This window comes from Streptosporangium sp. NPDC000396 (assembly GCF_042898655.1).
Lineage (GTDB): Bacteria > Actinomycetota > Actinomycetes > Streptosporangiales > Streptosporangiaceae > Streptosporangium.
Genome location: NZ_JBIAZA010000001.1, coordinates 1 through 56,650 on the forward strand (window position 1 = coordinate 1; position 56,650 = coordinate 56,650).

Here is a 56,650-nt window from a genome sequence, read left to right on the forward strand (position 1 = left end):
CGGCGGCCGCCGGCAGACCCAGGCGCCTGGCCACCCCGGGCGCCCACGCCCGCGGGCCGTCCACCGACCCGGCGGCGGCCTCGGCCAGGGACTCCGTCAACCGGTCACCGGGACGTCCACACCGATCGGCGAGCGCAGAGAAAGCCTCGAAACGCCTGAATGTGCTCATAGCCTCAGGATGGATCCGCTTCACGCCTTCGCTCAGGGACCATCGACCTGGCACAGAGGGCCTTTGGGCCTTCGCCGCCCAGGTGCGACGCGGCGCCGGATCAGCCGCCGACGGTCGCCGGGCGCGTCCCGCGGCCTCGTGCGCCGCGGGGTCCCCCGTGCCCGTGTCAGTCGGCGGCCTTCAGGTCGTAGGCGATGTCACGGGCCCAGGCCTCTATCCGCTCGGGGTCGCGGAAGTCGCCGGCGGCCGTCCTGGCCATGATCGCGGCGGGGAAACCCCGGGCGTCGTCGCGCAGGCACCCGCCGAAGACCACGCTCTCCCGGGCGCCGATCCTGCGCCTGGCCCGCTCCGCGCCGGCGGGCGGCGTCGCCTCCCGGTCGCCGATCGCCTGCAGCGGTCCGCTGCTGAACAGCCACACGGGCCGCTCCGCCAGCCGCCGGGCACATCGCCGGACCAGCGCGCGTGCGTGGCGGTGCCAGCGGCCGAAGTAAACCGCACCGCCCAGGACCACCGCGTCGTAGGCGTCGACGTCCCTGACCTCGGCGGCGGACCTGACCTCGGCCTCCAGTCCCTGCTCGATGAGGGTCCGGCCGATCCACCCGGCGATCTCTCTGGTGGAGCCGCGCGCGGAACCGTAGGCCACCAGCACCTTCGTCATCGTGAGGTCTCCTTCCCGCTGTCAGCTCACCAGCGGCGGCCCCGTCACCGCAGGTGCCCTTGGACCCGGATACCACCGACCTTGGTCCCCGACGCGGGTCACGGTGACCCCTCGCGTTCCCCGGCGTGACCAGCACGACCGGCGCGCCCCGGCCCGGAATCACACAGCCGGCTCGCCCCGCCCCGACCGGCACGGGCCTTACTTGATGGATCCGGCCGTGAGACCGCCGACGACCTTCCGCTCGATCAGCCCGAACAGGATGATGACCGGGATCGTGGCGATCACCGAACCGGCGAACAGGTTCTGCCAGTCGACCTCGTACTGGCCGATGAAGGAGTTGAGAGCCACGGTCAGCGGCTGCTTGTCCGGCGTGGTGGTCAGCGTCAGGGCGACCACGAACTCGTTCCAGGCGGCGATGAACGTGAAGATCAGCGCGGTGACCACGCCGGGCGCCGCCAGCGGCAGCGTGATCCGGAACAACGCGCCGAAGCGGCCGTTGCCGTCGATGAACGCCGCCTCCTCCAGCTCGCGCGGGATCGAGGAGAAGTAGGCGTTGAGGATCCAGACCGCGAAGGCCAGGTTGAAGCCTCCGTTGACCAGGATCAGCGACCAGACCGAGTCGACCATGCCGAACTGGAAGAACTCGCGGTAGATGCCGACCAGCATCGCGGTCGGCTGGAACATCTGGGTGATCAGCACCAGCACCAGGAACGCCGTACGGCCCCGGAACCGGTGCCGGGCGGTGTAGTAGGCCGCCGGCAGTGCCACCAGCAGGACCAGGATCGTCGACCCGGCGGCCACCTCCAGAGTGACCAGCAGGTTCCCCGCCAATCCCCCGGACCAGAAGCCGGTGAAGTTCTCCCAGGCGAAGGACTTGGGCAGGTAGGCCGCCGTGCGCAGGTCCTCCTGCGGTCGCAGCGCGGTGAGGACCATCACCAGGTACGGGAAGAGGAAGACGAACGCGATCAGGTAGGCGCTCGCCGCGACGATCACCGTCTTGATCGACGGCAGCCTCCGCGCCGGGGCCGGAGACGTGGTGCGGCCGGTGGTCCGGGCCGCGGGCGCGGTCTGGGTGACGGTCATCAGGACACCTCGGTCTTCCACTTGCTCACCTTGAGGAAGATCGCCACCAGGACGATCACCATGCCGAAGTTCACGACGGACATGGCGGCCGACTCTCCGATGTCGGAGCCCTTGAGGATGTACATGAAGATCGTGGAGGTGGCCGTCGAGTAGCCCGGCTGGCCGTGCGTCATCGCCCAGATGATCGGGAAGCTGTTGAAGACGTTCATCACGTTGATGAGCGTCGCCACGGTCAGCGCCGGGCGCAGCATCGGCAGCGTGATCGACCAGTAGGTCCGCAGCCTGCCCGCGCCGTCCATCCTGGCCGCCTCGTAGACATCCGCCGGGATCGTGGCCAGGCCGGCCAGCAAGGCGTAGGTCGTGAACGGCAGCGAGACGAACACCGCCACGGCGATCAGCCACGGCATCGCGGTCGAGGCGTTGCCGAGCGGGTCGGCGTCCGTGCCGCCCAGCGCGTCGAGCAGCCCCAGGTCGCGCAGGATCATGTTGATCAGGCCGACCTCGGGGTCGAGCATCCACTTGAAGATGATCGCGGTCATCAGCACCGAGGCCGCCCACGGGGCGATCATCGCCCAGCGCGCGATCCGGCGGCCGGGGAACTTCTGGTTGAACAGCTGGGCGAGGCCGAGGGACAGCAGGACCGTGAGGGCGACCACGGCCACCACCCAGATCAGGCTGCGGAACATCACGCCGCCGAAGTCGGGCTCGTCGAACAGCTTGCCGTAGTTGTCCAGCCCGTTCGTCCCCTGGACCACACCGAACCTGCTGATCTTCAGGAACGACGACTGGATCATCGTGACGACCGGCCACACGACCACCACGCCGATCAGCACCACCGCCGGGCCGATCCAGGCGAGAGGTCCCAGCGCTCGGACCACCCTCTTCAGGGTGAAGCCCCGGACCACCCTCTTCAGGATGAAGCCTCGGACCACCCTCTTCAGGGTGGAGATCTGCTGCATAACTCCTGCTTCCTGCAAGGGGGTACGGCTTGCGCCACGGGATGCGGGCGCAAGCCGTACCGCTGGATCAGCCGGCCTCGGCGACCTTCTGGATCGAGCCGAGCACCGCCGCGGGGTCGGAGGTGACGGCGTTGCCGATGGTCTGCTTGATCTGGGTGTTCACCTCGGACCACTTGGGGTCGGTGAACGGGTAGAAGGTGGCGTTGGGCAGCGCGTCCAGGAACGGCTTGAGCTTCTCGTCCGAGGAGAGCTTCTGGACGCCCGAGGTGGTCACCGGCAGCAGCTTGTAGGTGTCGCTGATCTTCTGCGCGGCGGAGGAGGAGTAGAAGAAGTCGAAGAACTTCTTGACCTCCTCCTTGTGACCGTTCTTGTTGAAGGCCATGATCCAGTCCATGACACCGAGAGTGGTGTCGAGCGGGCCGGTCTTGCCGGGGATCGGGGCGACGCCGAAGTTGGTCAGGCCGCCCTTCTCGAAGATCGGGATGGACATGGGGCCGCCGTTGACCATGCCGACCTTGCCGGCCGCGAAGTCCTCCCACACCTTCTTGCGGTCCTTGGTGCCCGGGTTCGGGGTGGTCAGACCGGCGTCGACCATGCCCTTGAGGAACGTGAACGCCTCGACGTTCTTCGGCGAGTTGATCGTCCACTTGCCCCCGGCGTCCTTGTAGCCGCCGCCGTTGCCCATGAACCACAGGAACGACTCGGCCTGCGCCTCCTCCTGGCCGAGCGGCAGGCCGAACGGCTGGGAGACCCCGGCCTTCTTCAGCTTCTCCGCCGCGGCCTTGACCTCGTCCCAGGTCTTGGGCGCCTCGGTGATCCCGGCCTTGCCGAACAGGTCCTTGTTGTAGAACAGGGCGCGAGCGGAGGAGACGAACGGGATGCCGTACGACGTGCCCTCCACCTTGCCGAACTCCGCGAACTTCGCCAGCAGGTCCGACTGGGTGGCGGAGGAGAGCACCTCGTCGGTCTTGTAGAGCAGGCCGTCCTTGACGAAGCCCGAGTAGTCGCCGGTCTGCAGGATGTCGGGCATCTGCCCGTTCTGCACCATGGTGGCGACCTGCTTGTCGATGTCGTTCCAGTTGATGACCTGGACCTCGACGTTGATCTTCGGGTTGACTTCCTTGAACTCGTCGACGACGCCCTTCCAGAACTTCTCGCCGCTGTCCGGCGCGGTGGGGCCGGCGCCGTAGTCGGCCGCGACCAGCTTCAGCGTCACCGAGCCGTCGGCGGCCTTCTCGCCGCCACCGCCGACACCGGCGCTGTCACCGCCTGAGCCGCAGGCGGACAGGGCCAGCAAGGCGGCCACGCCGAGGGTGGTCGCGCCGGCGATCTTCTTGTTCATCGTGATTACCACCTTGCTCCGGGGAGTGCTGGTCCGTACCGGTGCCGGGGATGGGAGTGGGGAATCCCCGCGTACGGTTCCGTCAGCGTAAGGAGACAATGAATGGTCGGTCTATACCAGTAGATATCGGATTCACAACGACCCGATGGCGAATGGAAGTACTGGTCTATACCGGGAGAGCGATGCCGTGCGGTCCGGGCGGCGCGCCCGCCCGGACCGCACGGGGTCACGGAGCGCAGGCGAACTTCGCGTCGGCCCAGTCGGCGTGGTCGCCGCCGTTACCGTCGCCGGAGTCGTTGACCTCCAGGTCCACGACCCGGGCCCCGGTCACGTCCACGTCCAGCGTCTCCGGCGGGGTGGTGCCGGTGAGCCGCCCGGAGGTGTGAACGACCTTGCCGTCGGCGATGACCTTGAACGTCACCGAGCCGTAGTCCGCGATCTCGTCGTCCACCCCGACCCTGGCGGTGAACCGGGTGCAGCCGCCACCGAGGTGATAGGTGACCTTGGAGTAGGCGTGGGCGCCCAGTCCCTTGGCGTACGTCGTCCCGGCCAGGCTGAGGGTCGTGCCGTCGTTCGCGTCGTCCTCGCCGTTGCTGCGGTCCTTCTCCACCGGACCCCAGCCGTTGGCGCTCTCCAGCGGGGTCAGGTCCGAGGCGTACACCGTGCCCTTGGGAGCCGGCGGCAGCGGCTTGTCGCCCAGCGCCATGGCGAAGACGTGGATCGCCGCGGCGTCCGGCAGCCTGACCGCGACCACCTGCTTGCCGGGGTTGACGCGCACCGAGTTGAAGAAGATCCGGTAGTCCGTGGTCGGATACTGGTTCGGGCCTGCCGCGGTGTTCTTGCCCTTCACCCCGAAGGCCACCTTCGCCCCGAACCTGTCGGTCGCCGCGCAGCACCAGTTCGGGAATCCGAGCGTGGCCGTGTCCGTGCTGCCGTCGGCGTAGATCACGGTCACCGGCCCCGAGGACGACCCGGTCTCGGTGCCCAGGAAGGCCAGGCCGCTCGCCTTGCCGGTCAGCGCGACGGTCTGGCCCGAGGCGGCCACGTTGTCCGGCGTGCCGGGCGCCGAGGCCGGCCAGGTGAACTCCACGCCCTCGACGGTCCGCCTGGCCCCCGGGGTGACCCCGATCGCGGCCAGCTTCTGCGCCGAGAAGCTGGAGCCGGCGCCGTCCAGGTTCCCGGCCGTGGTCTTCGCGTCGTCGGAGATCCCGACGTTGTCGAACGCGGCCGCGAGCGAGCCGTACGGCACCTCGGTGGCGAAGGCCGCGGGGCTGGTGCGCCGGTCTCCGTGCGCCCTGTAGGCGGCGGTCGCGGTCAGCGTGGCCTTCCCCGGCGCCGCCTGCTCCGGTACGGCGAGCCGCACCTTCGCGGTCGCGCTCTCGCCCTGTTCAAGCCGCCTGGCCCTCCAGGGGGACACCGGGGCCCAGCCCTCGGGCACCGCGACGGTGAGCTCGACGTCCTTCACCGGCGCTCCGGTGGCGTTGGCGACGGTGAACGACACCTCGGCCTCCTGGCCGGGCAGGAGCATCCGCGGCGCCGTGGCGGTGACGAGGACACCGGTGTCGGACGGGTGCCGGCCGCCCACCGCCGACGCCCCGGCGAGCTTGACGGCGATCTCCTCGCCGGTCGGCACGGTGGCGGTGCGGATCCGGGTCACGCCGTCCTCGTGGTACCAGCCGATCGCGCCGCCCGCGTAGGCGTCCTTGCCGACCTCCGCGGCCTTCCGGCCGCCCGCGAACACCCCGCCGGGCTTCTTGTCACCGTGCACGACCAGCTCGTACGGCCGGGCCGTGGCCTTGCCCTCGTACTGCCCGGTGAGCGTCCCGATCGTCACGACGACGTCGCCGCGGCCCTGCTCGGGAGCGGTCACGGTGAACTTCTGCGTGGCCGACCTCCCCTGGGCGTACTGCCGGGTGGTGCCGTCGTCCTCGTACAGCTCGAACGTGGAGTTCCCCTTGGGGTAGACGTCGAGCGTGATCGGGTCGCCCGACTTGACGTCGGCGTGGTTGTTGATCCCGTCCTTCCACATCGGGACGATCGCGCCGCCGCGGACGAACAGCGGAAGCCGGTCCAGCGGCGCGTGGTAGCCGTTGACCGTGACCGGTCCCTCGTAGGTCCGGCCGGTCCAGTAGTCGACCCAGGTGCCCTTCGGCAGGTAGATCCCGTCGCGCACCTCGCCCGTGGTATAGACCGGGGCGACCAGGAAGTCCTTGCCGGCCAGGAACTGGTATCGGGCGGCGTCTCCCCAGGTCGTGGCGTCGCCGGGATACTCCAGCACCAGCGGCCGGGCGATCGGCGCGCCGGTCCGGTGCGCCTGCGCGGCGTAGGTGTAGAAGTACGGCAGCAGCCGCTCGCGCAGCCGCAGGTAGGCGCGGTTGATCGAGGTGTACGGCTCGCCGCGCACCCAGGGCTGCTTGTCCTTGCCCGCCCAGCCCGACATCGTCATGAGCGCCGGGGTGAAGACCTTCCACTGCAGGTCGCGCACGTAGGACTCGTCCGAGCCGCCGAAGATGCCGTCGATGTCGCCGGCGGTGTAGGTGATGCCCGACATGCCGGACCCGGCGATCGCCGGGATCTGCCAGCGGATGGCGTCCAGCGACCCGGCGTGGTCGCCGGTCCACTGCACCGCGCAGCGCTGCGCCCCGGCCCAGCCCTCGACCATCCAGACGAAACCGCGCGCGTCGGAATGCTTCTCGATGCCCTGGTGGGCGTCCTCGCAGCCGGTCAGCGCGTGCCGGTATCCCGGCCCGACCCAGGCCACGTCCAGCTTGCGCACCCGCACGCCGGCCTGCTTGACCTCGTACTCCTGGTCGGTCAGCGCCGCCTGGGTCCACAGGCCGAGCTGGATGCCGCGCTTGCGCAGCTCGTCGCCGACCCACGGCAGCCTGTCGTAACCGCAGCCGTAGCCGTCGTTGACCAGCATCCAGCCGCGCGGCATGTCGTGGTCCGCGTAGCCCTGCGCCACCTTCACCGCGTCCTCGGGCGTGCGCTCGCCCCGGTTGGCGTTGTGCAGGTAGCAGTCGGCGTCGCCGACCTCCAGGCCGTAGATCGGCGGCATGAACGGCCGGCCGGTCAGCTCGGTGTAGCGGTCGATCGGCGTGTAGAGGTCGGAGGGTTTCGGCGAGACGAAGTAGTAGGCGTCGAAGCGCCGCTCCTTCTGGGTGGCGGTGACCTGCGGGCCGAAGGAGTAGCTGCCGGCCGTGAAGGTGTTGCGCAGCACGCCGTACCCGGCCGTGGTCAGGTAGAACGGCGAGGAGTTGGGGTATCCGCCGTCCTCCCAGTTGTAGTTCGCTCCCACGTTGATCGTCTGGTCGCGGTGCGAGAAGCGGCCGTTCTGCATGCCGCCGCCGAAGAACTGCTCGGCCGTGCCCCGGGCGAGGGTCTGCGTGGTTTCGGCCGCGTTCCAGGTCAGCGGCTTGCTCTCGCGCCAGACGAGGCTGCCGTCGGCTCGCCGTACCTCGAACAGCGCCGGGTCCTTGCCCACCCGCACGGTGACGCCGGCGGTGGCGACCTCGTAGGCGTCGCCGGTCTCCCTGCTCGTGGTCGCGGGCGGCGGGAAGTCGGACTTGGTCACGATCTTGGCGCTCGGCTCGTTCGGGTTGGACGGAGGAGTGCCGGCCGGGTCGGCGAAGTTCCCGTCGGGGGCCATCCAGATCCGGAACTCGTCGTCCTTCAGGAAGGAGAGCCGGATCTTCGCCCCGCCTTCCGTGCCGATCGTGTAGGTCGCGCCGTCGGTCTTCTCGAAGGAGGTGACCTTGCTGAGGGTGGTGTCGGCTGTGGTGTCGGTTATGGCCTCGGCGCCCTGCGGCAGCCCGGTCAGAAGGGTCGCGGCCAGCACGGTGGCCACCGCTCCGATCCTGACGGGGGATTCGAGCTGCGCGATTCTGCGCATAAGGTCTCCATTTCGCTCTAATTTGAGCTGTTATGGAGGGTATAGCGCACCAAAGGTCACATGTCACTACTTGAAAATCACGCCAAAACGCGGGCGGCGGAGGCTCACGCGCCCGTGATCCAGCGGCTCCCGGACACCGCCAGGAGGACGTGGCCGACGGGCGGCGGCTGCGGCACCCCGATCAGGGATGATCTCCCTCTGCCCGGTGACTTCCCGGTCTTCGCATGCCGCGAATCTCGCGGCTCAGATGCATGCGGATCGTGAGGACGGCCGTGATTCCGGCGAAGACCAGAAAGGCCGGGATGCTCCCGGCCCGATCGAGCAGCAGTCCCGCCAGCGGGGGGCCGAGGGGCGCGGCGCAACTTGCCAGGAGCATGACGGCGCTGAGCACTCGCCCCTGGAGCTCTGGCGGAGTGATGTTGATCTGCACGGCCATGAGCATGGCGTTGGCCGGGGTCGCGATGAGGTAGACGAGGGCCAGGAGCGCGCCCACGGCATAGGTGTTCCCGATCCACCCCATCGCGGCCAGCGCGACGGTGGCCGTCCAGCCGAAACCGAACACCAGCGTCGACGGCTTGAGCATGGACTGTATCCGACCGGCGGCCCAGGCCCCGGCGATCCCGCCGATGCCGCCGAGTGTGAAAGCCATTCCGACGTGCACGGCGGCGTTCCCCTGAGCCTTGGCCGAGGCGATGATGGCCAGCGTCAGCCCGGTGAAGACGAGCTGGAATCCCGCGGCGCAGAGCATGGTGATCCGCAGATACGGCTGGTTCCAGACGTACCGCAGGCCGGTGCCCAGGTCATGCCGCAGGGCTGTACGGGGAAGGGAGGACGGCGCGTCGCGCAGCGGATTCCTGATCAGAGCGGTCATGGCGCCGCTGACCAGGTAGGAGACCGCGTCCGCGAGCACGGGGACAACCGCGCCGATCCCGAACAGGTAGCCGCCCAGCGGCTGGCTCACGAGGCCGGCGATGTGGCCTCGCGCCTCGTTCTGCGCCACGGCCTGCGGTAGCTGATCGCTGGTCACCACGTGGCGGACCACCACCGTCTGGGCGGAGTCGAACATCACGTCGCAGATTCCGGTGACGATCGCCGCGATGACGAGATGAAGCAGCGTCAACTCGTCAGCGACGATGCCTGCCACGATCGAGGCCGCCGTCAGTGCCCTGGCCACATCGCTGCAGATCATGATCCTCTTACGTGGCCAGCGGTCGGCGAGCACGCCGGACGGCAGGCGCACGACCGCTCCCGCCCCCACGCCCGCGAACCTAGCTTGATGTGACTCGAAAATAGGACCTCAGCTGGGCAGGCGGCAGCGAACCTCAGCCGGTGATCGTCGGATGAGGCCGTGCGCGCGAGGTGGTCAGGCGGCAGGCTGCTGGTCGAGTTACCGGCGGAGTTCTTGTCGATGGGGGCGAACGTGGCCCAGGACACCAGATGACCGGCCGTGGGGAAGCCGGCCATGTTCACGCCGATCTCGGCGATCAACTCTTGGACGGAGGTCACTCCGACTCTCGTCCAGGCGTTCGGCCGCCGCGGCGAACGGGGCGATCAGCTCTTCGACGCTAGCGGTGACCTCGGCGATGTCGCCGCTCAGCGCGTCGATGCGGCCGAGCATCTTGGCGCACAGGAAGGCATGGTGGTCATCGAAGTGACCGCGCAGTGCCTCTTTCAGCAGGGGAATCTTGTTGCGCATCGAACCCAGGGCCGGTTCGGCCAGGGCGTTCGGACTGCGTTCTCCCTCGATCATCGCCTGGAGCATCGTGCGCCCGGAGACACCGAAGATGTCATTGATCACCATGGCGGCTCTGTCGGCTCTTCGGTGAGCTCATTCATGGGGGCGGTCCCTGTTCGGCTCGGGGGTGGGAGGCCGCCCGCGGGAGCTGCGGGGCAAGAGAGAATCGGACTCTCGCGCTCGAAGCGACAATGCGGGGCCCCTGATCCAGCTCCCGGCGTCAGACTTTAACGCGGCCCCAGCCAGGCACCAAGATCAAACCGATGGCGGCGGGCGACCGTCCCCTGTTTTCACGCCCAGCCGGGCGTCACAGCAGAGACACAGGGGACTTTAACCTGCGCCCTCGCCCTGGGGCTCCCGCCGACCGCCGGCGGCCACGATCGTCAGCGGGCGGACGTCATGGCACGGGCACCGGCGCCGGCGCGGATGAGCAGGCCCAGGGAGATCGCCCCGGAGGCGGCCGCCGCGTGGGCTCCGCCGCCCCGCCGATCGGCCACCGTTACCCGCACATGGGTTGACATCCCACAGACCGGCTGGCAGCAGCCTGGTTTGAGGGGGCCCGGCTTCTCCGAGTAGTCACTAAGCCCAGGTGACGCGACCAGGGTTCATCCGGTACGGCGGGCAGGTGAAACCCCGGCACCGGCCGTCGATTTCATGAAATCTAAAAAAGACGGTTGTTTTTCGATAACTAAATGAAAGCTTATAAAAACATTGCCGCCATAGCTTTTGGATTGTCGCCGCGAAGGCGCGGCGACGGAGGAGATTAATAACCTCTCCTATTAAGGGGCCTGACGATCGGGTCCGCAAAAGAAAGGAAGAAAAAATGCGGAAGAACGACGCGATCATGGAACTGGTGGCGGGCTACGACGCTTACGCCGGTGCCGAAGACCTGAGCGTCTCCGCGGCCGGCGACGCCCCCGCCAGCTCCCCGCTGTGCGTCAGCGCCATCATCAGCTTCATCACCGGCGTCACCGTCACCCGCTAGTAATTCGGGTAGCGGATTCCCGGGAAGCGGAGATGCGAATCCCCCGCTTCCCGGAAACGTCGCACATCCCGTGGTGTCACCGTCACCGCTCGGTGAAGCGAGTGGCGTGGCCTCCGGGAAGCGGGGCGGGAGACCCTCGCTTCCCGGGGAGTGCCGGAACCTCACGGTCCCCAGCGATTCCACGGACGGGTGGAGCCCCCACACGCACAAGTCTGTCACGACCATGCGCCTGCGGGGGCTTTGATGTTTCCCGCCGTCCCGCTGTCACCTCTAGCCGATTTCTCCGGCGGGCCACATAAAAGGCACAAGCGCCTGATATACAAGCCCACATAACCAGATGAAATCCCAGGAAAACACGGCACTCCTAAATTTCCACCGCTACCGCCACCGCAAGGCGCGGAGAGCGGGAGCGAAAACACCGCCCCCTCATAAAAAAGCAGGTCAGGAAAGGAAGAAAATGCGGAAGAACGACGCGATCATGGAACTGGTGGCGGGCTACGACGCCTATGTCGGCGCGGAAGACCTGAGCGTCTCCGCGGCCGGCGACGCCCCCGCCAGCACCCCGTATTGCGTCATTAGCGTCAGCGTCAGCTTCGTCACCGCCATTACCCTCTCCATCGTAACGAAGTAGAGCGGTTCTGTCGCCCGGGGGTGCAGCGATCCCGACAGCGGACATGAAAGGAACAAAGATGCGGAAGAACGACGCGATCACAGAGCTGGTGGCGGGCTACAACACTTATGTCGGCGCGGAAGACCTGAACGTCTCCGCGGCCGGCGACGCCCCCGCCAGCGGCCGGGCGTGTATCACGTTCCCCACCACCATGACCACGACCATCAGCACCGTCACCGCGCAGTAGAGCGGGCAGTGACTCCCTCGGGGGCGGAAATACGGATTCCCCGTCTCCCGGAGACATCATCCGCTCCCCAGTGTCACGGTCACCGCGCCTCCTCCGGCCGGACCGTGTCGAACGTTCACGGGTGAAGCCCTCGCACGCGTGGGTCTGTCACGACCATGCGTCCGCGGGGGCTTTGATGTTTCCCACCGGTCCGCGGCCGCTCCGGGCTGGTTTCTCCCGGTGGGCCCCATAAAAGGCACAAGCGCCCGATATACGGACCCGGATAACCGGATGAAAACCCAGGGAAACATGACGCCCTTAGATTTCTCACCGTCACCGCAAGATGCGGAGGGCGGGAGCGGAAACACCGCTCCACTGCAGCGGTCCCGACAGCGAATGCAAAAGGAACAAAGATGCGGAAGAACGACGCGATCACAGAGCTGGTGGCGGGCTACAACACTTATGTCGGTGCGGAAGACCTGAGCGTCTCCGCGGCCACCGCCGCCCCCGCCACCACCCCGATATGCGTCAAAACCACCTTCAGCGTAGTCAGCGACATCAACACCATCGTCACGAGATAGAACGGCGGGTTCCTCAGGGGCGGGGTAACACTTCCCCGCCCCCGGGGCACAGGGTCGCGGACCATGAGAGGTTCCCTGTCCGGAGGAGCTCTCGATGCCGCGCAACGGGCGTTTGGGCGGCCGGCGACGCCGATCTCCGCTCACAGCTTCCGAACGAAGTCGCGCCTTCTTCGGGAAACCGATAATCAAAGGAACCGAACATGCAGGAATCGATTGCCCATCCCCTGAGGATTTCCCGTGAATTGGTGCGGGGACACAGCCTTCACTTCGTCGCGATCGCACTGCTGGCCCTCGTGTCGACAGCGGGGACGCTGGTCCTGCCCATGGCCGTCGCGGCTCTGGTCGAAGCCCTCCAGAAAGGCGGCGGACTACTGTCGTCCGCGGTGACGCTGGTGGCCGTGGGAGCGGGTTCCGCCATTTCCGCGGCCCTTTCCTCCTATCTGCTCGCAAAACGGGGGCAGCACCTGCTCCACCGCCTGCGAATCCAGACCATGACCCACACGCTGGAGCTCCCCTTGCGTGACGTCCGCCGCCAGGGGGCCGGCGACCTCTCCGCGCGGCTGACGGCGGACGCCATGCAGGTCAAGTCGGCGATCGACATCGGGCCCGTCCAGCTCCCCATGGCCGCCGCCACCGTCGCCGGGACACTCGTGATCATGGGGATCCTGGACTGGGTCCTGCTGCTGGTGACCCTTGCCGCCTTCCTCGTCGCCGGTGGGATCATCGTCGGCGTGACGATCGCGCTACGGCGCACGTACTTCGCGACGCAGACCGAGCTCGGGGACATGACCCAGCGGTTCGTCGCGGTGCTCGAAGCGCTGCCGACCGTCAAGGCATGCCGCGCGCAGCGGCAGGTCACCGGCGGTCTCGCCGAGTCCGCTCGCCGGGTCGCCGTGCTCGGAACCTCGACCGCCCGGATGGAATCCCTGGTGGTACCGGCGATCAATCTGAGCCAGCAGATAGCCCTGGTCAGCGTGCTCCTCGGTGGAGGCGCCCGGCTCGCCACCGGGAGCCTGACGATCGCCGAGTTCGCCGCGTTCCTGCTGTACCTGCTGCAGCTCACCGCCCCGCTGGTGATGGCCGCGTCCGGGCTGAGCACGCTGCAGGCCGGACTGGCCGCGCGGGAGCGCTTCAACGAGCTCTTCGCCATGCCCACGGAGACCGCCGGGGAGCCGGCGGAAGGCGCCGTCGACGTCGAGGACCTCGCCCCCGCCATTCGCTTCGAGCAGGTGACGTTCTCCTACGACGAGCAGCCCGTGCTGCGTGAGGTCGGCTTCACCGTGCCCAGGCGCGGTATGACCGCGATGGTGGGGCTTTCCGGCTCGGGCAAGAGCACGGTGCTGGCACTCACCGAGCGGTTCGTCCTCCCCGACGAGGGCCGGGTGGAGGTCCTCGGGCGGGACGCGTCCACGTGGCCGCTGCACGAGCTGCGTGGCCGGCTCGCCTATGTGGATCAGGGATGCACCCTGCTGCGCGACACGGTGCGCGGCAACCTCACCCTGGGATGCGCGGAACCGGTCTCCGACGAGCGGTTGATGGAGGCGCTCGCGGAGGTCGGCCTCGCCGAGGTCGTCATGGCGCTGCCCCAGGGGCTGGAAACCGTCATCGGGGACGACACCGACATGTCGGGTGGGCAGCGGCAGCGGCTCGCGCTCGCCAGGGCGGTCGTCTCCGACGCCTCGGTCGTTCTTCTCGACGAACCGTCCTCTCACCTGGACAGCGTGAACGAGGAACGTCTGAGGGAGGTGGTGGACCGCCTCGCCCGAGATCGGGCGGTCCTGGTGGTCGCCCACCGCATCTCGACGGTGCAGCACGCCGATCATGTGATCGTCATGGATGACGGCCGCGTGGTCGCGGAAGGCGTCCATGACGTGCTGGTCGACGACTGTCCCGAGTACGCGCGGCTGGTGCGCGGCCAGGTGTTGAAGGCCGTTCTTCCCGCGGCCGTCTGAGCTCACGCAGGAGAGATCATGTCCAAGTTCTCAGTGCTGACCCCTTTCATGCCAATGAGAAGCGAGCAGGTGGTGTCATACGCCGCCCTCGTGCAGGCGAGCACCGCCCACCGGCTCTGGCAGGGCCAGTCCATGCTGGCCGAGCCGCACCAGTCGTTCGCCTACGCCGCGGCGATGGGGCTTCGGATCCCGGTGGGGACCGGCGTCACCCTGATGCCGTTCCGTCACCCGCTGGAGGCCGTCCTGCAGGCCAGATCGCTCGCCGCGGTGACGAGCAATCCCGTGGTGGCCGGGTTCGGACCCGGGGGAACGTCGGCACAGATGATGATGTACGGCAAGCCGTACAAAAGCCCGCTCACCGCCTGCCGGGAGTACCTCACAATCGTGCGCGGCCTGCTGGACGGGGACGACGTGGTCTTCTCCGGTGACTACTTCTCCTTCCACGGCAGCCTCCCCGTACTGCCCGGACCGCCGGTGGAGATCGGGCTCGGCGTGCTGCGCCCGGGGATGGCCCGCCTCGCCGGTGAGCTCGCCGACGTCGCGATCACCTGGCTCACTCCTCCGGGCTATCTGCGTGACTGCCTGCTGCCGGCGCTGCGGGAAGGCGCGGCCGCGGCGGGGCGCACGGCGCCCCGCGTGGCGGCGATCGTGCCGGTGGCTCTGGGCAAGCCCGGCCGGGATCCGGTCAAGACGGTGCTGGCGAGCAATCAGGGACATCTGCAGGGGCCGCACTACCAGGACATGCTGCGGCGGGCCGGGGTCGCGATCGATACCGGCGATCTCGCAACCGGGGCGCAGGCGCTGCTGGACGAGAACGTGTTCGTCAGCGGCGAGATGGAGGATCTCGCCAAGGGGCTTGACGCCTACCGCCAGGCGGGCGTGGACGAGATCGTGCTCAACGTGACCGGAGTGTTCAACACGGAGGGTGGCCCGGCGGCGCTGTCCGAACTGGCGACCATCCTCACCCAGGTCTCGTGACGATCCACCGGGTTCACGAGGCGGGCGAGGGCCCCTGGGTGAGCCATCCGGTGAGTTCGACGACCTCGACCTGGTTGTCGATCACCTCGTAGACGGCTCGCGCGGAACGCCACGCGTCATGGGCGGCGGCGGTGTCGCCGGCCGCCCACTGTGCCGAGCCGAGCCTCTTGAGGGTGAGCGCCATGGCGAGCGTCGCGCGTTGGGCCTGCAGCGACTCGAGCGCCTCGGTGATACGCGTGACCGCCCGGTCGAACCTCCCCTTGGCCAGGTCGAGTTCGCCGAACGCGCGGATGGCCACCGCGCGGGCGAATTCGGATCCGCTCTCCTCGCTGAGGGCGAGGGAACGCCGCAGGAGCTCTTCACCCTCGGGGCGTCCGCGGGCGATGTAATGCTCGCCCAGGACCACCAGTTCCAGAGCCTCCCTGCCACGTGCGCCCGAGGCGCGGGCCAGTGTCAGTGCTCGGCGCAGGCACCTCTCGCTCTCCTCGAGCCGCCCCTGGTAGTGATAGATCATGCCGAGCGAACGCCAGGCGGTGGACTGCGGCCAGCCGTTGGTGTCCTCTCCGGCCAGTTCCAGGCATCGCCGTAAGAGTTCGGCGGATTCGGAATACCGGCTCTGTTCCCGGTAGAGCCAGCCGAGACTGGCCGTGGCCACGATCTCCCCGGAGAGGTGACGGCATTCACGGGCGAGTTCCAAGGCGGCGTTCATGTATCTCACCGCGTCACCGGGACGGCCCATCGCGATCATGGCGACCCCCAGGAGGAGCAACGCCTCCGCCTCACCGGCCCGGTCGGAGACGACACGGAACCGGCTGAGCGCATGTCCGGAGTGGCGTCCCAGCGGTTCGGCGTTCACGCCGTACCGGGCCTCCAGATAGGCCAGGTTGCGAGACAGTACGGCTTCGCCGCGCTGGTCCTTCGTGGACCGGCAGGCGGAAAGGGCATGCTCGTGGGTGCTGCGCCAGTCGTCGCGGATGTCCCGCATCTCGTAGAAGCCGATGCTCGCGTCCGCGAGGTTCCAGGCCACGGCGGCGTCGTCCTCACGCGCCTGGCGGACCGCGTGGACGATGCCGGCCCGCTCGGATTCGAACCAGGCTGACGGGTCGGCGAGCAGGTCGTCCATGAACTCCGGCGGCTCCGGTGGGCGGAGAGTGTCGTCGGCGGAGTGGAGCAGGCAGCGATACGTCAGCCGCCGGTCGGCCTCCTCCGCGAGAACAAGCCACGTGCGAAAGGCCCGGGATAAGGCGGCATGCCGGCTTTCGGCGTTCTCCTCGCGGTCAGCCAACTCGCGGGCGTACACCCGTACGAGGTCATGGAAGCGGAACCGGATCTGACCGGTGGCGTCGGTTCCCATGATGTTCAGCAGGTGGGCGTCGACCAGGGCGTCGACGACCGCCTCGGCCTCGGGCAGTGACTGGCCGATCAGCGCGGCGACGGTCCAGCAGGCGAAGTCGGGCGCGGTGAGCAGCCCGAGGGCGCGGAACGCGCGCCGCGCCGGTTCCGGGAGATGCGAGTAGCTCAGCGCGAGGCTGGCCCGCACCGCGAGGTCGCCCACCACAAGCTGGTCCAGCCGACGGTGCTCGTCCCGCAGACGCTCGGCGAACCTCGCCAGCTTGAGATGCGGCCGCGTCGCCAGGCGCACGCCCGCGATGCGGATCGCGAGCGGCACGTGGCCGCACAGCCGGGCGATCTCGTCGGCCGCAGCCGGCTCGGCGGCGATCCGTTCGGAGCCCGCGATCCGGCCGAGCAGTTCGGCGGAGTGGCGCGGGGCGAGCGCTCCCAGCTCGACGGAGACCGAGCTCTCCAGCCCAGCGAGACGGGAACGGCTGGTGACCAGCACAGTACAGGCGTGCGTGCCGGGGAGGAGCGGGCGGACCTGCGCCTCGTCGGCGGCGTTGTCGAGGACGACGAGCAGCCTGCGGCCGGCCAGGCGGGACCGGTACAGGGCTGCCCGGTCGTCCAGGTTCTCGGGTATCGCGGAACCGTCCACACCGAGCGCGAACAGGAACATCCCGAGCACCTCGTCGGCTCTGGCCGTCTCGGAACTCTGGGATCCCAGATTCGCGTACAGCTGCCCATCAGGAAACCTCTCGGTGAGACGGTGGCCGACGTGGACGGCCAAGGTGGTCTTGCCGATGCCGCCCATCCCGGTGACCACCACGACTCTGGGTGCCCTGGGCCGTTCCTCGTTCTTCGAGGAGTCGAGCGCCGCCAGCACCTCTTCGACCTGCTCGGCGCGGCCGGCGAAGTCCCGGATACCGGCGGGCAACTGAGCCGGGACGGACACGGGCGCCGGCACGGACGCAGCGGCCCGCGGCCGCTCGTCGCGCAGGAGGGCGCTGTAGGCCGCCATAAGCTCCGGGCCGGGGTCCAGGCCAAGCTCTTCGCTGAGCCGCCGCCGGATCTCGTGGTAGATGCGGATGCCGTCGGAACGCCGTCCGACGGTGTGGTAGATGCGGATCAGGTGCGCGTGGACCCGCTCGTCCAGAGGCCTGGCCACAGCCGCGTCCTCGACCACGCTGAGCGCCTCCGTGGCGGAACCGCTCAGCAGGGCAGCTTCAGCGAACCAGTTGACGGCGGTCCATCGTTCGCTCTCGAGCGTGACCAGTCGCAGATGGTCGGCGACCACAGGCACGTCGCTCAACGGCCTGCCCGTCCACAGGCCGAGCGCCTCGGTGAGCACCGCCACGACACGGTCGTGGTCGGCGGCACGGCGGGCCTCGCGGGCCTCGCTCGTCAGCGCGCGGAACCGCCACAGGTCGACGGCGTCCTGATCGGCTTGGAGTGCGTACCCATCGCCCACCCTCGGCAGCAGGCCCGGGCTTCGAGCCGGACGATCCGGATCGAGGAGCCGCCGGAGCCGCTTGAGATAGGTCTGTACGATGTTCGCGGCGCTGGACGGCGAATTCGTCCTCCACAACGCCTCGATGATGTCCGGCACCGGCACTGGGCGGCCGCCCGCAACGGCGAGCAGGGCAAGGACGGCGCGTTGCTGAGGTGCGCCGAGAGGGATCTCCGTGTTGTCTCGCCAGGCGCGCACCGGTCCCAGAACCTCGATCCGGACCGGCATCACAAGCCTCCTGGCACCGATTTACGGCACTAATTCATGATCTTAAGTAACTTGGCAGACACAAAGCGATATGTCCAGTGATCGTCCAGTCGATGTCCACAGTCCAGCGGAAAGCTCGTCGCGTGCGGTCAGTAGCCGTCCTGATTCAATCCGGCGGCTTGGCTGAGACGGTGACGCCACCTTGCGGGTGCACCGTCGGCGAGGGGAGGAACGCGTGGGTCGACGAGTACGGATCAACGTTCTCGGTCAGGTGGAATCCTTCATCGACGTTGAAAGGGCGCCGCTAAGGAAAGGTCGCGAACAGATCGTAGTAGCGCTTCTGGGGCTGAACCTGGACATCGTTGTGACATCGGACCTTATGATCGATGCCATTTGGGGGGAGGATCCCCCCAGAACCGCCCAGAACCAGGTCGCGATCTGCGTCTCCAGCCTGCGTAAGCGTCTGGCGGGACCGGGAGACAGCCTGATCGCCACGGTTCGGTCCGGCTACATACTTCGCGCCGAGAACTGCGAGGTGGACTACGTCATCGCGCAGGAGCGCATCCGGCTGGCTCACACCGCCCGCGCGGACGGACGCGCCGAGGACGCCAGGCGGCTGCTGCGGGAGGCGATGGGACTGTGGCGTGGGGAGACGCTGGCGGGGATCGGCAGTGACCTGCTGCGTGCCCGGGCCGCCGGGGTCGAGCGCCAGAGAAGGTCGATCATCGAGGAGTGCCTGGAGCTCGAGATCGAGCTGGGCTACTACCGGGACGCCATCAACCAGCTGACGGCCCTGCTCGCCGTCTCCCCCCATGACGAGCGCTCCTGCGTGCTTCTGATGAAGGCGCTCTACGGTGCGGGCCACCAGGCCGAGGCAATGGACGTCTACCAGCGGATCCGGGTGCGGTTGCAGGACGATTTGGGAGTGGATCCGGGGGCCGACCTGCGCGCAGCCTACGCGGCGATCCTCAGCGGAGAACGGATGGCCGCGCCGCGCACCCCCCTTCCGCCGAGGCCGGCGTCCGATCCGGTTTCCGGACCGCTGGAGAGCGCCCTGGCCTCCGCCGAGGAGGGGCATGACGCCGGTCGCGAGCCGACCGCCGAGCCTTCCCGCCCCTCGGTGCCACGGCAACTCCCCGCCCGCCCGGTTTTCTTCTCCGGGCGAGACGCGGAGCTGGGCCACCTGGACAAGGAACTGGCTATCCGCCAGGCGAGTGGAGCCACGCCCTGCCTGGTGATCGTCGGCATGGGAGGTGTCGGCAAGACCACTCTGGCCGTGCACTGGGCGTATCAGGTGACCGATCGATTCCCCGATGGCCAGCTCTACTGCGACCTGCGGAGCAACGCGGGTGATCCGATGGCTCCCAGTAAGGTGCTGGACGACCTCCTGCGCGGGCTGGGCGTTCCCGGAAACGACATGCCAGACAGTCTCGATGGCCGGGCGGCGTTGTTCCGCACACTGCTCGCGGACAAGCGGATGCTGATCATCCTGGACAACGCCTGCGACTCGGAGCAGGTGCGCCCGCTGCTCCCAGGGGCGGCAGGCTGTGTGGTCGTGGTGACCAGCAGGGCCGCGATGAGCGGGCTGACCGTGGTCGAGGGAGCCGCCCTTCTCCGGCTGCGGGCCCTGAAGGAGGAGCAGGCCGAGCGGGTACTCGGCCTGGCGCTGGGAGGAGACTCCCGCGGCGGCGACGCGCGCGGGATCAGAGATCTGGCGAAACTCTGTGACGGGCTGCCGCTCGCCCTGCGGATTGTGGCGGCGAAGCTGACCGCGCGCCCGCACTGGACCGTCGCGGAGCTGGTGGAAAGACTGCGTGACGAGCGCCGCCGCCTGCGGGAGCTGAGCCACGACGAGACGGGGCTGCTTTCCGGGTTCGTCCTCAGCTACCAGGGGCTGGGCACCGGTGTGGCCCGTCTCTTCCGCCAGCTGGGACTGATCGACGCGCCCGACCTTCCGGGGTGGGTAGCCAGCCCGCTGACGGAGCTCGACATGGACAAGGCACAGGACATGCTGGAGGAGCTCGTCGCCGCCCACCTGCTCGACGTGACGGGCCGGGACGGCATCGGGCAGAACCGGTACCGCATGCATGACCTGGTGCGCCTGTTCGCGCGCCAGCGCGCGATGGAGGAGGATACGGAGGACGAGCGCAAGGCCGCGCTGGGCCGGGTGATGGGCGCCTGGATGGGACTCGTCGAGGAGGCGCACCGCCGGGTGCGAGGAGGAGACTACCTCGTCATGCACGGCATGGCGCCGCGCTGGCGGATCGAGCCGGCTCAGACGAACACGCTGCTCCGCCGGCCGCTGGAATGGCTGGAGGCCGAACGGCGCGGCATAGTGTCCGCGATCTTCCAGGCCGCCGACGCCGGGCTGGACGAGCTGTGCTGGGACCTGACGGCCACCGTGGCCACTCTTTTCGAGACACGAGGTTACGTCGACGACTGGCGCGCCACGCACGAGCGAGCCCTGGAGGCGGTCCGCCGCACGGGAAACCGTCATGGCGAGGCCGCCATGCTGTACGGACAGGCGGGGATAGAGATCACTCGTGACGGGAAGCACGCGGAGGACCTGCTCGAGCGGGCGCGGAGCCTCTTCGAGGAGATAGGCGACGAGCGTGGCATCGCGCACGTACTGCGGAGCCTCGCCGTGCTGGACCGCCTCGGCGGCCGGTTCGACGTCGCCATGGAGCGATACCGGCAGACGCTGAGCACGCTGCGGCGGGTCGGCGACCATGTGGCGCAGACGCACACGCTGATCGGGCTCGCGCTGATCTACCTGGAACGGCGGGATGCACACGCGGCGAGAGAGACGCTGACCGAGGCCCTCACTTTGGCGGAGAAGACCGGCGATTCGCGCAGCCGGGCCCAGGTGCTGTACCGGATCGGTGAACTCCGGCTCGCGGAGCAGGACTTCGAGGGGGCAGTGGGGGCGTTCGCCGTCGCGATTGACCTGGCACGCGCCCTCGACGACACCACGGGAGAGGCGTTCCTGCTGCGCGCGCTCGGCGAGGCCGCCCTGCTCCAGGGCGATCTCTCCACGGCGCGGCGATCGCTGGACCGGGCGGTGGAGCTCGCGAGCGGGCTCACCGACGCCTTCCTGAACGGCAGGGTCTGCCTCACCCTGGCCGAACTGCGCGTGGCGGACGGCGAGCCCTCAGAGGCCGAGGATCTGTTGCGTCGGGCAGCCACGGCTTTCGCCGAGGTACCCGCCGCTCATTGGGAACTACGCGCGAGAGAGCGACTGGGCGCCCTCAGAGGCCGAGGCTGAACTCGGCGCCGCCCAAGTGGTCTGCTGAACCGTCATCAGCGGCTCCGTTTCCACGATGCCGTCGTCCCATCCGGCGAGGTGATCGCCGAACCCGATTCCGAGGCCCGCTTCGGAAAGCGTCACGACGGTAACGAGGAAGAGAAAAGCCTTACGCATGAGATTTCCTGCCTTCTACACATCAGTGAATCAGTTACCGTTTATTCCACTTTGGGAAGGTCATCCGGGTTTATCGGGACGCGGCCAGCTCCTCAACCCCGCCGAGAAGCACGGTGGTGAAGGGTCCGCCGAACAGCTCCCGCGCGGCCTCGGTCACCCGTGAGGCGTCCACGTCTCGCAGGAGCCGCGGCAGCCGTACCAACCAGGTAGGATCCCTGCCGACGGCGACGCCGGAGAGGAGCTGGTCGGCCAGCGCGGCTGGGGAGTCGAAGACCATCAGGACCTGGCCCGCCCGGAACTCCCGCACGGGGCCCAGCTCGTCTTCGGCGAACTTCTCTCTCCGGAGCCGGCCGAACTCCTCGTGCACGGTGTCGAGAAGGGCGTCCACCAGTTCCGGCGGTGCGCCGCCGACGAGGCAGACCTGCGGGTGACCGAAGAACGTGTCGCGCACGGCCACCAGTTCGCATTCCGGCCCGCCGTACCCGGCGAAGCGGTGGGCCACCCGCTTGTTCAGGGACAGCCCGACGGCCGCGGAGGCCAGGTAGCGCGCCGGATCACCGGGATCGCCTGGGGGCTCCGGCGCGCACAACTTGATCTGAGTCGCCGGGATCCCGGGGGCGGGCAGCGAGAACCTCTCTTCGCCGATGGGTGGCGCGGGCCGGGACCGGCTGCTTCGGACAGGGCCCGGCCATTCCACGTGCGCCCGTACCTGGGCGATGAGATCCTCCGGGTCGAGCGCCCCCACGGCGATCAGAACAGCGCCGTCGGGTGCCAGGCGGGCGGTTGCCAACGCCTCGGAGGAGTCCGCGTGCCACGCCCCCCGGTAACGTGCCCGCAGCGCCTCGGTGAACAAACGGTCGGGAGAGCCCGCCATGACGCGTCGCGCCCTCAGCAGGGCGGCCTCGCCGGCCTCGCCGTCCAGGCCCGTCGTGGCGCCCGTCACGGTGAACAGGTCGGTCAGGATCGCGAGCCACCCCGCCACACCGTCCGGCGGGACATGGCCGCGCACGGTGAGGTTCTGTCCGTCGCTGCCCAGCCCGCAGTCTCCGCCGAGATCTCGCATTCGCCGTACGGCACCGGTGTGGGCCGCGGCCAGCGTCGCGAAGGCGTCGAGATGGGTGATGTGGGGTGGCAGGCTCGCGACGCGCGGAGCGTGGAGGCGGAACTCGACGGCCGGCGTCCGGGCGTCGGCCACCGCGATCACCCGTAGCCCATCGCCGACCACCTGGTCGCGGATCCCCGCGTAGCGTGGCGCGGCATCGCAGCGGATGCCCGGCACTGCCCTCGGGCCGCGGGAAGTACGGGCGAGCACGGTGGCGTCGCGGTACGGCTGGCCCGCGGCACCGGATCGGTCGTCCTGCGCGGGAGGTACGGTACGCGGCCGGGTGCGCTGCGGGCCCGGAACCATGACGAGCACCGCCCGGTGGCCGCCACGCAGCGTGCGGGCGGCGTGCGCGACCGCGTCGGTGGTCACGGCCGCCAGGTGGTCGGGAACCTCGTCGAGCAGTTCGGCTCGGCCGAACAGCAGTTCCATGCGACCCAGTCCTCGGCAGCGGCTCTGCAGATCACTGTGCGCCCGCCCGTGATCGATCGTCAGGCGCCGCCGGGCCCAGGAGGCCTGGCGAGCGGTGTCGTCAGGAGAGGCGAGCCTATCCAGAGCGTCGTCCAGCGCCCGCAGGGCGTCGGAGGGCGAGACCTCGTGCGGCAGCATGGAAGTCAGCACCAGAGTGTCGGGATCGCGTGCGTCCAGCATGCCGAAGAACCCGCAGCTCGTTGTCATCGGCAGCGCCGGGATGCCTCCGGCCGGGCGCAGTCCGGATTCGGTCAGCGCCATGGCCAGCACGGCATGTGCCAGGTAGGCGCCGAGATCGTGGCCGGGGTCGGGAAGCCGGTAGCCCACGGCCAGCGCGGTCCTGTTCACCCCCGGTTCGGCACAGTTCAGCAGGCTGTCCGCCGTCGGTGGCGATTCTTCGAGTTCCACCGCGGGCCCGGCGGGCCGGGCGGGGATGTCGCCGAAGTGGCGCTCGATCAGCTCGGACGCGTGCTCGGGTGAGAAGTCTCCGGCCACCGTCAGTACGGCGTTGCCCGGTGTGTAGTAGGTGTCGAAGAACCACGCGCAGTCGTCCAGAGTGATCTCTTTCAGCGCGTCCACATCGCCGTAACCGTCATGAGCGTTGGCGAAGTTCCGGTAGAGCAGGCCGGGCAGCAACGGCCAGGGGAGACCGCCGTAAGGCCGTTCCCGCGTGGCCTCCCTGACCTCCTTCTCGACCCCCTCCAACTGCTGGGCCAGGTTCTCGGCGGTGAACCGGGGGGCGCGCATGCGGTCCGCCTCGCTGAACAGCGCCTGTTCCAGGTAGCCGGAGGGAACCGCCTGATAGTAGTCGGTGTAGTCCTGATGGGTGGTGCCGTTCGCCTCTCCCCCGCAGCGAAGGATGTGGTCGTAGAAACGGCCGTCGGGCAGGCTCTCGCTGCCGCGGAACATCAAATGCTCAAAAAGGTGGGCGAAGCCAGCCTTGCCGGGAGGCTCCGATCGGTACCCCACCCCGTAGTGCACGCTGGCCGCGATCCGCGGTCCGCAGTCGTCGGGGGCCAGCACGACGCGAAGCCCGTTCTCCAGGGTCGTGCGCAGGATCCTCCCCGGTCGCGCCGCGCTCACGGCAGATCGGGGGAGCCGATGTTCCGGGCGGGGTTGACCGGGTCGACACCCGCCTCCCGCAGCCGTTCGCCGAGCGCCTCCTCCAGGGCCACCCCCGTCTGGGCACTGTCCAGCAGGGCTTGGGCGGTCACGGCGGCCCGGTGCTGGCCGAAGCTCATGCCTTGCCTGCTGCGGCGCGGGTCGGCGGGCTCCCAGGCGACGCCGACTCCCGGGACCAGCTGCTCGGCGAACGCCGACGTGGGGGATGGCACCTCATGGCGCTCGGACACCACGTCCGCGATCTCCTGGGCCAGTCCCGCTTCGGAGGCCGCCAGATAGACCACCAGAGCGTCGCGCCGGGGGAACAGCGGCGCGGCCGACAGCACCTTCGCCTGGTACGGCACGGCCCGGCTCTCCAGATGACCCAGCATGTCCGACCACACGCCGATGGCCTGGTCGGCCGAACCGAGATGCACGTAGACCCGCAGCAGCGGGCCCCTGCCCGCCGTCGTCTCCGGCGGGCGGATCACCGATCCGTGCACGAGGAAGAATCCGGGAGAGACAGCGGGGCGGCAGGCGGGCACCGTCAGCAGTGCGCCCTCGTCCGCCACGTTCACGATCGATTCGGGAACCCAGACACGCACCCCATCCCGTACCACCAAGACCTCGCGGCCTCTTTCGGTGTCACGCGCGGACTCCGGCAGTGCCGTGACCCGCACGGTGGTCCGCCGATGCGGCATCCCGTCGGCCAGGCGCCGTTCCATTTCCGGATCGCGCAGCCGGCGTGGCGGCGGGACGCTCTCCCGCTGGCCGGCGTGGTACACCTCGTACAGCGCCGCGGAGAGCTGGGCCTGCAGATCGCGGACGTCGGCCCCCTCGACGAGGCGGTCCTCGACCGTCGCCGACAGGTCGTCCAATCGGACGCGCACACGCCTGGCGACGTTCACGAGACGGCTCACGGCCGGTAGTTGCATGGTCATTCGGGGTCCTCCAGGCCGATGGTGGAGACGAAGGCGTGCGGGGTTATCAGCAGGGATCGGCCGATACCTGCCGCGGCGCGCTCGATCCCGGAGAGCGCAGAGCGCTGACCGGCTCCGGCGATCAGGCGGTCGATCATGTGCCAGCCGGCGAATGCCGCGGCGCGCTCCGCGAGGCCGGGATCGATCCACGGCCGTGCCTGGCGGTAACCCGCCCAAAAAGCGGTGATCCGGGGGCGCAGCCGCTCGATCTTCTCAATCCCCCGCGTGATCACTTCCTCGTGGGTGAGCGTGGCACCGTGGAAGTGCTCGTCCCCGCGCGAGGTCACGATGTCGAGCACGGCGCGATAGAGCCACTCGCCGGTGAAACCGCCCACGTCACGGGCCGGGTCGGCGAGCCGGAACTCCTCCCAGTCGGTCACCACGAACTCGTTCTCGGTGAGCAGGATCTGGTCCACGCGCAGGTCGCAGTGGGACGGCACCTTCTCCGCCGACCGTTCGCGATCGAGCAGCGCCTCGATCGCCTCGATCAGGGCGTCATCGGTCTGCAGCAGGCGCCATGCCTCGAGTTCGGCGAAACTGGCGTTGTCGAATGTGGACGACGGCAACCCGCGCAGCAGATCCACCGACGGCCAGGGAAAAGGTGAGTCGTCGACGGCGCCGGGATCGCTCACCGGCTTCCCGTGCAGCAGGCCGATGGCCCGCCCCACGGCATGGGAGAGATCTTCGTCGAAGATCTCGTCCACCATGAGTTCGGCCCCGCTGCGGGCGCCCTTCAGGTAGTCGAAGACCACCACCCCCGCGCCCTCGTCGTAGCCCAGCAGAGCGGGTCCGCGCAGCACCCCGGCGGGTGCGTCGGCGACGAAGCGTTCGTGGGCGAGGGTGCGGCGCAGCCTCGCGGCCGCGTCCTCGGGCGCCCCGATCAGGCGCTTGACGAACACCTCCCGTCCGCTCTCGGTACGGCCGGCCCAGATGTCGTTGCGGCCCAGCGCCCCCTGCAGCGAGTCACGGTCGAACCCTCCTAGATTCAAGCGGTGGAGCAGTTCTTCCACTGCCGGCACATGGCTCAGGTCGAGAGGAACGAAGTTGTTACGCCCTCTTGATGTCCGGCCATGTCCAGCCCGGCTTTTATGAGTCGCCTGGGTTGGCATGGTTACTCCCCTCACGCCGTTTTGATTGCTTTTCGATTTCGATGGCGAGGGTAAGAACTGTGGATTTTCTCCATGTTTTACGCGGTTATCAGACACCGGGGTTTTACGCGGTCATCAGACGCCGAGACCGGGCATGCCCGGCTGATTCGGTAGAGCGGCTCCGGGCGGCCAATCCTCCTCCCTCCGTCGCAGGGGCGCCGCCGACCGGCGGCGGCCACGATCGTCAGCGGGCGGAGGTCATGGCACGGACGCCGTTGCCGGCACGGATGAGCAGGCCCAGGGAGATCATCCCGAAGGCGGCCGCCGCCAGAGTGGAGAAGAACCAGAACCACACCCAGGTGGCCGGGATCGGCAGCAGCACCACCAGCCCCACGGGATAGGAGGCCAGCAGCAGCCTCAGCCTCCGCTCCGCCCTGGCCTGTTCGCGCAGCCGTACGGCGGCTCCGCGGGGCGCTGCCGCGGGCGAGTGACCGGTCAGCCGCAGCCCGCCGGCGATGACCAGCCGCCAGGTGTGCACGACGGCGCCGATCATCACCAGCAACAGGCACAGTCCCAGCAGCTGCACCCATTCGGGCACCTCGCTGTGACCGGGTGTGAGGGCGGGCAGGGTGAGCGCCGCGAACAGCAGGGTGCTCAGCGCCTCGGCGGTGATGAGGCGATTGGCCGGGGTGCTGCGCAACGCGGTGAACACGGGCGGCTCCTTGTACGGGATCATCGGCCGGCGTGAGCCGGGACCGGACGGCCGGGGAAAGCGGGGACCGCCGGGGATCACAGTGTCGCATTCAACGGATCTCGCAGTGGCCTCTCAGGAGACCGGTTCGTCCTGCGTGGCGGGGATCGGCGTGTGGTCGGCCGCGGTCAGCAGGTAGTGCCGGGGGTCGAAGGTGCGGGTCCGCCGGCGGAACCGCCAGGTCGGCTCGGGCCACAGGGTGGTGACGCGGCCCTTGCCGTCCTGATACCAGCTGGCGCAGCCCTCGCTCTTCCAGACGGTGAAGGCGAGCCTGCGCTGCAGGCCGGCGTTGTAGGCGTTCTGGACCGCGGCGCGCACCTCGACGGCGTCCAGGTCGCGGTCGCGCATCAGGTCGAGACAGCTGAGCAGATAATCGATCTGCGATTCGATCATGTAGATGATGCTGTTGTGACCGAGTCCGGTGTTGGGCCCGGCCATCATGAACAGGTTCGGGAAACCGGCGACGGTGGTGCCCAGGTAGGCCTGGGGGCTGCCGTCCCAGATCTGGTGCAGGGACCGGCCCGCGGCGCCGATGACCTGCCGCGGCTGGGTGGCGTCGTTCACGCGGAAGCCGGTGCCGAAGATGAGCGTGTCCACCCGGTGGGCGGGGGTCTGCGCGCGGGGGCCGCCTGTTGTGATCACCGCACCGGCGTCGACCCTGAGGATCCGGTCGGTGGTCACGGTGACGTTGGGCTGGGTGAGGGCCGGGTAGTAGTCGTTGGAGATCAGGATCCGCTTGCAGCCCATCTCGTAGTGCGGGGTGAGCTTGGCGCGCAGGGCCGGGTCGGAGACCTGGCGGTGCAGGTGGTCCAGGGCCTGCCGCTGAGCCAGGGCGCGCAGGGTCCGGTTGCCCAGCAGCGCCGGCAGGGTGGCCTCGCAGGCCAGATACTCGGCGCCGCGGATCAGGCGCTGCAGCAGCGGCGCACGACGCAGCAGCCGGCGCTGCCACGGCGGAATCTCCCGGTCGCCGCGAGGCACGATCCATGACGGTGTCCGCTGGAACACCGTGACGTGCCGGGCCACGCGCTGCAGGTGGGGAACGAACTGGATGGCGCTGGCCCCCGTCCCGACGACCCCCACGCGACGGCCGCGCAGGTCGTGCGCGTGGTTCCAGCGCGCGGAGTGGAACATCTCTCCGGTGAAGCGGTCCAGGCCGGGCAGTTCGGGGATCGCCGGCTCCGACAGCGGACCTTGGGCCAGCACGAGCACCCGGGCGGTCAGCGGCCCGTCGCTGGTCTCCAGCCGCCACAGCCGCGCCCCGGCGTCCCATTCGGCGCGCTCCATCTCGCAGTTCAGCCGCAGATGCGGCCGTACGCCGAACTCGTCGGCGCAGCGGCGCAGGTAGTCCCCGATCTCCGCCTGCGGGGCGAAGCGCCGGCTCCAGTCCGGGTTGGGCGCGAAGGAGAACGAGTACAGGTGCGAGGGAACGTCGCAGGCGCATCCGGGATAGGTGTTGTCGCGCCAGGTCCCGCCCACCTCGCCGGCTCGCTCCAGGATCAGCACGTCACGGTGGCCCTCCTGGAACAGCCGGATCGCCGTGCCCAGTCCGGCGAACCCGGCGCCGACGATCACCACGTGCGCGTGCCGCGCCCAGGGCCCCCTCTCCGGGCCGGTCTCCCGGCGGGTCACGGTTTCCGGGGTGGGCTGTGACGACTCCGCGGGCGGGGTCGGATGCTGGTCGTGAGTCATGGTGCTCCTCATTCGGTGCCGGTGGATCTCTTGAGACCTTATCTCTCATGTTAGATTCGATCGTATTAAATACGAACGATTTGAAAGTGATGAAGGGATCGCAGATGAAAGTTCTGGCTCTCGGCGGACCCGGCGCCATGGGAGCGGTAGCCGTCCGCGTGGCCGCCACGCTGCCCGGCGTGCGCGAGATCGTGGTGGCCGACCGCGATCTGACGGCGGCGCAGCAGCTGGTGCGCAAACTCGCCGGTACCGGTGCGCGGATGCGCCCTCTCCAAGTGGACGTGACCGACGCCGACGCCCTGCACGCCGCGCTCGCCCCGGCCGACGTCGTCCTCAACACCGTCGGCCCCTACTACCGGTTCGGCCTGACCGTGCTGCGCGCCGCGATCACCGCCCGCACTCACTACCTGGACATCTGCGACGACTGGGAGCCGACCCTGCAGATGCTCGACCTGGACGAGGCGGCCCGGTCGGCCGGAGTCTGCGCGGTGGTCGGCATGGGAGCCAGTCCCGGCGTCAGCAACCTGCTCGCCGCCCGCGCGGTCCGGGAACTCGACACCGTCCAGGACATCTACACTGCCTGGCCCGTCGACGTCCCCGACACCGGCGACGGCCAGGACGAGCAGCTGCTCGGCCCCGACGGACGCCCCTCCGCCGCCGCGGTGCACTGGATGCAGCAGATCAGCGGAGAGGTGGCCGTGGTCCACGACGGGAAGCTCGTGCGCCGTCCCCCGCTACGTCCGGTGTCCCTGACCCTGCCCGAGGGACGCTCCGGAACCGCCTACGTCGTCGGGCATCCCGAACCGGTCACCCTCCAGCGCAGCTACCAGCCCACCGGCCAGGCCGCCAACCTGATGGTCATCACCCCGGGAACCCTCGCCTACCTCGACATCCTGCGCACCGACATCGACGCGGGCCGCCTCACCAACGAGACCGCGGCCGCCGACCTGGCCAAGCCCTCCCTCAAGCGCGCTCTGCGCGCGGCCGCCCGCAGCGTCCGCTTCTCCGGCCCCAAAACGCTGCCGCCGTTCTTCGCCGCCGCCACCGGAACACGCCACGGCCGGCCTCTCACCGTGCTGGCCCACCTGGCGGCCGTGTCCGGCGACCATCGCGGCGACGCGACCTCGGCGCTGATCAGCGACATGGCCAAGGGCACCGGCATCCCGCTGGCCCTCGGGCTCGCCCAGATGCTCGACGGCACCGGCCTGCCCGGGGTTCACCCTCCCGAGATCGCCATCGACCCCGACCGGTTCTTCCTCGACCTCGCCCGCCACGAACCCAACCAGGCCATGCTGCTCCGCAACGGCGCCCCCCAGGACGGCGTCGTCATCGAGCGCGCCCCCGTCCACGCCCTGGCCCGCTCATGAGCCGGCCTCCGGCCCGCCGCCGGGCCCTCGGGCCGGCCCCATCCGATTCCCCCGTCCCAGCACCGGAGCCGAACAGTGACCGCAACACCGGATGACCATGTCTCACGTGAGGTCGACGTCGTCGTGGTGGGCGCCGGGCTGGCCGGGCTGGCCACCGCCTGGCGGCTGCACCAGGCCGGCGTCGACGTCGTCGTCCTCGAAGCCAAGGACCGGGTCGGCGGGCGGCTGCTCACCACGACCACGAGCCTGGGCGTGCCCGTCGACGCCGGCGGCTCCTGGGTGGGCCCCAGCCAGGACGCGGTCATGGCCCTCCTGAACGAGCTGGGCATCGATCTGGTGCCGCAGTACACCGACGGGCTGAACCTGATGCGGGTCGGCAACCGCACCCACCGGTACCACGGCGAGACCCCGCCGCTGGGGGCCGCGGAACTGCTCGACCTGGGGCAGGCCCAGTGGGCCCTGGACCGGATGGCCCGCCGTCTCGGCCCTCCGCCCTGGCACGACCGCTACGCCCACCGGCTGGACGCCCAGACCTTCGGGGGGTGGATGGATCGCTGCGTCCACACCGCCGTGGGACGGCTGATCCTGGATGGGGCGACCGCCGTCAGCTTCGGCTGCCGGCCCGAAGAGCTGTCGCTCCTGGCCTTCGTCGCCCATATCGGCGGCGCGGGCGGCCTGACCCCACTGCTCGATGTCCGTGAGGCGCTCAGGTTCCGGATCGCCGGCGGCGCGGCCACGCTGCCCGCCCATCTGGAGCGGAAACTCCGTGACCGGGTCCTGCTCGGCCATCCCGTCGACCGGATCCGGCGCACCGGCGACGCGGCGGTGGTGACCGTCCACGGCCGCGGATCCTTCCGCGCCAGACGTGTTGTCATCGCCGTCGACCCGGCCACCGCCCACACCATCGCCCACGACCCCCCGCTGCCCGCCGCGCGGGCCGAGTTGCAACGCCGCTGGCTGATGGGCTCCGCCGTCAAGGCGCATCTCGTCTACGACCTTCCGTGGTGGCGGGACCTCGGCCTCACCGGTGCCGCCAGCATCGACAGCGGAATCGCGCACCTCACCTTCGACGTCAGCCCGCCCGCCTCCCCCGGCGCCGACGGGCCAGGTGTCTTGATGGCCTTCCTTGAGCTTCCTGACGCCGGCGACCCGTGCCGGGACAGCGTCTCCCTGCGGCGGCAACGTGTCCTGGACGACCTCGCCGCGCTTTTCGGGCCGCAGGCCCGGTGCCCGGAGGACTACACCGAACAGGACTGGACGGCAGAACCCTGGCAGAGCGGATGTGTCCCCTGCCCTCCCCCCGGGGTGCTCGGCACCCGCCACCAGTGGCTGACCCACCCCGTCGGCCCGTTGCACTGGGCAGGCGCCGAAACCTCCTACGTCTGGGAGGGCCACATGGACGGCGCGGTCCGCTCCGCGCAGCGGGCCGGCGCGGAGGTCCTGACCGCCCTGGGACACCCCGCCGTGACCGCCCCGTAGGAGGGCCGCCCGGTCCGTGGAGCGGCCGGAAGACGGTGTGCCGCCCTGGGTGAGCGAGACGCGGCCGGTAAGCGAGACGCGGCCCGCACCGGAATGGCGCGGGCCGCGCGAACCATCAGGCCGTCATGTGATCCGTCAGGTCCTCACGCGAACCGTCAGGTCCTCACGCGAACCGTCAGGGGACGGTGACGGTCTTGGTGACCGAGCCCGTGGCGCCCTTGTCGTCGGTCACGGTGAGCTTGACGGTCTTGGCTCCGGCGGTGTTGTAGAAGTGGACGATCGTCGCGCCGGTGCCGGTCGTGCCGTCACCGAACTCCCAGGCGTACGAGGCGATCGTGCCGTCGGGGTCGGACGAGGCCGAGCCGTTGAAGTTGCAGTAGCGCCAGAACAACACCCGGGTGCAGGTCTGGGTGAAGTTGGCCCTCGGCGGCTGGTTGGTGGACGTGCCGACCGTCACCTGCTTGGAGGTGGACCCGGTCGCGCCCTTGTCGTCGGTCACGGTCAGCCTGACGGTGTAGACGCCGGCCGCGCCGTACGTGTGCGAGGCCGTGGCACCGGTTCCGGTCGAGCCGTCACCGAAGTCCCAGGCGTACGAGGCGATCGTGCCGTCGGGGTCGGACGAGGCCGAGCCGTTGAAGTTGCAGGCCAGCTGGGTGCACGACTCGGTGAACGACGCCGTCGGCGGCTGGTTGCCACCCGTGCCCGGCGGGTACTGCGTGGCGTCGTGCACGTCGAGCAGCGGCTCCTTGACGCCGTCGTTGGAGTCGTCGGTCCAGTTCGAGTTGCCGGTCGAGATCAGCTTCTGCCGTACGGCCAGCGCGGCCGCACGGGTGGTGGGCTTGTTGGCGCCGGAGGCGAGCACGCCCGCGGCTCCCGCCACGTGCGGGCTGGCCATCGAGGTGCCGCTGATGGTGTTGTAGCCGCCGTTCATCCAGGTCGAGTAGATGCAGGTGCCGGGCGCCGCGATCTCGACGGTCTGGCCGAAGTTGGAGTAGAAGGCGAGCGAGTCGTCGTTGTCGGTCTCGCTGCGGCACGGAAGCGTGCTGCCTCCGCTGCCGCCCGCCCTGCCGTCGATGTCGGTGACCGACGAGACGGTGACGACGTCGGGGTGGTTGGCGGGGAAGAACGTCGAGGCGTTCTTCGCGCTGTTGCCCGCCGCCACGACCACGACGACGCCGGCGTTGACCGCGTTCGTGATCGCGGTGCTGATGGCGCTGCTGGTGCAGCCGTCACAACCGAGGCTCATGTTTATCACCTCGATGGTGGACGCGCGGGCCGTCACCCAGTCGATGCCCGCCGCGATGGCCGAGAGCGTGCCCGAACCGGAGGAGTTGAGCACCTTCACGCCGTGGATGCGGGCGCCGGGTGCGACGCCGACCGCGCCCACGTTGTTGTCGAGCGCGCCGATGATGCCCGCCACGTGCGAACCGTGACCGTTGTCGTCGTCACCCGCGTTGTTCGCGCAGGATCCGCTTGAGCAGTCGGCGCGGGCGGCCACGTTCAGGTCGGGGTGGTCGAAGTCGACACCGGTGTCGATCACCGCGACGTCGACGTCGACCCGGGCGTCGTCGGTGCCGTCGATGTCGAGGTTCGGGTTGTCGGGGGCGAAGATGCGCCTGACTCCGGTCGGCACGGTCTGGTCGAACGCCACGACTTCGGCGTCGGCCTCGACGGTCAGCACGTTCGGGTCACGGCGCAGCGCCTCGGCCGCCGCGTCCGTCAGGTTGGCGGTGTAGCCCTTGAACGCGTGCTTGTAGACACCGATGAGCCGGCCGTCGAACTGGTCGACCTGGTCCTGGGCAACCGTCTCGGGGGCGACCCTGAGAGTCGGTTTGAGCTGGACGATGTAGTTGTGGGACTCCCCGGCCGGAGCGGAGGCGGAGGCCGGGGCCGGCACGGCGAGAAGCGCGAGCGCGGGAACGAGCAATGCGAGCAGGGGGTTTCGTCGTCGCATAGGGGCGTGGACCCTTCCACGGGTGACGGGTGGGAGACACCTGGCGGCCGCCACCTGAAACATGAGGCAGGATCACGCCGTGGACCATACGTAAAACACACGTATTGCGACTACGTAGTGCCTTTCGCCAGGTGCTCGCGGAACTGCCGGCGGGAGCTCAGGCCCAGCTTGCGCAGCGCGTTGGCCACGTGCACCTCGACGGTTCGCGGTGAGAGGAACAGGCTCTCGGCGATCTCCCTGTTCGTGAGACCGTCCGCGGCGAGGCGGATCACCTGGTCCTCCCGGGGCGAAACGGCTCCCTCCGGCGAGGCGGCCGGGGTGTCGACCCTGCGATGCAGGCGCCGCCGGATGGCGGGGGTGATCGATTCGTAGATGGCCTGCCGGGTCAGCGGGTGGCGCAGGCCGTACGTCCCGGGGGTCCGCTCGCGCAGCAGCGCGCGTCGCAACGCCTCGGCCAGCGCGCGCTCGCCCTGCTCGGGTGGCACGCCCGCGACGGCGATCAGCGCCCGTTCGGGGACGTGGGCGTCGAGTACGGCCGCCGCCTGCACGAGCCGCCGTGCCGCGGCGGACAGGGTGCCGAGCCGGAGGAGTACGGCGTCGCGCACCGCGGGAGGCGTGCGGAGCTCCCGCCCCGGACGCTCGGCCAGCATGCGGGCCAGCTCCTCGACCATGAACGGCACGCCCGTCGTGAGTTCCCACAGGTCGGGCGGGTCCGGCAGGAGGTGCTTGGCGAGCAGCGCGGTTTCCTCGGGGCTGAGCGGCGCCAGAGACATCTCGGCGTGGCCGACCCCCGGGGGCAGGTTCGCGAGCATGGCGGCGACGGGGTAGGAGACGGGCAAGTCCTCCGCGCGATAGGTGAGCACGAGGTTGACCGCGTCGGGCAGGCAGCGGGCCAGGAACGAGAGCAGTTCCCTGGTGTCCGAGTCCACCCAGTGCACGTCCTCCACGACCAGCGTGACCGGGCTCAGGGAGTCGAGCAGGGAGAGCACTGCCCGGAAAAGACGATGCCGCTCGACCTGCGGATCCTGGAGGGGAGGCGGGGCGAGCGGCAGCCGGTGGGCATACTCGGGCAGGAGCGGGCGTAACGCGCCGGTGACCGGGTTGAGGCCGCGTGGCGGGTCGGCGACCCGGAGCGCCTCCACGATGGGACCGTAGGGGAAGGGCTCGCACATCGGATGGCAGCAGCCGGTCAGCATGGGGTGCCGGAGCTCCCGCAGGAGCCTCGTCTTGCCGATTCCCGCCTCACCCTCGATCAGGACGACGACCGGCGGATGGCTGAGAACGGCTGAGAGCTGGCAGAGTTCGCGGTCTCGCCCCACGAAAGGCATGCTCACCGCCCTGCGTCCACGTTGACTTCAGATTGTCAGTGGATTTTTCATTATTTGTACGCCCCTGTCCATAGACAGGGAAAAGGGGGCAGGGCGATCGCTATGTTCGGCATTGCCGAACTGCGATACGGTATCGCCGTGGCGGAAACGATTCAGTCGGTGGAACGTGCCGCGGCGATCCTGCGGCTGCTCGCGGCCGGGCCCCGTCAGCTGGGAGTGGCCGAGCTCGCCAGGGCGATGGGGCTGCCCAAGGGCACGCTCCACGGCATCCTGCGCACACTCGTTCACGTCGGATTCGTCGAGCAGGACGACAACACCGGCAAATACCGGCTCGGCGCCACGCTCCTCCACCTGGGCAGCAGCTACCTCGACGTCAACGAACTGCGCACCCGCTCTCTGAACTGGGCCGACGCCCTGGCCGGCCGGAGCAGGGAGAGCGTGTGGATCGGCACCCTGCACGAGGGCCAGGTCCTCATCGTCCACCACGTCTTCCGGCCCGACGACAGCATGCAGGCCCTCCAGGTGGGCGCCATGCTGCCGGTCCACGCGACCGCGCTCGGCAAGGTCCTGCTCGCCTTCGACCCGTACGGCTCCGCCCCTGACACGCTCGAACGGTTCACGGAACACACCGTCACCACCGCGGGCGACCTGGAAGAGGAACTGGAGTCGGTGCGGCGGCGCGGATGGGCGGCCGACCTTGAAGAGCTCACCGAGGGCGAGGTCTCGATCGCGGCCCCCATCCGCGACCGCCAGGGCATCGTCGTCGGCGCGATCGGTGTCCACGGGGCCGTCGAACGCCTGGCCGGCGACGCCGGTCCGCGAATGGAACTGGTCTCCTACGTTCGTGACGCGGCCAGGGCGATCACCCGCGACTTGTCCCGGTAATTCACCACAAAACGGTTGACACACCCAAATAATCCCATAGCATTCATTTACCGTTCGGCAATGCCGAACGCTTCTGAGAACCTGTGAGGAGCCCGTGTCGCAATACGCCGCCATCGTCGACCAGGGCGCCTCCTCCAGCCGGCGCACCGCGTTCGGCCATGACGACCGGATCACCTCCACCGTCCGGTGCGAGCGGCGGCGGGTCCTCCCCCGGCCCGGCCGGGCGGAGCACGACGCCCCAGAGATCTGGACCGCGCGGCACGTGCCGCGCCTTCTCCCCTGGGCTGAGCCCGGGGTCTCCACGCTCAAGGAGTTTCGATGACCATCGCCACGCTCGGAAACCGCGCGCAGACCCGCGAGGAGCTGACTCGCGCCACCTATGACCTGCTGGTCATCGGCGGTGGCATCCTGGGCACCTCGGTCACGTGGATGGCCGCCCAGGCCGGGCTCCGCGTGGCGATGGTCGACGGCGGCGACTTCGCCGGGGCCACTTCCAGCGCCTCGTCCAAGCTGGTCCACGGCGGCCTGCGCTATCTGCAGACCGGCAACGTCAAGCTGGTCGCCGAGAACCACCGCGAGCGTCGCGCGCTGGCCGGGGACATCGCGCCCCACCTGGTCAAGCCGTTGAGCTTCCTCGTGCCGATCTACCAGGGCGGCCCGCACGGCGCGGCCAAGCTCGGCGCGGGGGTCTTCCTGTACTCGGCGCTGTCCGCCTTCGGCGACGGCGTCGGCCGGGTCATCACCCCCCGGCAGGCCCTGGCCCGCGTTCCCGGCCTCCGGTCCGAGGGGCTGCGCGCCGCCGCCGTCTACGGGGACCACCAGATGAACGACAGCCGGGTCGCCGTGATGACCGTCCGCGCGGCCGTGACCGCCGGGGCCGTCGTGCTGAACCACGCGGAGGTCGTCGGCCTGCGCCGCTCGGAGGGCCGGATCTGCGGCGCGGACCTGCGAGACCGGCTGGACGGCACCGAGTTCGGCGTCAACGCCCGGCTCGTCCTCAACGCGACCGGCCCGTGGGTGGACCATCTGCGCCGCATGGAGGACCCCGGCGCCGAACCGAGCATTCGCCTGTCGAAGGGCGCCCACGTGGTGGTCAGGCGGGAGGAGCCCTGGAAGGCGGCCCTGACCATCCCGGTCGACAAGTATCGCGTGTCGTTCGCGATCCCCTGGGAGGACCATCTGCTGCTCGGCACGACCGACGAGGCGTACGAAGGCGACCCCGCCGACGTGCGCGCGACCGAAGCCGACATCGAGCAGATCCTCGGCGAGGCCGGTCTCGCGGTGCGCGACTCGCAGCTCCGCCGCGAGGACATCACCTACTCCTTCGCCGGGCTGCGGGTGCTGCCGGGCGGCCCGGGCAACGTCGCCGAGGCCAAGCGGGAGACCGTCGTCACGCAAGGCAAGGGCGGCATGCTCTCGGTGGCGGGCGGCAAGTGGACCACCTACCGGCACATCGGCAGGGTCGTGCTCGACGCCCTCACCCACCTGCCGGGACAGCCCCTGGGCGACGACCTGGCCGACGCCCCGCGCAGCGTCCCCCTTCCCGGGGTGGCCAGCCCGGACGCGGTCGCCTACCGGCTGTGGGCGGACCGCGAACCGGGTGCGCGCATGGACCCGCTGGTGGCCAGGCATCTCGCCACGCACTACGGCTCGATCGCCTTCGACCTGGCCAAGCTGATCAACGAGGACCCCGCGCTCGGGGAGCGGATCCACCCGGACGGGCCGGACATCTGGGCGCAGGCCGTCTACGCCCGTGACGTCGAGTGGGCGGCGACCGTGGACGACATCGTGCGCCGCCGTACCACGCTGACCGTCCGCGGGCTCGACGTTCCCGAGGTCCGCGCCCGCGTCCAGGACATGCTCGGCTGACGGCCGGTACGGCTCGCGCGGCCGGAGGACGGCCAAAGGCGAATTGACAAAGCTAGCATTGGCTTTATGGCAGACTCCGACCACGCGGACCCCGACCAGGCGGACCCCGACCACACGGCGCGCGACCTCAGGATCACCATCGGCCGGATCGCCCGGCGGATCAGGCAGATCTACGCCATCACCGACACCGCGAGCGACATCACCTTCACCGAGCTCGCGGTGCTGTCCCGGTTGGAACGCCTGGGCCCCTCCACCTCCGCGGCCCTCGCGGACTCCGAGCAGGTGACCCCCCAGGCGATCGGCACCGCGCTCGGCACACTCGCCCGGCGCGGCCTGGTCGTCCGCGCCTCGGACCCGGCCGACCGGCGCCGGGTCGTCACCGACATCACCGAGGCCGGGCGGCGCGCCCTCGACGACCGGACCCACGCCGTCACCGAACAGATCGCGCGAGTGCTCGGCGACACCCTGGACGCCGGCGAACGGCGCCGCCTCGCCGAGACGCTCCCCCTGCTGGAACGCCTCGCCGACCGGCTGTGAGCCTCAGGCCGTCACGAGTAGGCCGCCACCATTCCGGTGATGACCCCGCAGAGCGCGACGACCGTGAGGACGGATCCGAAGATCACCGCGACACGGCGGCCCCGGCGCACCCTGAAGACGTAGAGGAACACATACGGCAGGAACGCCAGGACCCCCACGCTGAGGAAGGGCATGGTGAGCGCCGCCAGCAGGCCGGGGGTACCGGTGGGGACGGCGCGGTCGCGTTCGGAGGCGAGCCGGGCGCGCTTGACGTCTCCGGCGGTGGAATCGGGCGAGGCGGCCACCGCGATCGCGTCGCCGCCGCCGTCCGGCACGAAGCTGCCCTTGCAGTCGTAGCGACCCTGGCCCAGCGATTCGCAGGAGACGATCGTGAGCGTGCCCGGGGTGCCGGTCGACCCGGTCGCCAGCTTGAGATCGGGCACCGCGAACACGGCGGGCAGCAGCCCCAGGCCCACCCAGCAGACCAGCAGGATGGTCATGCCGACGGGCCCGGGTGTGCGCCCGGGGCCGGGGGCCGGTCCAGGCTCGAAGACGGCGGCGATGCTCTCCAGTGCGTCACTCATGAGAACAGCGTGGCGCACGCCACTTGCGTCTCACCTGTTCATGACTTGTGCCGGGCCGCCCGCGCCTCGGCCTCGGCGGCGTCCATCTTGGCGGCCTCGTCCGGGGTGGGGGCCGTACCGCCGAGATGGCGGGGCTGCCACCAGACCCCCGGGGGGATCTCCGGGTAGGTCCGCTGGGCCTGGTCGAGCATCGCGGCCATGCGCTCGCGCAGGTCGGCGGTGACGGCGTCGTAGTTGTCGCCGCGCTTGGGATGGAGCGGCTCGCCGACCAGGATGGTGATCGGAACGTGCCGCTGGAACAGCTTCTTGGGGTGACCCTTGGTCCACAGCCGCTGGGTGCCCCACAGGGAGACCGGGATCAACGGCACGTTCGCGCCGACGGCCATCCGGACCGCGCCGTTCTTGATCTCCTTGATCGTGAACGACCGGCTGATCGTGGCCTCGGCGAACACGCCCACGACCTCACCGGCCCTGAGCGACTTCAGCGCGGCGCCGAACGCCGCCGCGCCCGCCTCACGGTCCACCGGGATGTGGTGCATGCCGCGCATCAGCGGGCCGGAGATCTTGTGGTCGAAGACCTCCTTCTTGGCCATGAAGCGCACCAGGCGATTGGCGGGCAGCGCGGCCAGGCCGGCGAAGATGAAGTCGAGATAGCTGATGTGATTGCTGACCAGCACCGCTCCGCCGGTGCGCGGGATCCGCTCGGCGCCCTCGACGCGGATCTTTAGGTCAAGCGCGCGGAACAGGATCCGCGCGGCCCCGATGACCGGGGGGTACACGATCTCAGCCATGGCTGAACCGTACCTCAGCGCCCCACCCCGCTCAGCCCTGCCCCGGGGGTCGCGGCCACGCCTTTCCGCGCCGTTGCCACGACACCGCCACACCACCGCCGCACCACCGTGGCCTCGCGCCGGTCTCAATGCCCCCGGAAGGCCTCCTCCAGCCACCACGCGCCCCGGGCACGGCTGACCTTGGCGTGGACCGCCAACGGCCGCTCCCGCGGCCCGTCCAGCCATCGTGCCACCGCGTCAAGGTCGTCCCGGGTCCGTACGGTCACCGCCTCGCAACCGAACCCCCGGGCGATGGCGGCGATGTCGACGGGCGGGAAGGTGACGGTGTCCAGAGGGTGCCCGTCCGGGCCGAAGTGGTGCACCTCGGCGCCATACCCCTCGTCGTCGTAGACCACGATCACCATGGGGATGCCGAGCCGTACGACCGTCTCCATCTCGGCGACGCCCATCAGCGCGCCCCCGTCGCCGAGCGCCGCCACCGGCAGCCGATCCGGTCGCGCCAGGGCGGCACCGATCGCGGTCGCCAGACCGAGGCCGATCGACTGGAATGCCTGGGTGAAACAGAAACCACACTCATCGGGGACATTGATAAACATCGATGGATACCCCATGAAATTTCCGGAATCAATGGAGACGACACGCTCGATGGGCAGCAGGTCGTCCAGCCCGATCGTCAGGGTCCGGGGGTCGATGCGGCCGCCGCCGCTCTCATCGGTGTACGGCACGTCCCGCCAGCGGCTCTCACGAGCGATCCGCCCGGCCAGCGCCGCCGACCGGTAGCCGACGCCGTCGTCCGGCACCGCGTCGGCCGGGCGGGGACCGTGCTTCCCACCGCCGGACAGGTCCGGTACGGCGCGATCCGGGCGGGGACCGTACTCCCCGCCATCGAGCAGGCTCGTGACGGCCCGCGCGGTGAGGGCGGCGTCACCGATCACGCCGAGATCGACCGGCCGGTGCGCGCCGAGGGCGTCGGCGTCCAGATCGACCTGGACGACCTTGGCCCCCGGGCCGATGAGCGTGCCGTGGCGCGTGGTCCACATGTTGAGCGCGCAGCCCCAGCCGACGATCACGTCGGCGCCGCCGATGAGCTCGGCCGCCAGGGGCGAGGCGAAGCCGCCGCTCACGTCGAGGTCCCACGGGCTACCCCGGAAGAGCCCCTTGGCCACGGCGGAGGTGGCGAGCAGGGCGCCGACCCGCTCGGCGAGTTCCTCCAACTCCCGCCGGGCCGTACGCGCTCCCCGACCGGCCACGAACACCGGCCGCCGCGCGGCGGTGAGGAGCTCCGCCAGCCGCGCGGCCTGCTTCGCCTCGGGCTCGCCCGCTCCGGGACGCGCCTCACCGACAAGCCCCGCCGCCTCCCGAACGGCCCGGCTCCGCGCCTCCGGGAGGAGATCCACCTCCGGGACGGCCCGGCTCCGCGCCTCCCGGAGGAGATCCATCTCCGGAACGGCCTGAGCCTGCACCTCCAGCGGGAGGTTGAGCAGGACGGTGCGCCGCCCGTCGCGGGCCAGGCGGAAGGCCTCGGCCGTCTGCGCGACGGCGGCCTCGGCGGAGCCGGCCCGCAGCGGGACGGCACCCACCGCCGTGGCCAGGGCGGCCTGGTCGACGAAGAAGTTGGACCGGGGCGCGGTCACCTCACCGGCCAGCACGACGAGCGGCGTGCGGCTCTTGGCCGCCTCGGCGATGCCGGTCATCGCGTTGGTGAGGCCTGGTCCCTGGTGGACGCTGAGCACGCCGACCCGGCCGCTCATGCGCGCGTAGGCGTCGGCCATGGTCGCCGCGCCGCCCTCGTGACGCGCCGCGACGAACCGCACGCCATGCTCGACCAACGCGTTGGTCACGTGGAAGTTGCCGCTGCCGACGACCCCGAAGGCGGTGTCCACGCCGAGCGAGGCGAGGACCCTGCCGACGGCCTCGGCGACGTTCACCGCTCGACCAGGGAAGGCACTCGCGAGACGTCCTCACCGTCCCACCCGGTGACCCGGTGGATCGGCGCGTCGAAGCGCGCTCCTGTGCGCCCGGTCGGTGGCGGCACTCCCATGCGAGAACTCCTTGCCCCGTCGAGTCTGAGAGACCGGGAAATTGTGCCCCGATGGAGCTCGGTCAATCGTGTGAAGACCGCGTGGAAGGACTGCCCTGCAGCAGCGGTCCGCACCGGAGGCCGGCGCGGACCGCAGGAAGGCATCGGTGGACGCGGCCGGGATTTCCCTAAGCCAGGCTTGATCGCGTGACGGGGAAGCCGTGGGCGCGGGCACCGGCCACGACGAGCAGGACCGGCACGAGAAGGACCAGCACGCTCCAGGGAAGCGAGGTCGCGCCGAGAACGTCGAGCAGGACGCCGCCGGCGATGCCGCCACCGGCCATGGCCACGTTCCACAGGGTGACGAGCATCGCCTGCGCCGCGTCGGCCTGGTCACCGCCGGCCTGCCCGGCGGCTGTCTGCAGGAGTGTCGGCACGCCGCCCCAGCCCAGGCCCCACAGGAACACGGCGAGGTAGACGAGAGGGGTGCTGTCGGCCACGATCGCGAGGAGAGCTGCGGCCACGCCGACCAGCAGCGTGCCGGCGATGGTCAGACCGCGCAGGCGGTGGCTGATGAGAGCGCCGGTGAGCCAGATGCTCAGCAGCGAGGCTCCGCCGAAGACCAGCAGCACCAGGTCGGTGCTGTCGGCCATGTGGATCTGGGCGAGGAAGGTCGCGATGTAGGCGTACAGGATCGTGTGGGCAAGGACGAAGACCAGCGTCACGAACAGGACGGGAGCGACACCGGGAACGCGCAGCGCACGGAACATCGGGGCACGGTGCTCCTGGCGCTGACCGGCGTAGTCCGGCACGGCAGCCGTGATCCACAGGATCAGGGCGACTGTCAGGGCGCTCATGGCCAGGAAGGCCGCCTGCCAGCTGACCGCCTGGCCCAGGAAGGTGCCTGTGGGGACGCCCAGCGAGAGAGCGACGGGGATGCCGGCCATGGCGATGGCGATGGCTTTGCCCTCCTGCTCCGCCGTCACCATTCGGCGGGCGTACCCGGCCAGAAGAGCCCAGGCCAGGCCGGCGGCCACCCCCGCCACAAAGCGGGCGGCCATGGTCAGGGGGTAGTGGGTGGACAGGGCCGTGACGGTATTGGCCAGGGCGAATCCCACCAGGGCGGTCAGCAGCAGGTGTTTGCGGCGCCACCCGGCTGTGGCGGCGGTGAGCGGAATAGCGGTGAGCGCGGTGCCGATGGCGTAGATCGTGACGGTCTGGCCCGTGGCGGACTCGCTGACGTGCAGGGTGGCGCTCATTCCCGGCAGGAGACCGGCAGGCAGCGTCTCCGTCAGGCTGGTGATGAACACCGCTGTGGCCAGCGCGAGCAGGGCCGCCATGGGCAGTCTCTGCTTTTTGTTCTCTTCGACGGATTCCGCGGGTAGCTGCTGTGTCGTCATGCCGATAGGCTCAAACCCTCACATAGATGTGAAGGTCAACCCGACAGGGTGTGAGGTCGAGCACATGCGCATTGGCGAGCTCTCGGAGCAGACCAACACCAGCCGTAGATTGCTGCGTTACTACGAAGAGCAGGGACTCATCGTCTCGGAGCGCTCCCCGAACGGCTACCGCGAGTACGACGAGCGCTTCGTCGATCGCGTGCTGCAGATCCGGGGACTGCTTGATGCCGGGCTGCCGACCCGGATCATCAAGCAGATCCTGCCATGCCTGGACAAGCCACGGGTGATCTACTTCCCCGACGCCACCCCCGAGATGATCTCAACGCTGGAAGGGGAGCTGGAACGGATGAATCAACGCATCGAGTGCCTGACCCACAACCGCGACGCAGTGGCCGATTACCTGGACACCGTGCGGGACTACCGCGACTCCGAAGCCGTCTGAACACCTCTGAACACCTCTGAACACCACTGCCACGGCATCGCCGACCCGGCGCAAGGTGGGGGCACGCGGCCTTGCCTGGGCGCGAGCCGGCAGCAGGGCGTTGCGGTGCGCTGCCGGTGCATGAGGCATCCCGACGGCGGCGGCCCGGCCGCCGCGCAACGCCTACGCCGAGAGCAGATGCGGATGCGGGCGACCGGCCGCCAGGCGCCGGCCTCCCGCGCAGCCGAGAGGCCCGGACGGCTTCGACCGGTCCGGCCTCAAGCTTTCCGACTACCGGCCGGCCTCGTGGAAGTCGTACGGCAACTCGTCGAACACGTAGTAGGTGCAGTCAGCACCTGGCGCGCACCGGCCCCAGTGAACCGCCTTCGAGGGGTAGTACAGGAAGTCGCCGGCTCCGACACGATAGGGCTTCTTGCGCCCTTCGACGTGCCACAGCATCGTCCCCGAGACGCCTACCACGTGCTCGGGGCTGGTGTGCCAGTGCGGAGGGAACGGCGTGCCCGCCTTGAGCGTGAACACGGCCTCGGACGGGCCCTCCTTAGGGTCACCTTTCAGCTGGACATAGGTGCACCCCGCCAGCCCTTCGCACGGGGATCCCACCCCGGGGCGATGGTGGTGATAAATCACCTCGTCCGAAGCGATTGACGTACCACTCGCGGCGGCCGGCACAGCCGCCGAACTCGTCGATCCCGTCGCGATCACAGCCAGAACCGCGGCCGACGCGACCATAAACATCTTTTTCACCATGGAGGCCTCCCTGCACTCATACAAACGGACCGTGGTCCACTTACTTTATATGGACCACGGTCCGGTAATCAAGGGAACATCATGGTCGACCGGCGAACGGCTCCCCAGGGGTGGGCCGGAAGCGGCCCACCGGCACCTGCGAGACGTCCTCCCCGTCCCGGCCGGTGACCCAGTGGATGGCCCTCCACTCGGGTCCGCGTCACCAGGGGCAAAGTAGAGCGTTGCCGCAGGCCACAGCGGGTGACTGCCACGGTGCCCGGCTCCGGGTTCCGGTCTGGGCGTTCGGGAATGAGTCCGGCGCTCGCCGCCGAGATAGCGACAGCGGGGACGTTTCTGCAGGTCGCGTTGCTTGAAGTCGGCACCCCGCATCCGACCTTGATCGGTGCCGCCAGGACGACTAGCCTGATCGCCGTGCTGCCGGAAGGCGGGCCGAGGCGATCGCGTCACACGGGAAGAGCCCTGACCACGCCGAGCCGCTCGACCACACCACCATGGAGTTTGGGACCGACTGACGATGAGCGCGGAAGAGGATTTCAAGCAGGTCGGCGCCGAACTGGCCGACCTGGGTGTACGGATCTCCAGGATGATGGGGAGTCCCGCGCTCAAAGATCAGGCGGGGAAGGTGTTCGCGAGCCTGCAGCGCGACGGCGCGATGGTGTTCCGGCTGGTCAGGGACACCCCCGAACACACAGCCGCACTCCAGCTGGCAGGGGCGTCCCTGTTTGACCCCTCGGGGCAGGGCAGGGCGATAAAAGACTGGGTGGTCGTGCCCCACTCCTCGGCCGAGAAGTGGACGGATCTCGCCGAGGCCGCTCTCAGCCGGCCCCGCTAGTCAGTAGTACTGCAAGAGCGTCCCGTCTCATCGAAACCCCAGGCGCGTCTCCCTCAGTCGGGTCGCCCGGGGGAATCTCACCCCCGGGCTCCCACAGAACCAGACGTAAACCTCTCGGTTTATCCGGCTCCCATCGCCCGTCCTGACGGCTGGGCGATGGCGACAAGCGTGCCGCGATCTTGGCCCGCCGCCGGCGTGGGGAGTCCATCCGCACCATCGCCGCCGGCGTCAAGGTCTCGGTCGGCGTCATTCACAGGACCCTGGCCGAAGCCCAGCGGGAGGCTCGGGAGGACCGGGACGGTTAGCCGTATGAGGCCAGGACGTGGACGACGCGATGTTGGTTACGCCTGCGCGTAGTAGCCAGGCCGGCGGTTTCAGGCGATCAGCAGGCGAAGGCCGAGCTCTGCCGCGTCGAGATCGACGAGGTCTCGGTTGCGTTCGGCCCATCGACCGGATGCGAGGTCACCCCGGAGGCTGTCCACTGCGCGCCGCTCGGCGTCCGGCCCGACTCTCGCCCAGACCGACATCCCGCGACGGACATTCTCCTCCAGATATGCCTCGGGCCGGCGCCAGTAGGCCTCGAAGAAGCCGTCAGCGCAGTCCCACGGGATGAGCACCGGTTCCATCCGGGCTCCGATCGCGCGGGCCTGCTCGGTCACCGAAGGCCGGCCGACAAGGAGGTCCGCGACCTCAGGCAGGTAGTCGCGAGTAAGCCAGAACCGATGACGCCATCCGGTGTCACTGGTGTCGTGCGTGAACACCACCACGCGGCGAGCGACCCGCCGCATCTCGCGCAGGCCGGCAATCGGATCCTGCCAGTGATGAATGGAGGAAACAGCCATCGCGGCGTCGAAGGACTGGTCATCGAACGGCAGGTTCTCGGCAGATCCGACCAGGCACGGCGCCGCGTCCGGAAGGCGCTGCGAACGCATGAGCGCCGACGGTTCCACCGCGAGGACGTGGCGGTCGGAGGGCTCGTAGGACCCGGTGCCCGCCCCGACGTTCAGTATGGTCCGGGCATCGCCGAGCGCAGCCCAGATCCGCGCAGCGATGCGCGGTTCAGTGCGCCGTGTCACGGTGTAGGTGGCTCCGATGGTGTCGTACAACTGCGCACTGGACATTGACACTGCCTTTCCGGCTGTCGCCCGAGAAATGTCAAGGATTGCGGATGGTTGACGCTTCAACCGGCTGGTCCTGTGCTGCTTCAGGGTCCGATGGCCACCGTCTGCCGATGCCGCGCGATCCCTTGGATGCTCCAACCATTCCGAGGATGCTTGGAGTTGTCAAGCATTGGAATCTCCACGTAAAATCCGAAGCGTGGATGCGATGCCCGACAGTGCCGACGAACCGCTGACCCACGCCATCTTCAAGCAGATCTACGCACTGGCCGCGCAGACCAACCTCGCCTTCGCCGAACTGCTGACCGACCTCGACCTCACCGAGGCGCTCGCCAACGCCTTGTGGCACCTGGACCCCGATGCCCCCCCACCCTCGATGCGAGCCCTGGCCGTGACGCTGAACTGCGACCCGTCCACCGTCACCTTCCTCACCGACCGCCTTGAACAGCGCGGGCTCACTCAACGCCAGGCATCCTCCGCAGACCGCCGCATCAAAGTGATCACTTTGACGTCTCAGGGAGTTCGGGCACGGGCGAAACTCGTGCAGGCCGCGGCCACCCGTTCCCCGCTAGCCCGCCTGTCACCGCAGGAACAACAGCACCTTCACGAACTGCTCGCCAAGACCGGGGTCACCCCAGCCCCGTCCAGTGGAGTCGCGCCCATCGCCCCAACCTCACGCACGTCGTGAACCTCACGCCGCCGCTTCAGGGCGTTCGCGGATCCTGCGCGCGGGCAGGGTGACCTGGCAGACCATCACCACCTGGAAGGCCTCCAACGACCCGCACTTCATCGCCAAGATGCAGCGCGTAGCGATAGGCGTCGGCCAGATTGATTGACGCCGCGATCCGCCTGCCGCTCGTGTCCGCCAGGTCGAGCGCACGGTTGAGGTGATCGATCGCGTCGCCGTACTCGCCCAGAACCAGCAGCCCGACCCCCAGCGCGCGCAGCGTGGTGTAGTCGGTGGGGGCTTGAGCACGGGCCGAGTCGACGAGCGCGGTGAGCCTGTCGCGATCGCCGGGGACCATCCGTTGCCGCTCGTCGTAGGTGATGAGCTGGTTGATTTCTTGGAAGAGCACAGCCAAACATTAGAGCGCATCTTTGGCGAGCAGAGGCGGGGCAAAGGGGCAGGCCGCCTATACACACACGTCCTGGTCTGCTCGCGCAGCCTCACGCGCCCGATCGCAGCAATCGAATTCGCAAAGGGCTTCGCCATCTGGGATCTTGCGCCAGGGCACTACATCCTCAACGCCGCCGGAGGGGTAGTCCTTGATCTCCAGGGCCGCCCCATCTCGTTGGACTACGGGTTCGGCACCGTAGCCGACATCAGGAAGGCGATGAAACAGCCGCAGGAGTTCGTCGCCGCATCGAGCCTGTCTCTTGCTCAGGACGTCCTTGCCGCGATGGCGAAAGCATGAGGGTGGTCGGTCGTCCTCGCCTCGTTGCCGCTGCCGTTTTCGTGGTTCGGATGGACCCGGTCAGGCAGAGGGCTGGGCGGGCATCAGCCGCATCACCGAAGCACCCGCCCCACGGGTGGGCCGGAAGTGGCCCACCCGTGGGGCAACCCACCTTTCGGACCACTCATCCGGCTGCCTCGGCGGCGTTCATCGCTCGACCAGGGCCAGCACCCGCACCGGGCTGCCCGAGCCGCCGACGATGGGCAGCGGCGGGGCGACGATCACCGCTCCGGTGATCGGAAGCCGGTCGAGGTTGCGGAGCTGGGTGAGGCCGTACTTGCCCGCCCCGAGCAGGAACGAATGGCACGGGAAGGCCGGGTCGAAGCCGTGCGCGGCGCCCGCGTCGGTGCCCACGGTCTCCACCCCGACCCCGGCGATCGGGGTCTCCTCGGCCAGCCATCTGGCGCACTCCACCGAGATGCCGGGGCTGTGCGGGCCGGTCTCGTCGGCGTTGAGGAAACGCTCCTGGTCGTGGGAGCGGGCGTCCCAGCCGGTGCGATAGAGCAGCCACCCGCCCTCGGGCAGCGGCCCGTTGGTCTGCTGCCAGGCCTGGACGTGCTCGATCTCCATCAGGAAGTCCGGGTCCTTGCCCGCCTCGACGGACAGGTCGAGCACCACCGCCGGGGCGATGAGCCGCCCCACCGGCACCTGCGAGACGTCCTCACCGTCCCGGCCGGTGACCCAGTGGATCGGCGCGTCGAAGTGCGTGCCGGTGTGCTCGCCGGTCGAGATGTCGTTCCAGTACCAGGCGGGCCCGCGGTCGTCGTAGCGGCTGATCTCCTTCAGCGTGAACGGGACAGTGTTGCCGAACGGCTCGGGCAGCCGCAGGATCGGCGTCTGCGACGACAGCGGCGCGGTCAGGTCGATCACCTCGATCCCGCCGTTCCGGATGCTCTCCACCAGGTTCCCCAGCACCGACATGACGCCTCCGGGTTGTAGAAGACCTGGTCAGATCCTCCTACAAGAGAGTCCCTCCGTCAGCTCTCCTCCCCTGGCGAAAAAACGCGGCTTCAAGATGTGTCTTGCTTTCTCGCGTGGAAAGTCATCTTCCGGCCCGGCGTTTCGCGGCGGTCACCGGGCTCGCCCGGCGCCGAGGCGGTGTTCGAAGCCGGAGACCATCGCGTGGAGCCCGGCCTCGAACCAGCCGTCGTAGTAGGCGGCGGCCTCGGGTGAGTGTTCGGGCGCGGGAGCGCCGGGAGGCGTGCCCACCTGGGCCAGAGCGTGACCGAGGACGTACACGCCGACGGATTGGATGGCTGTCAGGGCGTCGGCCCGGTCGACTCCGGCGTCGGCGAACCGCTCCAGGAGGGGGGTCATCAGGGACAGGCCCGTGTCGATGTCGACGGGGTGGGTGGCCAGCAGGGGCACCGCGTGGGGGTGGGCCAGCAGCGTCCGGCGGTAGGCGCTGGCGAACCGGGTCAGGGCCGCGGGCCAGGGCTCGCCGGGGGGAAGCTCCACGAGCGCCTCGGCGAACAGGTGGTTGACCACCTCGGTCAGCAGGGCGTCGCGGTTGGGAACGTGCCGGTACAGCGACATCGCCGCGACGCCGAGCTGGGCGCCGACCCTGCGCATGGTGAGCGCGTCGAGACCGTCGGCGTCGAGAACCTCGACGGCTGCGGTGACGACGCGCTCCGGCGTGAGGATGGGGGGACGCCCTCCCCGGCGTGGCGATGCCTGGCTCACCCGGCCAGAGTAGCGGCGACGGTGGTGCCCAGCATCGCCACGGTCAGCACCCCCACCACCATGTGCTGCACGTCGATGACCACGTCGCGGCCCTCCGTCGGCAGGATCTTCAACGTCCGGGCGTATTCGCGTCTGGCCGCCTCGCGCTGCGCCTCGAAGCTGAATCCGAAGTACGGCAGCCACCAGCTGACGATGTGCCCGACGACGGTGAGCACGGCGAGGCCGGTGGCCACGGCGAGCGACCAGGTCTCGTGGAGCGCGACGCCTCCGGCGATGAGCAGCGGGATCGGGTAGTTGACGAGGGCCATCAGGGCTCGCTCCTTGACCGTGCTGGCCTCCAGGTCGTTGAGGGGGAACATCGGCACCCACTCGGTGAGGACCAGCCAGGCGAGCCAGATCAGGGGGACGATGACGGCGATCGAGATCATGCGTGCTCCTCTAGTTTGTGTACGACGTAAGCTTACGTCGTACACAAACTAGAGAGAAGAGGTTTCCCAGATCAGGCTTGCCGCAGCCCCTGAACGGGCAGAGCTTCTGACTGTGAAGAAGCTCATCAACGGCGTCGATTCGGTTGTCACGGACGCGCTGCGCGGACTGGCCGCCGCGCACCCCGGGCTCCAGGTCGACGTGGAGAACCAGATCGTGTTGCGCGCTTCGGGACCGCGTCCGGGCAAGGTCGGCCTGGTCTCCGGCGGCGGCTCCGGGCACGAGCCCCTGCATGCCGGTTTCGTCGGGTACGGCATGCTCGACGCCGCCTGCCCCGGCGAGATCTTTACCTCACCGGTGCCCGACCAGATGATCACGGCCACCCAGGCGGTGAACGGCGGCGCGGGCGTGCTGCACATCGTGAAGAACTACACGGGCGACGTCCTGAACTTCCAGATGGCCGCCGAACTCTGCGCCGACGAGGACGTGGAGGTGGCGAGCGTGCTGGTCGACGACGACGTGGCCGTGCGCGACTCCCTCTACACGGCGGGCCGCCGGGGCACCGGGGCCACGGTCTTCGTCGAGAAGATCGCCGGGGCCATGGCCGAGACCGGTGCGCCGCTGTCGGAGGTCCTGCGGGTGGCCGAGGACGTCAACGCCCGCAGCAGGTCCTTCGGCGTCGCGCTGACCGCCTGCACCACTCCCTCGGCTGGCAGGCCCACCTTCGACCTGGGCGACGACGAGATCGAGCTCGGCGTCGGCATCCACGGCGAACCCGGCCGGACCCGCTCGACCATGCGCGGCGCCCGCGAGCTGATCCACACCGCGCTGGACGCCATCAACGAGGACATGCCGCTCTCCGGCGACACCCTGGTCATGCTGAACGGCATGGGCGGCACCCCTCTGATCGAGCTCTACGTCGCCTTCGCCGACGTGGCCGACTACCTGGCGGAGAAAGGCGCGACAGCCGCGCGGAGCCTGGTGGGCAACTACATCACCAGCCTCGACATGCAGGGCTTCTCGGTCACGGTCTGCCGGCTGAACGACGAGCTCACCACCCTCTGGGACGCCCCGGTGGAGACCCCCGGCCTGCGCTGGGGCCGCTGACGTGAACGCCGCCATGGACACCGCCTTCTTCTCCGCGTGGGTCGGGGAGATCGCCCGGGCCGTCCAGTCCGACAAAGAGCGGCTGACCCGGCTGGACGCGGCTATCGGCGACGCCGATCACGGGATCAACCTCGACCGGGGTTTCACCGCGGTCGTCCAGGCACTGGCTGACAAGGACCCGGGCACTCCCGGGGCGCTGCTGACCCTGGTCGGGAGCACGCTGATCCGCAAGGTCGGCGGGGCCTCCGGGCCGCTGTACGGCATGGCGTTCCGGGAGGCCGGCAAGGCGCTGGGCGACGCCTCCGAGGTGTCCGCCGGAGAACTCGCCACCGCCCTGGAGGCCGGGCTGGCCGGGATCCAGAAACTGGGGTCCGCGGTCGAGGGCGACAAGACCATGGTGGACGCGCTCGCCCCGGCGGTCCGGGCGCTGGCGCAGGCCGTACGGAACGGGAAGGACGCGCCGGAGGCGATCGGCGAGGCGGCGTCGGCGGCTCTCGCCGGAACGGAGGCGACCATCCCGATGACGGCCCGCAAGGGCCGGGCCAGCTATCTCGGCCCGCGCAGCGTGGGCCACGAGGACCCCGGCGCCGCGTCCACCGCGCTCATCCTCACCGCCCTGCGCACGGTGGCGGCACGATGACCCCTCCCCCTGCCCGGCCGGAGCCCCGCCGGACCGGCGGGGCCGTCCCTCTCGCGGCGGGCGTCGCCGGCCCGCTTCCGACCCCGCCGAACGGATCTCCTCGATGGTAGGCATCGTTCTCATCTCTCACAGCGGCCCGCTTGCCGCCGAGGTCGCGACCCTGGCCTCGCAGATCGGCGGCGCGGACGTCCCGCTGGCCGCCGCCGGAGGCACCGAGGACGGCCGTCTCGGCACCAGCGCCGAGCTGGTGGCGGCGGCGATCGAGAAGGTGGACCGCGACGACGGGGTGATCCTGATCCCCGACCTGGGCAGCTCGGTGCTGACGGCCCGGCTGCTGGAGGGGCCGGGAGTCGTGATCGCCGACGTGCCGTTCGTGGAGGGCACGATCGCGGCCGTCGTCACGGCCGGCTCGGGCGCGCCCCTGGAGGCCGTGCTCGCCGCCGCCGAGGAGGCCAGGAACTACCGCAAGCTCTGACGGCGCGGTCACCCGCCCAGCCGACCCGCCGCTCCAGTGCTCCGGCCCGGCCACCGGCCCCGGTCGCCGTCGAGCCGGTCGTGAGCCGCCCCGCCGATCGCGAGCCGCCGCCGATCGCGGTCCGCCCCGCCGATCGCAAGCCATCGCCGGTCGCGAGCCGTCAGCGGACGAAGTCGCGCACCCGCTGGGAGACCGACGCGAAGACCAGCAGGGACAGGTGACCGATGCAGCCGACGTTGGTGTTGACCGCACCGTCCAGCCTCACGCTGCCGTCCGGATTGATGATCTCGTCGCACCACGACCAGAACGTGCCGTAGTTGACCGCGCCCGGCGTCTCGTCTCCGTCGTTGAGCCGCGTCAGGAAAGACGAGTGGTAGTTCATCTCGTCGCAGGAGGCGATGAGCAGGTCGCACAGATAGGAGGCGTTGGTGCCGTGGTTGGGGCCGCCGATGGAGACCCAGTCGTCGACGAAGTCGGTCCCGCCGAGGAACTTCAGATACCAGCGCGACGAGAGGCCGCCCATCGAGTGGGTGACGATGTCGACCTTCTCCGCCCCCGTCCGGGCACGGACCTGCTCCACGAAGGCCGCCAGCTCGTTCGCCGTGGTGACGTTCGACTGGGTGGAGCGGTAGTCCCACGAGAAAAGGCGGTCGGTCGGCCACCCGTCCCTTTCGAAATCCTCCCTCATGTCGGCCCAGTTCCAGCCCGCTCCGGCCCAGCCGTGCACGAACACCACGGGGTCGGGGAGGGCGGCATGGGCCGGGACGGGGGCGAGCGGGGCGCAGACCACCAGTGCGGCCAGCCAGGCGAGCCACAACCGTCGTCGCATAAATGTCTCCTTCGTACGGCCCGCCGTCGCGGCGGAGTCGACGAAAGAGTCCGCTCGCCGGTGCGCGAGGGCACCGGCGAGATCACCGGTCATCCCAAGACCGGTGACACCGGGGAGGTGGCGCCTCGCCCGCGTCTCCTATTCACACGGGCTTAACTCACGAGTAACTTATGGGTGTGACGGCCATCACCTCACGTGTTCTGCATGGCCGCGAGCAAGAGCAGTCCGAACTCGACTCCCTGCTCCAGGCCGCGGTGACGTCGCACAGTGGCGTGCGGGTGCTGATCGGGGAACCCGGCGCGGGCAAGACGGCGCTGCTCGAATACGCCATCGCCCACGCCGAGGATTTCACCGTGCTGTCGGCCCGGGGCGTCCCCTCGGAGTCCCGGCTGCCCTTCGCCGCGCTGCACCGGCTGGTCCGCCCGCTGACCCCGCTGATCGACGGACTGCCGGGACCGCAGTGCAAGGCCCTGGCGGTCGCGCTCGGCCGGGTGGAGGGCCCAGCCCCCGACCGGTTCCTGATCTCGGTGGCGGTGCTCAGCCTGCTGTCCGAGGCGGCCGAGCGCGGTCCCGTTCTGGCCGTGCTGGACGACGCGCACTGGATGGACGCCCCGTCCGTCGACGCGCTGGCGTTCGCCGCGGCGAGGCTCGAAGCGGAGGGCGTGGTCCTGCTGGCGGCCATCCGGCCCGGCCACCCCTCCGCGCTCCACGGGCTGCCGGTGACGCAGGTCGGCGGGCTCGCGCCGGACGCCGCCGGGCGGCTCATCCGGACCCGCGCCGAAGGACCCGTCACCGACGCGGTGCGCAACCGGCTGGTGGCCCACGCCCGCGGCAACCCGCTGGCCCTGCAGGAGATCGTCGACGGCCTCACCCCCGAGCAGCTCGCCGGCCGCGCGATGCTGCCCTGCCCACTGCCGATCGGCCCCGGCCTGGAGCGGGCCTATCTGGATCGGGTCTCGGCGCTTCCGGAGGAGACGCGGACGCTGCTCCTGCTCGCCGCGGTGGAGGCGGAGATCGACGCGGCGACCCTGCTGCGCGCCGCCTCCCGTGTCCGGATCGACGTGTCGGCCATCGAGGCCGCGGAGTCGGCGGGACTGGTCCAGCTGTCCGAGGCGGGGGTGCGTTTCCGCCATCCGCTCATGCGGTCGGCCGTCTATCAGGGAGCGGGGCTGACCCGCAGGCGGTGGGCGCACCAGGTGCTCGCCGAGGTCTCCGGGGCGGCGGACCGGCGTTCCTGGCATCGTGCCGCCGCCGCGCTCGAACCCGACGCCGATCTCGCCGCGGAACTCGAGGCGACCGCCGTACGGGCTCGTGTCCGCAGCGGTTACGCGGCCGCGGCCGTCGCGCTGGAACGAGCCGCCGAGCTGACGCCGACCGAGGCCCAGCGGGCCCGGCGGCTGGTCTCGGCGGCCTGGGACCGCTGGCTGGCCGGGCACACCGACCTCGCGACTCACCTGCTCGATCAGGCCAGGCGCTCGGCCGGGAACCGCGATCCCGGCGAGATCGACTTCCTCTCCGGTGTCATCGGACTGCGCGGCGGAGCCACCAGGGGTGCCTACGCGTCGCTGCTTTCGGCCGCCCATCTGCTCGATCCCGGCAGGGCGTTGCACGCTCTCATGGGCGCGGCGGAGGCCGCCCTGTACGCGGGCGACCATGTCCGGCTGACCTCCGCGGCGCGCCGGGCGGACTCCCTGGACGCGACCCCGGGGACGCGGGCCGTGCTGATGCGCACGTATCTGTCCGCGATGGCCGAAGCCGCCTCCGGCGACATCTCCCGGGTGCTCGGGCCGCTTCGCGAGGTCGTGAACGCGGCGGGTCTCATCGACGACCCCGAGACCCTCGGCTGGGCGAGCACCGCGGCGCTGATGCTGGGCGACGACACGGCCGCGCACGCGCTCTCCTCGCGCGCGGTCGCACTCGCCAGGGCCCGCGGCGCGGTGACGGCGGTCCCCCAGGCTCTCGAACTGCTGATCTACAGCGAGCTCTGGACCGGCAGGCTCGGCATCGCCGGCGCCAACGCGCTGGAAGGGCTGCGCCTGGCGACCGACACCGGGCAGCTCAACTGTGTCTGTCACCTGCGGGCCCTTCTCGCGTTGCACGCCGCCATCGAGGGGGACGAGCACACCTGCAGGGAGCGGGCGCAGGCGGCGCTGGCCCGCGCTCGCGAACACGACATCGGCCTGGCCGCCGCCGTGGCGATGTGGGCGCTGGCGTTCAGCGACCTGTCGGCCGGCAGGTACGGCCAGGCCGCCCAGCGGCTGACCCGGATGACCCGCGCGGGTGCCGGTCAGGGGCACGGCGCGATCACGCTGCTGTCGGCTCCGCATTTCGTGGAGGCGGCGGTGCGCAGTGACGACCGCGAGCGCGCCGCCCGCGCTCTGGGCATGTTCCAGGCCTGGGCCGACACGGTGGAGAGCACCTGGGCGCAGGCTCTGGTCGAGCGGTGCCGGGCGCTGCTCGCCGGCGGCCACGCCGCCGACGAGCACTACCGGATGGCGCTGGACCTGCACGCACGGAGCGAGCGGGACTTCGAACGGGCGCGTACGGCACTGCTCTACGGCACGTATCTGCGCAAGGAGCGCCGGCGCGCGCAGGCACGCGACCACCTGCGTGAGGCCCTTGAGGTCTTCGAGCGGCTCGGCGCGCTCGGCTGGCGGGAGAAGGCACGTGCCGAGCTGCGCGCGACCGGTGAGTCGGTGGCCGGGCCGGAGAATCCGATCGGGGACGTGCTCACCGCGCAGCAGCTGCAGATCGCCCGGTTCATCGCCGAGGGGGCGACGAACCGGGAGGTCGCGGCAAGACTGTTCGTCAGCCCCCGTACCGTCGACTACCACGTGCGCAACATCTTCGCCAAGCTCGGCATCGCCTCCCGCGCCGAGCTGATCCGCTCGGTCACGGCGCCCGGGGAAACAGGCCCCACGGCCGGCCGGGCACCGGCCCCGGGGCGAAGATCCTCGAACAGGTCCTAGCCGAGGGCGCGGTCGAGGTTGAACGCGGCGCTGATCAGCGCGAGATGGGTGAAGGCCTGCGGGAAGTTGCCGAGCTGCTCACCGGTCTGCCCGATCTCCTCGGCGTACAGGCCGAGGTGATTGGCGTAGGTGAGCATCTTCTCGAAGGCCAGCCGCGCCTCCTCCAGGCGTCCGGCGCGGGCGAGCGCCTCGACGTACCAGAACGAGCAGATCGAGAACGTGCCCTCCTCCCCCCGCAGCCCGTCCGGGCTGGCCTCCGGGTCGTAGCGGTACACCAGCGAGTCGGACACCAGGCTCCCGCCGAGCGCGTCGAGGGTGGACAGCCACTTCGGGTCGGTGGGGGCGATGAACTTGGCCAGCGGCATCATCAGCACGGAGGCGTCCAGCACTTCGTCGTCGAAGTGCTGGACGAACGCCCGCAGCCGGGGCGACCAGCCGTACCGCATGATCTGCCGGTAGATCGCGTCACGGGCCCGCTGCCAGCGCGGCGTGTCGGCGGGCAGGCCGCGGCGGGCGGCCATCCTCATGGCCCGTTCGATCGCCACCCAGCACATCAGCCGCGAGTAGACGAAGTTCTTGCGTCCGCCGCGTGTCTCCCAGACGCCCTCGTCGGGCTGGTCCCAGTTGTCGCACACCCAGTCCACCAGGGCGTGAACGTCCTCCCAGTAGTCGCTGGAGATCGGCTGGCTCATCTTGTCGTAGAGGTAGACGGAGTCGATGAGGGCCCCGTAGATGTCCAGCTGGAGCTGGCCGACGGCGCAGTTTCCGATGCGGACCGGGGCGGAGCCCTGGTAGCCCTCCAGGTGGGACAGCTCGACTTCGGGCAGCTCCGCGCGCCCGTCGATGCCGTACATGATCTGCAACGGCCCCGACCGGCCACGGTCGCCACGGCTGACGCGCTCGGACAGGAAGC

At 69.8% G+C, this 56,650-nt stretch carries 51 protein-coding genes (1 of these 51 cut by a window edge); 22 read left to right on the forward strand and 29 right to left on the reverse strand.

Annotated features, from left to right (window positions below; genetic code table 11):
* Positions 1-335: 335 nt before the first annotated feature.
* From ACFY2X_RS00005 to ACFY2X_RS00045, 9 genes are all read right to left on the reverse strand, one after another.
* Positions 336-827, reverse strand: a complete 492-nt coding sequence (locus ACFY2X_RS00005) for a flavodoxin domain-containing protein (RefSeq protein WP_389929975.1) — start codon at positions 825-827, stop codon at positions 336-338.
* A gap of 198 nt (positions 828-1,025) precedes the next feature.
* Positions 1,026-1,910, reverse strand: a complete 885-nt coding sequence (locus ACFY2X_RS00010) for a carbohydrate ABC transporter permease (protein ID WP_389929978.1) — start codon at positions 1,908-1,910, stop codon at positions 1,026-1,028.
* Positions 1,910-2,869: a carbohydrate ABC transporter permease gene (locus ACFY2X_RS00015; RefSeq protein WP_389929981.1), complete on the reverse strand. Its 960-nt coding sequence runs from the start codon at positions 2,867-2,869 to the stop codon at positions 1,910-1,912. The genes ACFY2X_RS00010 and ACFY2X_RS00015 overlap by 1 nt, the downstream gene beginning before the upstream one ends.
* A gap of 67 nt (positions 2,870-2,936) precedes the next feature.
* A complete protein-coding gene (locus tag ACFY2X_RS00020; protein ID WP_389929983.1) occupies positions 2,937-4,211 on the reverse strand; it encodes an extracellular solute-binding protein in 1,275 nt (424 codons plus the stop codon).
* Between the two features lie 226 nt (positions 4,212-4,437).
* Positions 4,438-8,103, reverse strand: coding sequence for an NPCBM/NEW2 domain-containing protein (locus ACFY2X_RS00025; RefSeq protein ID WP_389929985.1), 3,666 nt, complete (start codon positions 8,101-8,103; stop codon positions 4,438-4,440).
* Positions 8,104-8,284: 181 nt separating this feature from the next.
* A complete protein-coding gene (locus ACFY2X_RS00030) occupies positions 8,285-9,361 on the reverse strand; it encodes an MFS transporter (RefSeq protein WP_389929988.1) in 1,077 nt (358 codons plus the stop codon).
* Positions 9,289-9,567 carry a hypothetical protein gene (locus ACFY2X_RS00035; protein ID WP_389931247.1) on the reverse strand — a complete coding sequence of 93 codons (279 nt, stop codon included), beginning with the start codon at positions 9,565-9,567 and terminating at the stop codon, positions 9,289-9,291. Before ACFY2X_RS00035 ends, ACFY2X_RS00030 begins: the two co-directional genes overlap by 73 nt.
* Positions 9,491-9,904, reverse strand: a complete 414-nt coding sequence (locus tag ACFY2X_RS00040) for a hypothetical protein (protein WP_389931279.1) — start codon at positions 9,902-9,904, stop codon at positions 9,491-9,493. Before ACFY2X_RS00040 ends, ACFY2X_RS00035 begins: the two co-directional genes overlap by 77 nt.
* A gap of 317 nt (positions 9,905-10,221) precedes the next feature.
* A complete protein-coding gene (locus ACFY2X_RS00045; RefSeq protein WP_389929991.1) occupies positions 10,222-10,359 on the reverse strand; it encodes a hypothetical protein in 138 nt (45 codons plus the stop codon).
* Between the two features lie 302 nt (positions 10,360-10,661).
* On the opposite strand from ACFY2X_RS00045, the gene ACFY2X_RS00050 reads away from it, so the two are divergent.
* The 6 genes from ACFY2X_RS00050 (at position 10,662) to ACFY2X_RS00075 (ending at position 15,170) form a co-directional block, all read left to right on the forward strand.
* Positions 10,662-10,823, forward strand: a complete 162-nt coding sequence (locus ACFY2X_RS00050) for an LxmA leader domain family RiPP (RefSeq protein ID WP_389929994.1) — start codon at positions 10,662-10,664, stop codon at positions 10,821-10,823.
* Positions 10,824-11,160: 337 nt separating this feature from the next.
* Positions 11,161-11,454 carry an LxmA leader domain family RiPP gene (locus ACFY2X_RS00055; RefSeq protein ID WP_389929997.1) on the forward strand — a complete coding sequence of 98 codons (294 nt, stop codon included), beginning with the start codon at positions 11,161-11,163 and terminating at the stop codon, positions 11,452-11,454.
* Positions 11,455-11,512: 58 nt separating this feature from the next.
* Positions 11,513-11,680 carry an LxmA leader domain family RiPP gene (locus ACFY2X_RS00060; protein WP_389929999.1) on the forward strand — a complete coding sequence of 56 codons (168 nt, stop codon included), beginning with the start codon at positions 11,513-11,515 and terminating at the stop codon, positions 11,678-11,680.
* Between the two features lie 392 nt (positions 11,681-12,072).
* Complete coding sequence (locus tag ACFY2X_RS00065; protein WP_389930001.1) at positions 12,073-12,240, forward strand: LxmA leader domain family RiPP; 168 nt, start codon at positions 12,073-12,075, stop codon at positions 12,238-12,240.
* Between the two features lie 200 nt (positions 12,241-12,440).
* The gene (locus ACFY2X_RS00070; RefSeq protein ID WP_389930004.1) at positions 12,441-14,192 is read left to right on the forward strand and encodes an ABC transporter ATP-binding protein; all 1,752 of its coding nucleotides are present in this window, start codon (positions 12,441-12,443) and stop codon (positions 14,190-14,192) included.
* A gap of 18 nt (positions 14,193-14,210) precedes the next feature.
* Positions 14,211-15,170 carry an LLM class flavin-dependent oxidoreductase gene (locus ACFY2X_RS00075; protein WP_389930007.1) on the forward strand — a complete coding sequence of 320 codons (960 nt, stop codon included), beginning with the start codon at positions 14,211-14,213 and terminating at the stop codon, positions 15,168-15,170.
* 13 nt (positions 15,171-15,183) lie between these two features.
* On the opposite strand, the gene ACFY2X_RS00080 is transcribed toward ACFY2X_RS00075, so the two are convergent.
* Positions 15,184-18,240 carry a BTAD domain-containing putative transcriptional regulator gene (locus ACFY2X_RS00080; protein ID WP_389930010.1) on the reverse strand — a complete coding sequence of 1,019 codons (3,057 nt, stop codon included), beginning with the start codon at positions 18,238-18,240 and terminating at the stop codon, positions 15,184-15,186.
* Positions 18,241-18,490: 250 nt separating this feature from the next.
* On the opposite strand from ACFY2X_RS00080, the gene ACFY2X_RS00085 reads away from it, so the two are divergent.
* Complete coding sequence (locus ACFY2X_RS00085) at positions 18,491-21,484, forward strand: BTAD domain-containing putative transcriptional regulator (RefSeq protein WP_389931250.1); 2,994 nt, start codon at positions 18,491-18,493, stop codon at positions 21,482-21,484.
* Positions 21,485-21,710: 226 nt separating this feature from the next.
* On the opposite strand, the gene ACFY2X_RS00090 is transcribed toward ACFY2X_RS00085, so the two are convergent.
* The 5 genes from ACFY2X_RS00090 to ACFY2X_RS00110 form a co-directional block, all read right to left on the reverse strand.
* Positions 21,711-24,296: a M16 family metallopeptidase gene (locus ACFY2X_RS00090; RefSeq protein ID WP_389930013.1), complete on the reverse strand. Its 2,586-nt coding sequence runs from the start codon at positions 24,294-24,296 to the stop codon at positions 21,711-21,713.
* Positions 24,293-25,255 carry a T3SS effector HopA1 family protein gene (locus ACFY2X_RS00095; RefSeq protein ID WP_389930016.1) on the reverse strand — a complete coding sequence of 321 codons (963 nt, stop codon included), beginning with the start codon at positions 25,253-25,255 and terminating at the stop codon, positions 24,293-24,295. Before ACFY2X_RS00095 ends, ACFY2X_RS00090 begins: the two co-directional genes overlap by 4 nt.
* Positions 25,252-26,403: a class V lanthionine synthetase subunit LxmK gene (gene lxmK / locus ACFY2X_RS00100; RefSeq protein WP_389930019.1), complete on the reverse strand. Its 1,152-nt coding sequence runs from the start codon at positions 26,401-26,403 to the stop codon at positions 25,252-25,254. The genes ACFY2X_RS00095 and lxmK overlap by 4 nt, the downstream gene beginning before the upstream one ends.
* Positions 26,404-26,626: 223 nt before the next feature.
* Complete coding sequence (locus tag ACFY2X_RS00105) at positions 26,627-27,094, reverse strand: hypothetical protein (RefSeq protein ID WP_389930021.1); 468 nt, start codon at positions 27,092-27,094, stop codon at positions 26,627-26,629.
* Between the two features lie 114 nt (positions 27,095-27,208).
* A complete protein-coding gene (locus ACFY2X_RS00110; protein ID WP_389930024.1) occupies positions 27,209-28,822 on the reverse strand; it encodes a flavin-containing monooxygenase in 1,614 nt (537 codons plus the stop codon).
* Positions 28,823-28,926: 104 nt separating this feature from the next.
* Here ACFY2X_RS00110 and ACFY2X_RS00115 point away from each other — a divergent pair, with 104 nt between their 5' ends.
* Positions 28,927-30,189, forward strand: coding sequence for a saccharopine dehydrogenase family protein (locus ACFY2X_RS00115; protein ID WP_389930026.1), 1,263 nt, complete (start codon positions 28,927-28,929; stop codon positions 30,187-30,189).
* 75 nt (positions 30,190-30,264) lie between these two features.
* Positions 30,265-31,668 (forward strand): flavin monoamine oxidase family protein, encoded by a 1,404-nt coding sequence (locus tag ACFY2X_RS00120; protein ID WP_389930028.1) that lies wholly within the window; start codon positions 30,265-30,267, stop codon positions 31,666-31,668.
* Between the two features lie 175 nt (positions 31,669-31,843).
* Here ACFY2X_RS00120 and ACFY2X_RS00125 read toward each other — a convergent pair whose 3' ends face one another.
* Both ACFY2X_RS00125 and ACFY2X_RS00130 read right to left on the reverse strand, forming a co-directional pair.
* Positions 31,844-33,622, reverse strand: a complete 1,779-nt coding sequence (locus tag ACFY2X_RS00125) for a S8 family serine peptidase (RefSeq protein ID WP_389930031.1) — start codon at positions 33,620-33,622, stop codon at positions 31,844-31,846.
* Positions 33,623-33,732: 110 nt separating this feature from the next.
* On the reverse strand, positions 33,733-34,941 hold the full coding sequence (locus ACFY2X_RS00130) for an AAA family ATPase (RefSeq protein WP_389930034.1): 1,209 nt from the start codon (positions 34,939-34,941) through the stop codon (positions 33,733-33,735).
* A gap of 147 nt (positions 34,942-35,088) precedes the next feature.
* On the opposite strand from ACFY2X_RS00130, the gene ACFY2X_RS00135 reads away from it, so the two are divergent.
* The 4 genes from ACFY2X_RS00135 (at position 35,089) to ACFY2X_RS00150 (ending at position 38,241) form a co-directional block, all read left to right on the forward strand.
* Positions 35,089-35,835 (forward strand): IclR family transcriptional regulator, encoded by a 747-nt coding sequence (locus tag ACFY2X_RS00135; RefSeq protein ID WP_389930037.1) that lies wholly within the window; start codon positions 35,089-35,091, stop codon positions 35,833-35,835.
* A 94-nt stretch (positions 35,836-35,929) separates the two neighbouring features.
* Positions 35,930-36,157 (forward strand): hypothetical protein, encoded by a 228-nt coding sequence (locus tag ACFY2X_RS00140; RefSeq protein WP_389930039.1) that lies wholly within the window; start codon positions 35,930-35,932, stop codon positions 36,155-36,157.
* On the forward strand, positions 36,154-37,704 hold the full coding sequence (locus ACFY2X_RS00145; protein ID WP_389930042.1) for an FAD-dependent oxidoreductase: 1,551 nt from the start codon (positions 36,154-36,156) through the stop codon (positions 37,702-37,704). The genes ACFY2X_RS00140 and ACFY2X_RS00145 overlap by 4 nt, the downstream gene beginning before the upstream one ends.
* A 66-nt stretch (positions 37,705-37,770) precedes the next feature.
* The gene (locus ACFY2X_RS00150; RefSeq protein WP_389930044.1) at positions 37,771-38,241 is read left to right on the forward strand and encodes a MarR family winged helix-turn-helix transcriptional regulator; all 471 of its coding nucleotides are present in this window, start codon (positions 37,771-37,773) and stop codon (positions 38,239-38,241) included.
* Positions 38,242-38,252: 11 nt separating this feature from the next.
* On the opposite strand, the gene ACFY2X_RS00155 is transcribed toward ACFY2X_RS00150, so the two are convergent.
* The 4 genes from ACFY2X_RS00155 to ACFY2X_RS00170 form a co-directional block, all read right to left on the reverse strand.
* Positions 38,253-38,804: a hypothetical protein gene (locus ACFY2X_RS00155; RefSeq protein WP_389930046.1), complete on the reverse strand. Its 552-nt coding sequence runs from the start codon at positions 38,802-38,804 to the stop codon at positions 38,253-38,255.
* Positions 38,805-38,842: 38 nt separating this feature from the next.
* On the reverse strand, positions 38,843-39,595 hold the full coding sequence (locus tag ACFY2X_RS00160; RefSeq protein WP_389930049.1) for a lysophospholipid acyltransferase family protein: 753 nt from the start codon (positions 39,593-39,595) through the stop codon (positions 38,843-38,845).
* Positions 39,596-39,720: 125 nt separating this feature from the next.
* Complete coding sequence (locus ACFY2X_RS00165) at positions 39,721-41,523, reverse strand: thiamine pyrophosphate-binding protein (RefSeq protein WP_389930051.1); 1,803 nt, start codon at positions 41,521-41,523, stop codon at positions 39,721-39,723.
* Positions 41,524-41,803: 280 nt separating this feature from the next.
* Positions 41,804-43,015: an MFS transporter gene (locus tag ACFY2X_RS00170; RefSeq protein ID WP_389930054.1), complete on the reverse strand. Its 1,212-nt coding sequence runs from the start codon at positions 43,013-43,015 to the stop codon at positions 41,804-41,806.
* Positions 43,016-43,079: 64 nt separating this feature from the next.
* Between ACFY2X_RS00170 and ACFY2X_RS00175 the strand changes: the two genes are divergently transcribed.
* Complete coding sequence (locus tag ACFY2X_RS00175) at positions 43,080-43,457, forward strand: MerR family transcriptional regulator (protein WP_389930057.1); 378 nt, start codon at positions 43,080-43,082, stop codon at positions 43,455-43,457.
* A gap of 270 nt (positions 43,458-43,727) precedes the next feature.
* Here ACFY2X_RS00175 and ACFY2X_RS00180 read toward each other — a convergent pair whose 3' ends face one another.
* Positions 43,728-44,204 (reverse strand): cupin domain-containing protein, encoded by a 477-nt coding sequence (locus ACFY2X_RS00180; protein WP_389930059.1) that lies wholly within the window; start codon positions 44,202-44,204, stop codon positions 43,728-43,730.
* Positions 44,205-44,718: 514 nt separating this feature from the next.
* On the opposite strand from ACFY2X_RS00180, the gene ACFY2X_RS00185 reads away from it, so the two are divergent.
* Both ACFY2X_RS00185 and ACFY2X_RS00190 read left to right on the forward strand, forming a co-directional pair.
* The gene (locus ACFY2X_RS00185; RefSeq protein ID WP_192773063.1) at positions 44,719-45,036 is read left to right on the forward strand and encodes a hypothetical protein; all 318 of its coding nucleotides are present in this window, start codon (positions 44,719-44,721) and stop codon (positions 45,034-45,036) included.
* Between the two features lie 179 nt (positions 45,037-45,215).
* A complete protein-coding gene (locus tag ACFY2X_RS00190; RefSeq protein WP_389930062.1) occupies positions 45,216-45,341 on the forward strand; it encodes a helix-turn-helix domain-containing protein in 126 nt (41 codons plus the stop codon).
* Positions 45,342-45,410: 69 nt separating this feature from the next.
* Here ACFY2X_RS00190 and ACFY2X_RS00195 read toward each other — a convergent pair whose 3' ends face one another.
* Positions 45,411-46,220, reverse strand: coding sequence for a class I SAM-dependent methyltransferase (locus ACFY2X_RS00195; RefSeq protein ID WP_389930065.1), 810 nt, complete (start codon positions 46,218-46,220; stop codon positions 45,411-45,413).
* A gap of 142 nt (positions 46,221-46,362) precedes the next feature.
* Here ACFY2X_RS00195 and ACFY2X_RS00200 point away from each other — a divergent pair, with 142 nt between their 5' ends.
* Positions 46,363-46,842 (forward strand): MarR family winged helix-turn-helix transcriptional regulator, encoded by a 480-nt coding sequence (locus ACFY2X_RS00200; protein ID WP_389931252.1) that lies wholly within the window; start codon positions 46,363-46,365, stop codon positions 46,840-46,842.
* Positions 46,843-46,858: 16 nt separating this feature from the next.
* Here the strand turns inward: ACFY2X_RS00200 and ACFY2X_RS00205 are convergent, their stop codons facing one another.
* Entirely contained in the window at positions 46,859-47,230 is a 372-nt protein-coding gene (locus ACFY2X_RS00205) for a hypothetical protein (RefSeq protein ID WP_389930067.1), read from the reverse strand.
* Here ACFY2X_RS00205 and ACFY2X_RS00210 point away from each other — a divergent pair.
* Positions 47,219-47,569, forward strand: coding sequence for an inositol monophosphatase family protein (locus tag ACFY2X_RS00210; protein WP_389930070.1), 351 nt, complete (start codon positions 47,219-47,221; stop codon positions 47,567-47,569). The genes ACFY2X_RS00205 and ACFY2X_RS00210 overlap by 12 nt on opposite strands.
* 186 nt (positions 47,570-47,755) lie before the next feature.
* On the opposite strand, the gene ACFY2X_RS00215 is transcribed toward ACFY2X_RS00210, so the two are convergent.
* The 3 genes from ACFY2X_RS00215 to ACFY2X_RS00225 form a co-directional block, all read right to left on the reverse strand.
* Positions 47,756-48,529 carry a cyclase family protein gene (locus tag ACFY2X_RS00215; RefSeq protein ID WP_389930073.1) on the reverse strand — a complete coding sequence of 258 codons (774 nt, stop codon included), beginning with the start codon at positions 48,527-48,529 and terminating at the stop codon, positions 47,756-47,758.
* 150 nt (positions 48,530-48,679) lie between these two features.
* The gene (locus ACFY2X_RS00220; protein WP_389930076.1) at positions 48,680-49,291 is read right to left on the reverse strand and encodes a TetR/AcrR family transcriptional regulator; all 612 of its coding nucleotides are present in this window, start codon (positions 49,289-49,291) and stop codon (positions 48,680-48,682) included.
* Positions 49,288-49,719 (reverse strand): hypothetical protein, encoded by a 432-nt coding sequence (locus ACFY2X_RS00225; protein ID WP_389930079.1) that lies wholly within the window; start codon positions 49,717-49,719, stop codon positions 49,288-49,290. Before ACFY2X_RS00225 ends, ACFY2X_RS00220 begins: the two co-directional genes overlap by 4 nt.
* Before the next feature lie 112 nt (positions 49,720-49,831).
* Here ACFY2X_RS00225 and dhaK point away from each other — a divergent pair, with 112 nt between their 5' ends.
* From dhaK to dhaM, 3 genes are all read left to right on the forward strand, one after another.
* Complete coding sequence (gene dhaK / locus ACFY2X_RS00230; RefSeq protein WP_389930082.1) at positions 49,832-50,824, forward strand: dihydroxyacetone kinase subunit DhaK; 993 nt, start codon at positions 49,832-49,834, stop codon at positions 50,822-50,824.
* Position 50,825: 1 nt separating this feature from the next.
* Complete coding sequence (gene dhaL, locus ACFY2X_RS00235) at positions 50,826-51,464, forward strand: dihydroxyacetone kinase subunit DhaL (protein ID WP_389930084.1); 639 nt, start codon at positions 50,826-50,828, stop codon at positions 51,462-51,464.
* A 103-nt stretch (positions 51,465-51,567) separates the two neighbouring features.
* On the forward strand, positions 51,568-51,939 hold the full coding sequence (gene dhaM / locus ACFY2X_RS00240) for a dihydroxyacetone kinase phosphoryl donor subunit DhaM (RefSeq protein ID WP_389930087.1): 372 nt from the start codon (positions 51,568-51,570) through the stop codon (positions 51,937-51,939).
* Between the two features lie 160 nt (positions 51,940-52,099).
* On the opposite strand, the gene ACFY2X_RS00245 is transcribed toward dhaM, so the two are convergent.
* Positions 52,100-52,768: a lipase family alpha/beta hydrolase gene (locus tag ACFY2X_RS00245; RefSeq protein WP_389930089.1), complete on the reverse strand. Its 669-nt coding sequence runs from the start codon at positions 52,766-52,768 to the stop codon at positions 52,100-52,102.
* Between the two features lie 176 nt (positions 52,769-52,944).
* Here ACFY2X_RS00245 and ACFY2X_RS00250 point away from each other — a divergent pair, with 176 nt between their 5' ends.
* The gene (locus ACFY2X_RS00250) at positions 52,945-55,737 is read left to right on the forward strand and encodes a LuxR C-terminal-related transcriptional regulator (RefSeq protein WP_389930092.1); all 2,793 of its coding nucleotides are present in this window, start codon (positions 52,945-52,947) and stop codon (positions 55,735-55,737) included.
* On the opposite strand, the gene ACFY2X_RS00255 is transcribed toward ACFY2X_RS00250, so the two are convergent.
* Positions 55,734-56,650, reverse strand: the end of a protein-coding gene (locus ACFY2X_RS00255) for a glycoside hydrolase family 15 protein (protein ID WP_389930094.1). Its footprint extends 925 nt past the window's final position; 917 of the gene's 1,842 nt are visible here — the last part of the coding sequence; the start codon falls outside the window, past its right edge; it ends in the stop codon at positions 55,734-55,736. The two genes, ACFY2X_RS00250 and ACFY2X_RS00255, sit on opposite strands and share 4 nt — an antisense overlap.

Excerpts from the sequence above, each read along its gene's own strand:
- ACFY2X_RS00025 (WP_389929985.1), bottom strand. The coding sequence starts at position 8,103 with ATGCGCAGAATCGCGCAGCTCGAATCCCCCGTCAGGATCGGAGCGGTG.
- ACFY2X_RS00200 (WP_389931252.1), top strand. The coding sequence starts at position 46,363 with ATGCCCGACAGTGCCGACGAACCGCTGACCCACGCCATCTTCAAGCAG.
- ACFY2X_RS00115 (WP_389930026.1), top strand. The coding sequence starts at position 28,927 with ATGAAAGTTCTGGCTCTCGGCGGACCCGGCGCCATGGGAGCGGTAGCC.
- ACFY2X_RS00095 (WP_389930016.1), bottom strand. The coding sequence starts at position 25,255 with ATGACCATGCAACTACCGGCCGTGAGCCGTCTCGTGAACGTCGCCAGG.
- ACFY2X_RS00070 (WP_389930004.1), top strand. The coding sequence starts at position 12,441 with ATGCAGGAATCGATTGCCCATCCCCTGAGGATTTCCCGTGAATTGGTG.
- ACFY2X_RS00225 (WP_389930079.1), bottom strand. The coding sequence starts at position 49,719 with ATGATCTCGATCGCCGTCATCGTCCCCCTGATCTGGCTCGCCTGGCTG.
- ACFY2X_RS00215 (WP_389930073.1), bottom strand. The coding sequence starts at position 48,529 with ATGTCGGTGCTGGGGAACCTGGTGGAGAGCATCCGGAACGGCGGGATC.
- ACFY2X_RS00015 (WP_389929981.1), bottom strand. The coding sequence starts at position 2,869 with ATGCAGCAGATCTCCACCCTGAAGAGGGTGGTCCGAGGCTTCATCCTG.
- ACFY2X_RS00160 (WP_389930049.1), bottom strand. The coding sequence starts at position 39,595 with ATGGCTGAGATCGTGTACCCCCCGGTCATCGGGGCCGCGCGGATCCTG.
- ACFY2X_RS00180 (WP_389930059.1), bottom strand. The coding sequence starts at position 44,204 with ATGGTGAAAAAGATGTTTATGGTCGCGTCGGCCGCGGTTCTGGCTGTG.
- ACFY2X_RS00055 (WP_389929997.1), top strand. The coding sequence starts at position 11,161 with ATGAAATCCCAGGAAAACACGGCACTCCTAAATTTCCACCGCTACCGC.
- ACFY2X_RS00045 (WP_389929991.1), bottom strand. The coding sequence starts at position 10,359 with ATGTCAACCCATGTGCGGGTAACGGTGGCCGATCGGCGGGGCGGCGGA.
- ACFY2X_RS00125 (WP_389930031.1), bottom strand. The coding sequence starts at position 33,622 with ATGCGACGACGAAACCCCCTGCTCGCATTGCTCGTTCCCGCGCTCGCG.
- ACFY2X_RS00050 (WP_389929994.1), top strand. The coding sequence starts at position 10,662 with ATGCGGAAGAACGACGCGATCATGGAACTGGTGGCGGGCTACGACGCT.
- ACFY2X_RS00155 (WP_389930046.1), bottom strand. The coding sequence starts at position 38,804 with ATGAGTGACGCACTGGAGAGCATCGCCGCCGTCTTCGAGCCTGGACCG.
- ACFY2X_RS00060 (WP_389929999.1), top strand. The coding sequence starts at position 11,513 with ATGCGGAAGAACGACGCGATCACAGAGCTGGTGGCGGGCTACAACACT.
- ACFY2X_RS00145 (WP_389930042.1), top strand. The coding sequence starts at position 36,154 with ATGACCATCGCCACGCTCGGAAACCGCGCGCAGACCCGCGAGGAGCTG.
- ACFY2X_RS00035 (WP_389931247.1), bottom strand. The coding sequence starts at position 9,567 with ATGGCCGGCTTCCCCACGGCCGGTCATCTGGTGTCCTGGGCCACGTTC.
- ACFY2X_RS00185 (WP_192773063.1), top strand. The coding sequence starts at position 44,719 with ATGAGCGCGGAAGAGGATTTCAAGCAGGTCGGCGCCGAACTGGCCGAC.
- dhaM (WP_389930087.1), top strand. The coding sequence starts at position 51,568 with ATGGTAGGCATCGTTCTCATCTCTCACAGCGGCCCGCTTGCCGCCGAG.
- ACFY2X_RS00175 (WP_389930057.1), top strand. The coding sequence starts at position 43,080 with ATGCGCATTGGCGAGCTCTCGGAGCAGACCAACACCAGCCGTAGATTG.
- lxmK (WP_389930019.1), bottom strand. The coding sequence starts at position 26,403 with ATGCCAACCCAGGCGACTCATAAAAGCCGGGCTGGACATGGCCGGACA.
- ACFY2X_RS00110 (WP_389930024.1), bottom strand. The coding sequence starts at position 28,822 with ATGACTCACGACCAGCATCCGACCCCGCCCGCGGAGTCGTCACAGCCC.
- ACFY2X_RS00245 (WP_389930089.1), bottom strand. The coding sequence starts at position 52,768 with ATGCGACGACGGTTGTGGCTCGCCTGGCTGGCCGCACTGGTGGTCTGC.
- ACFY2X_RS00170 (WP_389930054.1), bottom strand. The coding sequence starts at position 43,015 with ATGACGACACAGCAGCTACCCGCGGAATCCGTCGAAGAGAACAAAAAG.
- ACFY2X_RS00150 (WP_389930044.1), top strand. The coding sequence starts at position 37,771 with ATGGCAGACTCCGACCACGCGGACCCCGACCAGGCGGACCCCGACCAC.
- ACFY2X_RS00040 (WP_389931279.1), bottom strand. The coding sequence starts at position 9,904 with ATGGTGATCAATGACATCTTCGGTGTCTCCGGGCGCACGATGCTCCAG.
- ACFY2X_RS00065 (WP_389930001.1), top strand. The coding sequence starts at position 12,073 with ATGCGGAAGAACGACGCGATCACAGAGCTGGTGGCGGGCTACAACACT.
- ACFY2X_RS00075 (WP_389930007.1), top strand. The coding sequence starts at position 14,211 with ATGTCCAAGTTCTCAGTGCTGACCCCTTTCATGCCAATGAGAAGCGAG.
- ACFY2X_RS00020 (WP_389929983.1), bottom strand. The coding sequence starts at position 4,211 with ATGAACAAGAAGATCGCCGGCGCGACCACCCTCGGCGTGGCCGCCTTG.
- ACFY2X_RS00010 (WP_389929978.1), bottom strand. The coding sequence starts at position 1,910 with ATGACCGTCACCCAGACCGCGCCCGCGGCCCGGACCACCGGCCGCACC.
- ACFY2X_RS00005 (WP_389929975.1), bottom strand. The coding sequence starts at position 827 with ATGACGAAGGTGCTGGTGGCCTACGGTTCCGCGCGCGGCTCCACCAGA.
- ACFY2X_RS00080 (WP_389930010.1), bottom strand. The coding sequence starts at position 18,240 with ATGCCGGTCCGGATCGAGGTTCTGGGACCGGTGCGCGCCTGGCGAGAC.